The organism is Streptomyces sp. NPDC004752 (assembly GCF_053601275.1).
Genome location: NZ_JBSGBN010000018.1, coordinates 19,067 through 76,737, shown reverse-complemented (window position 1 = coordinate 76,737; position 57,671 = coordinate 19,067). Strand labels below are relative to the sequence as shown.

Here is a 57,671-nt window from a genome sequence, read left to right as displayed (position 1 = left end):
AGGGCGAGGACGGTGTCGCCGGGCCGCAGCAGAGCGGCGTACGCGGCGAGCACGGCGGAGGAGCCGGAGTGCGGCTGGACGTTGGCGTGCGCGGCGCCGAACAGCGCCCTGGCCCGGTCGACCGCGAGCCGCTCGGCGACGTCCACCAGCTCGCAGCCGCCGTGGTAGCGGGCGCCCGGATAGCCCTCGGCGTACTTGTTGGCGAGCGGCGAGCCCAGCGCCGCAAGCACCGCCGGGGACGCGAAGTTCTCGGCCGCGCTCAGCTGCAGGGTGGTCGACTGCCGGGCCAGTTCGCCCAGCAGGATCTCGGCCACCTCGGGATCCTGCCCGCGCAGCACATCGTCCGCTACGAGGGTGTGGGTGACCGACATGACGGGCTCCCGGGCGGTCGACGGAGACGTACGTCCACTCTAGGCCGGGGGCGGAGGGGGTGCTCGGTCGGCTACATCCGTGCGGGGACACCCGTGAGGGCCGTGACGACCGGGTCCAGGGCCTCGTGTATCTCGTCGCCGATGGACCGGAAGAAGGGCAGGGGCGCGCCGTAGGGGTCGTAGACCTCGTCGGCCTCGGCCGTGGGCGCCAGCAGCCAGCCGCGCAGCGCGGCGGCCGCCCGGACCAGTGCGCGGGCCCGCGCGACCAGGCCGTCCTCCAGCGGTGGCAGCGTCGTCGGGTCTATGGCGCGGACCAGCCGGGTGAACTCCTTCAGCGTGAAGGTCCGCAGCCCCGCCGAATGGCCCATGGAGATGACCTGGGCCCGGTGGTCGCGGGTGGCGGTCAGCACCAGATCGGCCGTGATCACGTGGTCGTCGAGGAGTTCCCGGCCGGTGAAGCCGGAGGCGTCCGCGCCGAACTCGGCCAGCACGGCCTCCGCGTTGGCCTCCATCGGCGCGCCCTCGTGGCCCCAGGTGCCCGCGCTCTCCACGATCAGCCCGCCGCCCAGGATGCCGAGCCGCTCCGTCACGAAATGGCGGGTCAGCCGCTCGGTGATGGGCGAGCGGCACACATTGCCGGTGCTGACGTGGAGGATGCGGAAGGTGTCGCGCGGGAATCCGAAGGTCGTCGTCTCCTCCGCGCTGCTGTCCCCGTTTCCTATGCCACGCATGGGGGTCCCCCCTGGTCGAGCGCAGCCGAGACCTTGGGGGAGTGAGAGCTCCGAACGCAGCTCTTAGGGGCCGTCAATTCGCCACCTCAAGGTCGGGTACGACCTTTCGCAGCTCGTCCGGGGTGAGCGAGCCCTCGCGCAGCAGCACCGGCACCTCACCCGTGACGTCGACGATGGACGACGGCACGATGCCGGGGGTCGGACCGCCGTCGAGGTAGACGGAGACGGAGTCGCCGAGCATCTCCTGGGCGGCGTCGCAGTCCTCCGGCGCCGGGTGGCCGGTGAGGTTGGCCGACGACACGGCCATCGGGCCGACCTCGGTCAGCAGCTCGATGGCGACCGGGTGCAGCGGCATGCGTACGGCGACCGTGCCGCGGGTGTCACCGAGGTCCCACTGCAACGACGGCTGGTGCCTGGCGACCAGCGTAAGGGCGCCCGGCCAGAACGCGTCGACCAGCTCCCACGCCTTCTCGGAGAAGTCCGTGACGAGGCCGTGCAGGGTGTTCGGGGAACCGATGAGGACGGGCGTGGGCATGGCGCGGCCCCGGCCCTTGGCCTCCAGCAGGTCGGCCACGGCCTCCGCGGAGAACGCGTCGGCGCCGATGCCGTAGACGGTGTCGGTCGGCAGCACCACCAGTTCGCCCCGGCGGACCGCGGACGCGGCCTCGCGCAGCCCCGTCGTGCGGTCGGTGGCGTCATTGGTGTCGTATCGCCGTGCCATGTCTAGCGGTCTCCTTCTGTTGTCGCTCGGTTCGCCTCCGGGGTGCCCTCGGCCGGCCGGCTCGCTGCGGCCACCGCGCGCGCCGGCGTCATGGCAGGGCCCTGCGGGCGGTCGCGAACCGGGGGCGGTTGTTGAGGTCGGGGTGGTCGGCCGCGTCGGCCCAGCCCAGCTCCTCGGTGAAGATCCACGGCACCTGGCCGCCCTGGGTGTCGGCATGCTCGATGACGACGACGCCGCCGGGCCGCAGCAGCCGGTGCGCGGTGCGCTCCAGACCACGGATCAGGTCGAGGCCGTCCTCGCCGGAGAACAGGGCCAGCTCCGGGTCGTAGTCGCGCGCTTCGGGGGCGACGTACTCCCACTCGGTGAGCGGGATGTACGGCGGGTTGGAGATGACGAGGTCGACCTGGCCGTCGAGGTCCAGGAAGGCGTCCAGGGCGTTGCCCTGGCGCAGGTCGACCCGGGAGCCCGCCATGTTCTTGCGGGTCCACCGGAGGGCTTCCTCGGACAGCTCGACCGCGTGCACGCGCGAGCGCGGCACCTCCTGGGCGAGGGCGAGCGCGATGGCGCCGGAGCCGGTGCACAGGTCGACGATGAGCGGCTCGACCACGTCCATGGCGCGCACGGCGTCTATGGCCCAACCGACCACCGACTCGGTCTCCGGCCTGGGCACGAAGACACCCGGCCCGACCTGTAGCTCCAGATACCGGAAGTAGGCGCGCCCGGTGATGTGCTGGAGCGGCTCGCGCTGCTCACGGCGGGCGACGACCTCCCAGTAGCGGGCGTCGAAGTCGGAGTCCCGCACGGAGTGCAGCTCCCCCCGCTTCACGCCGTGCACGAACGCGGCGAGTTCCTCCGCATCGTTGCGCGGCGAGGGCACGCCGGCGTCCGCCAGCCGCTGGGCGGCCTGGGCCACCTCCGCGAGCAGCACGCTGCGGGAGGTCGGGGGTCGCCCCCCAAAATGTTGCTGCACGCTCGTCCTCCGGTGTTCGGTACGTCGCCCAGTTGTCCTGGGTGCCTTCAGGCGGCGGCCAGTTTCGCCGCCGAGTCCGCGTCGACACACGCCTGGATCATCGCGTCCAGGTCGCCGTCCAGGACCTGGTCCAAGTTGTACGCCTTGAACCCGACACGGTGGTCCGAGATGCGGTTCTCCGGGAAGTTGTACGTGCGGATCTTCTCGGAGCGGTCGACGGTGCGGACCTGGCTGCGCCGGGCGTCGGCGGCTTCCCGCTCCGCCTCCTCCTGTGCCATGGCGAGCAGCCTGGAGCGCAGGATACGCAGAGCCTGCTCCTTGTTCTGCAACTGGCTCTTCTCGTTCTGGCAGGAGGCGACGACTCCGGTCGGGATGTGCGTGATGCGTACGGCGGAGTCGGTGGTGTTGACGGACTGGCCGCCGGGGCCGGAGGACCGGTAGACGTCGATACGGAGGTCGTTGGGGTTGATCTCCACGTCCACCTCCTCGGCCTCGGGGGTGACGAGGACACCGGCCGCCGAGGTGTGGATCCGGCCCTGGGACTCGGTGGCGGGCACGCGCTGCACCCGGTGCACACCGCCCTCGTACTTCAGCCGCGCCCACACGCCCTGGCCCGGCTCGGTCTGTCCGCGGGACTTCACCGCGACCTGGACGTCCTTGTAGCCGCCCAGCTCGGAGTCGGTGGAGTCGATGATCTCGGTCTTCCAGCCGGCGCGCTCGGCGTAGCGCAGATACATGCGCAGCAGGTCGCCGGCGAACAGGGCCGACTCGTCGCCGCCCGCGCCCGCCTTGATCTCCAGGATGACGTCCTTGTCGTCGCTGGGGTCGCGCGGGATGAGCAGCAGGCGCAGCTTCTCGGTGAGTTCCTCGCGCTGCTTCTCCAGTTCCTTGACCTCGGCGGCGAACTCCGGGTCGTCGGCGGCCAGTTCACGGGCCGTGCCGATGTCGTCGCCGGACTGCTTCCAGGAGCGGTAGGCGGCGACGATCGGAGTCAGCTCGGCGTAGCGCTTGTTGAGCCTGCGCGCGTTGGCCTGGTCGGCGTGGACCGACGGGTCGGCGAGCTTGGTCTCCAGGTCGGCGTGCTCACCGACGAGTTCCTCGACGGCCTCGAACATCTTGGGGCTCCTGTACTGCTCGGAAAAGGGGAAGGCGGGCGACCAAAAACGCCGGTCCCGGGCGTGCCCCGGTGAGGGGCACGGCCGTGGACCGGCGCATGGGGGCTCGCTACTTCTTGGAGCCGGCGGCAGCCTTGCCGAAGCGGGCCTCGAAGCGGGCCACACGGCCACCGGTGTCGAGGATCTTCTGCTTGCCCGTGTAGAACGGGTGGCACTCGGAGCAGACCTCGGCCCGGATGGTGCCGGACTCGATGGTGCTGCGGGTGGTGAACGACGCGCCGCAGGTGCAGCTGACCTGGGTCTCGACGTACCCGGGGTGGATGTCGCGCTTCAAGGTGTCTCCTAGGTTTCGGGAGGGCGCCGGGTCGCTGCCGCGGGGTGCGGGAGCGTGAACCGGAGCCGACTTACCAGTCTGCCAGGACTGGCGCCATCCCCCAAAACCGGGGGGACGGGTCATCTATTCCGCGGGGCGCCTATTGGGGTGCCGCGTTATCGCCGTGGGCGGGTGGCGGTTCGTTGTGGCTGGGCGCGCCGTTCCCCGCGCCCCTTGCGGGGCGATGATCGTGGCCCTTCGTGAAGACCGGAGGGGGTGGCTTACGGGGTGCTGATTACGTTCTTGGCCTTGCCGGTTGCCGTGCCGCTGGTGGCCGTCTTCGGGATCGGGCGGTCGTTCTTCAGGGCGGTCCAGACCAGCTGGGCCCTGGTCTTGTCGAGGAGGACACGGTTCGGGTTCGCGGGGTCGTACCGGACCGGCATCGTGACCATGGTCATGTGCGCGGCGCCGATGCCCTTGAGGCCGTTCGCGAAGCCCACGAGCGACTTGACCGAGCCGAGGTCGGAGTCGGTGGTGACGGTCTTGGTGGCGGTGTCCGCGAGGTCGTACAGCTTCGTCGGGTCGGTGAGGACACCGACCTGATCGACCTGGTCGGCCAGGGCCTTGACGAATGCCTGCTGGAGCTGAATGCGGCCGAGGTCGGAGCCGTCGCCGACGCCGTGCCGGGTGCGGACCAGACCGAGGGCCTGCTCGCCGGTCAGCTTGTGGGTGCCGGCCGTCAGGTCGAGATGGCTCTGCGGGTCGTTGATGTCCTTGGTGGTGGTGACCGTGACCCCGCCCAGCCCGTCGATGAGCTTCTGGAAGCCGCTGAAGTCGACCTCCAGGTAGTGGTCCATGCGGATACCGGTGACGGACTCGACGGTCTTGACCGCGCAGGCGGCGCCGCCGGTGGAGTAGGCGGAGTTGAACATCACGCCGGTCGCGGCCGGGTGGCTGCCGCCGTCGGTGTCGGTGCACTCGGGGCGGTCGACCAGGGTGTCACGGGGCACGGAGACCACACTGGCCGTCCGGTGGCCCTCGTAGACATGGACGATCATCGCCGTGTCGGAGCGGGCGCTGCCGTCGTCGGCGCCGCCGCCGAGCTTGTGGTTGGAGCCGGAGCGCGAGTCCGAGCCGAGGACCAGGATGTTCTCGGAACCGTTGTCGGTCTTCGTCGGCCGGTCGGTGCCCAGGGCCTGGTTGATGTCGACGCTCTTGATGTTGCCGTTGAGCTTGAAGTACACGTACCCGGCGCCCATGCCGCCCAGGACCACGATGCCCGCGGCCGTCCAGGCCGTGATCAGCAGGCCCTTGCCGCGCTTGCGCGCCCTGCGATGGCGGGCCCCTGGGGTGCCGGACTCGGGTATGCCGGGCTCCGGTGTGCTCTCGGCGGACATGTGCTCCTCGGTCCTGGTCGGGTCGTTCGGGTTACCCCCTGCTTCGAGGGACGCTCACGGTGCCTGTCACACCATCGTCGCTCCGCCCGGTCAGACGGCGAAACCGGGCACAGCGTTGCACAACGTGCTGTGCCCGCCCTGTGCAAGGGTGGGCACAGCAGGTAGGGACCCGGGCCGGACGAGCCCGGCTCACCTGGGGTTTCAGCCCCAGATGTCGTACTGCTGGTAGCCGGTGCCGAGCGAGATCCTTGTGGTGAAGATCTCGCTGGTGCCCTTGCCGCTGCCCTTGTACAGGTAGAGCGTGCCGCTCTTGGTACGGGCCAGGTAGTCGGCCTTGCCGTCGCCGGTGAGGTCACCGACGGCGTCGAAGGCGTTGAAACCGGTCCAGGCGCTGCCGACCTTGACCCGGGCGGAGAACGCCCCGCTGCCGGCCTTGCCGGTGCCCTTGTACAGGTACAGGTCCCCGGTGCTGCTCTTGCGGGCGAGCAGGTCGGCCTTGCCGTCGCCGTTGAAATCGCCGTGGCCGCGCAGGGAGTTGTACTGGTTCCAGCCCGTGCCGACGCTCACCCGCGAGGCGAAGGTGCCGTTGCCCTTGCCCGGGTAGATCCACAGGGTGCCGCCGGAGTCGACGGACAGCACGTCGGGCAGATAGTCACCGGTGACGTCACCGGGCGTGATGATCCGGGTACGGGTCTTCCAGCCGGTGAAGATCTTCGTCTTCGCCCAGGAGCCGCTGACGGTCACGTAGTGCATCCAGTAGACGTCGCCGGTGGCGCTGTCGCGGACCACCAGGTCCTGGAGGCCGTCGCGGTCGAGGTCGGTCTGCAGGACGACGTTGACGCTGCTCCAGTTGCCCCAGGAGGTGCGGGCGGCGAGCGAGGACCCCGTGGAGTCCTTCTCATAGCCGGTCTTGCTGGCGGCGGCGCGCACCCAGATGTCGGCCTTGTTGTCGGTGTCGCCGAGGTTCGCGTCATCGACCTGCGCGTAGGCGGCCCCGACATAGGTGCTGACCTTGGTGAAGACGCTGTAGGCGCCGGCTGCGACGCAGTCCGTCACGCCCCAGGAGACGACGCCCACGATCCGGCCGCCGACCACGAGCGGGCCTCCGGAGTCGCCGTTGCAGGCGGCGGTGGTGCCGGTGTCGCTGCCGGTGGCGGGCTTGCCCGCGCACACCATGTGCCCCTTGACGAAGTCGGCGCCGTAGGCGTCGGCGCAGGTGGTATCCGACTGCACGGGCAGCGTGGCCGTCTTCAGCGTCTCGGAGATGTCGTCGGACGTGGAACTGGTGCGGCCCCAGCCGTACACCGTGGCGGTGGTGCCCGGGGCGTACGAGGCGGTGTCGCCGGACGTCGTCATCCGGATCGGGGTGGCCTTGACCGGGGTGCCCAGGGTGAGCACCGCGATGTCGTTGTCGAGCGTGTTCGCGCTGTACGACGGGTGGTTCCACTGGCGCAGCACACCGGTGACGGTGCCACCGTGCAGGTCCGCACCGCCGGTGGCGTCGCTGGTCGGCAGCTGGGAGGTACCGGTGACGATCGCGCCATTGGCCTTCCAGTTGTAGCCCTTGACGCAGTGCGCGGCGGTGAGGATCTTCGTCGGCGAGACGACCGTGCCGCCGCAGAAGAAGCCGATGTCATCGCTCTCGGTGGCGGTGCCCCGGTCGTCGTAGTACCAGAGCTGGGCCATCCACGGGGCCGAGGTGATGGTGGTCTGGGTGCCGCTGATGATCTTCGGATCGATGGCGGTGGCGCGGGTGTCCGCGCTGAGCGACGCCTTGTCGGCCGACTGCCCCGGGGTGTCGTCCCCGGCGAGGGCACCCGCGACGCGCTGCTCCAGCGTGGCGAGCGAGGGTGTGGCGAGGGCCGGCCGGACCGTCGGGGTCGGCAGGACACCGGCCGCGTCCGCGGAGCTGGTCAGCAGCGCGGCGGCGAGGGCCGCGGCGACGCCGACGGCGGCGACGGGCAGCCCGATGCGTATCCGACGTCGGTGACGGCCGCCGGACAGGGTGATGGGCAAGGAGGTCCCCCCAGAGGAACAGGCGTGGGCAGGGGTGCAAAGGCACACCTGTTCCTCTCTGCGCCAAAAGGCCGGTTCCCGTCACATAGCGACGGGAACCGGCCCTTATCGCGGCCTTTATCACCCCGGAGAGACGACCCGAAGGAGCACGGGCAACTACGCAACCCCCAAGGAGCACGGGGAACTACGCAACAAACCACAACCCACCCGCACCCGACCAACGACAGCCACCCCCCAAGGGGCGCGGGGAACTGCGCGACAAGCCACAATGCACCCGCAGCCGACCAACAACAGCCGCCCCCAAGGGGCGCGGGGAACTGCGCGACAAGCCACAACCCACCCGCAGCCGACCACCGCAGACGCTCAACGCCGCTGCCGCCCCGGCCAAACCCAGCGGAGCGCCTAGTCGCCGTTGCCCGGCGTAGGCGTCGTCTTCTGGATCTGCATCAGGAACTCGACGTTCGACTTGGTCTGCTTCATCTTGTCGAGGAGCAGTTCGATCGCCTGCTGCTGGTCGAGCGCGTGCAGCACCCGCCGCAGCTTCCAGACGATGCCCAACTCCTCGGCGCCGAGCAGGATCTCCTCCTTGCGGGTGCCGGACGCGTCGACGTCCACCGCCGGGAAGATCCGCTTGTCGGCGAGCTTCCGGTCCAGCTTCAGCTCCATGTTGCCGGTGCCCTTGAACTCCTCGAAGATCACCTCGTCCATGCGGGACCCGGTGTCCACCAGGGCGGTGGCGAGGATGGTCAGCGAACCGCCGTCCTCGATGTTCCGCGCCGCACCGAAGAACCGCTTCGGCGGGTACAGGGCGGTCGAGTCGACACCACCGGACAGGATGCGTCCGGAGGCGGGCGCGGCCAGGTTGTACGCACGGCCCAGACGCGTGATCGAGTCGAGCAGCACAACGACGTCGTGGCCCAGCTCCACCAGGCGCTTGGCCCGCTCGATGGCCAGCTCCGCGACCGTGGTGTGGTCCTCGGCCGGACGGTCGAAGGTCGAGGAGATGACCTCGCCCTTGACCGACCGCTGCATGTCGGTGACCTCTTCCGGACGCTCGTCGACGAGGACGACCATCAGGTGGCACTCGGGGTTGTTGTGGGTGATCGCGTTGGCGATCGCCTGCATGATCATGGTCTTGCCGGTCTTCGGCGGGGCCACGATCAGACCGCGCTGGCCCTTGCCGATGGGCGAGACGAGGTCGATGATCCGGGTGGTGAGGACGCCGGGGTCGGTCTCCAGGCGGAGCCGGTCCTGCGGGTACAGCGGGGTCAGCTTGTTGAACTCCGGTCGGCCGCGGCCGTGTTCGGGCGCCATGCCGTTGACGGAGTCCAGCCGGACCAACGCGTTGAACTTCTCGCGCCGCTCGCCTTCCTTGGGCTGGCGGACCGCGCCGGTGATGTGATCGCCCTTGCGCAGGCCGTTCTTGCGGACCTGAGCGAGGGAGACATACACATCGTTCGGACCCGGAAGGTACCCGGACGTCCGAATGAAGGCGTAGTTGTCCAGGATGTCCAGGATGCCCGCGACGGGGATCAGGACGTCGTCCTCGGCGAGCTGCGGCTCGGCGACATCGTCACGGCCGCGCCGGCCCCGACGGTCGCGGTAGCGGCCGCGCCGGCCCCGACGGCCTTCGAAGTCGTCGTCGTCCTGCTGCTGCTGCCGGTCCTGCCGACTGCCCTGCTGGCTCTGCGGCCGGCCCTGCCCCTGACCCTGCTGCTCCTCGCCCTTGCCCCGGCGGTCGCGGTCACGGTCACGGCCGCGCTCGCGGCGGTCGCGACGGCCGCGGCCCTCGCCCTCACCGCCGTCGCCCTTGGCCTCGCCCTGCGCGGCGCCGCCGGCCTGCTCGGCCGACGTCGCGGTCTTGGCGGCCGGAGTCTCGGCCCTGGCCTCGCTCTTCGCCTCGGCGACTACGGTCTCGGGGCTGCCCGCTTCGGCGGTGGCGCGGCGCCGGCGGCGCTCACCGGGGGCCTCGTCATCGGCACCCGCCTGCTCGGCGGGGGCCGGGACCTTGGGGGAGGTCTGGCCGGGGATCTCGATCTGCTGCTGGACCACGGACTTGTCAGCGGGCGCCTCGGCCTTGGTCTCGGCCTTCTTGTCCGCCTCCTCGCCCGTACGGGTCCGGGAGGTGGTCCGGCGCTTCGGCTTGGTCTCGGTGGCGTCCGCCTTGGCGGCGGGTGCACCTCCCCCAGCGGGGGAACCCCCCGCCTGCGCCTCCTTGATGACCTCGATCAGCTGGCTCTTGCGCATGCGCGCCGTGCCCCTGATGCCGAGGCCGGATGCGACCTGCTGCAGCTCGGCCAGCACCATGCCCTCAAGGCCGGTACCGCGGCGCCGCCGGGAGCCGGTACCGCCGGCAGGCGCGGAGGCGTCCGTGGCGGGCGCGGCAGCGGTCTCCTCGACACGTGCGCCCATCAGATCGGTGGTGTCGCTCACGAAGGGTCCTTCCCTGGAGCGGACGTCGGCCTGTCTGGCTCGGCGACCGGTTGTGCTGTCCGGCTTCGGCCCTTGCTGTGTGGACCGTGCCGGGGCGGTGGTCCGCCAAAGCGGCGGAAGAGATATCTGGTGATGGCGCTTCCTTGAGCCGTGGCACCCAGTGTCACGTGGCGTGGTCGCACCGATTCCGGAGCGTGCCCGGCGATCCGCTCAGTGCCCGAGTGCGGCGTACTGCCCAGGTACGACGTACCGAACACGAAGTGGCTTGGGAGGCTCCCGGAAGAATGTCTGTCCCGGACGGGGACATGAAGCACCTCGCCATGGTGAGGTCGGGTGCAGACTTGAGGTTAACACTACCGGATCCAACAAACATTCCCCCTCTCCAAATCCGGCAACCGGGTGTCAGGTCGCAAGCGGAAGCACGCTCGCTCCCTGAAGGTCCAGGCCCAGCCGGTTGGCGGCCCAGCCGACGCCCGCCAGGGCCTGCACCTTGTCGGCCGTGCCGGCTTCGGCCAGCGCCATGACGGTGGGTCCGGCGCCGGAGATCACCGCGGGGATCCCGTCGGCGCGCAGCCGCTCCACCAGCGCGGCGCTCTCCGGCATCGCCGGTGCCCGGTACTCCTGGTGGAGGCGGTCCTCGGTGGCCGCAAGCAGCAGCTCGGGACGCCTGGTCAGGGCCTCGACGAGCAGGGCGGCGCGGCCCGCGTTGGCGGCGGCGTCGACATGCGGCACGGTGCGCGGCAGCAGGCCGCGCGCGGTCTCGGTGAGAACTGGCTTCCCGGGCACGAAAACCACCGGAACGATGGAATCGTCGGGCTCCATCCTGATCGCCCGGGCGGCGCCCTGCTCCGTCCAGGACAGCGTGAAACCACCGAGCAGACACGCCGCCACATTGTCGGGGTGGCCCTCGATCTCGGTGGCCAGTTCCAGCAGGGCGGCGTCGTCGAGCCGACCCTCGCCGCCTATGGTCACCGCCCGCGCGGCGACGATGCCCGCGCAGATGGCGGCGGAGGAGGAGCCCAGACCGCGGCCGTGCGGAATGCGGTTGGCGCAGACGATCTCCAGGCCCCGGGGCTGTCCGCCCAGCAGATCGAAGGCGGTACGCAGGGAGCGTACGAGGAGGTGGTTCTCGTCACGAGCGAGCGTCTCGCTGCCCTCGCCCGCGATGTCGATGTGCAGCCCGGAGTCGGCCACCCGGACGACCACGTCGTCGTACAGCCCCAGCGCGAGGCCGAGGGCGTCGAAGCCCGGGCCGAGGTTGGCGCTGGTGGCGGGAACGCGCACCCGGACGGCGGCGGCGCGGAACGCTGGACCGGCCATCGCTCGATGACTCTCCTTGAGCTGCGTGCTTGTCGAATGACAGTCGATTTGACATTCGATACGTGCGTACGGTGAGGCCCTCGGGCCGCAAGAACGGCGCGGCACCGCTGTATGCGGGGGCATATGCGGCAGGCGGGTTATGCACAGCCTATCGAAGGAAGGTTCTGTGGCGACATAGGGCGCACAGGAGGCGCACGATGCGTGTCCCAAGCCCCCTGTGCACCCCTCGTAGGGGGTCCCCGGGTCAGGACGCCGGGAGGGCCGGCCCGGTCGACCCGCCCGAAGGTCGTGCCGGTTCGGCCCGCGAGACCGTCAGACGAGCCCCAGCCGCTGGGCCGCGGACGCGGCGTCGACCGGGACGGTGACCGGCTGCGGGGCACCCGCGACGGCCCAGTCGGGGTCCTTGAGGCCGTTGCCCGTGACCGTGCAGACGATGCGCTGACCGGGGTCGACCAGGCCCTGCTCGGTCGCCTTCAGCAGACCGGCCACCGACGCGGCGGACGCGGGCTCCACGAAGACGCCCTCCTGCGCGGCCAACAGCCGGTAGGCGCGCAGGATCTCACGGTCCGTCACCTCGTCGATGAGGCCGCCCGACTCGTCCCGGGCGCGCAGGGCGTACTGCCAGGACGCGGGGTTGCCGATACGGATGGCGGTGGCGATGGTCGAGGGGTCCTTGACGATCTCACCCCGCACGATCGGGGCACTGCCCGACGCCTGGAAGCCCCACATCCGGGGGGTCCGGGCCGCCACCCCGTCCGCGGCGTACTCCTGGTAGCCCTTCCAGTACGCGGTGATGTTGCCCGCGTTGCCGACCGGCAGTACATGGATGTCCGGTGCGTCGCCCAGCATGTCCACGATTTCGAAGGCGGCCGTCTTCTGTCCCTCGATGCGCACCGGGTTGACCGAATTGACCAGCGCCACCGGGTAGTTGTCGCTCAGGTTACGGGCGAGTGTGAGGCAGTCGTCGAAGTTGCCGTCGACCTGGAGGATCTTCGCGCCGTGCACCAGGGCCTGGCCCATCTTGCCGAGCGCGATCTTGCCCTGCGGGACGAGCACGGCCGAGACCATTCCGGCCCGCACCGCGTACGCGGCGGCGGAGGCGGACGTGTTGCCGGTGGAGGCGCAGATGACCGCCTTCGCCCCCTCCTCCTTGGCCTTGCTGATGGCCATGGTCATGCCGCGGTCCTTGAAGGACCCCGTCGGGTTCGCGCCCTCCACCTTCAGGTGGACCTCGCAGCCCGTGCGCTCGGAGAGCACCTGCGCGGGCACGAGGGGCGTGCCGCCCTCGCGGAGCGTCACGACCGGCGTGGTGTCGGATACCGGCAACCGGTCCCGGTACTCCTCGATGATTCCGCGCCACTGGTGGGTCATTGCTCGTTACTCTCCTTCAACCCGCATGATGCTGGCGACACCCCGCACGGTGTCGAGCTTGCGCAGCGCCTCGACGGTCCCGGACAGGGAGGCGTCGGACGCGCGGTGGGTGACGACGACGAGCGCTGCCTCACCGCCCTCTCGTCGCCCACCACCCTGTTCGATGGCGACCGCGTCGCCGCCGCTCTGATTTCTGCCTTGCTGCCGAACCGTATCGATGGACACCCCGTGCTCGGCGAACACGGTGGCGACCTGGGCGAGAACGCCCGGTTTATCGGCGACGTCAAGGCTGATGTGATAGCGCGTGACGACGTCGCCCATGGGCGAGACGGGCAGCGCGGCGTACGCCGACTCGCCGGGCCCCGTGGCCCCGCCCAGCCGGTTGCGGCAGACAGCGACCAGGTCACCGAGGACCGCGGAGGCGGTGGGGGCGCCGCCCGCGCCGGGACCGTAGAACATGAGCTGCCCGGCAGCGTCCGACTCGACGAACACGGCGTTGTACGCGCCGCGCACGGAGGCGAGCGGGTGGCTCAGCGGAATCATCGCGGGGTGCACGCGTGCGGTGACCGACCCGCCGTCCTCGGCCCGCTCGCAGAGGGCGAGCAGCTTGATGGTGCACCCGATCTGTTTGGCCGAGGCGAAGTCGGCGGCGGTGACCTCGGTCATGCCCTCGCGGTAGACGTCGTCGAGGCGCACGCGCGTGTGGAAGGCGATCCCGGCGAGGATGGCGGCCTTGGCCGCGGCGTCGAAGCCCTCGACGTCGGCGGTGGGATCGGCCTCCGCGTACCCGAGGGCGGTGGCCTCGTCCAGCGCCTCCTGGTAGCCGGCCCCCGTGGAGTCCATCTTGTCGAGGATGAAGTTGGTGGTGCCGTTGACGATGCCGAGCACACGGTTGACCTTGTCCCCCGCGAGGGACTCGCGCAGCGGCCGGATCAGCGGGATGGCACCGGCGACTGCGGCCTCGTAGTAGAGGTCCTCGCCGTGCTCCTCGGCTGCGGCGTGCAGGGCGGCGCCGTCCTGGGCGAGCAGCGCCTTGTTGGCGGAGACGACGGAGGCGCCGTGCTCGAAGGCCGTGGTGATGAGGGTGCGGGCGGGCTCGATGCCGCCGATCACCTCGACGACGACGTCGATGTCGCCGCGCTTGACCAGGGCGGTGGCGTCGGTGGTGACCAGCGCCGGGTCGATGCCCTGGCGCACCCGGTCGGGCCGGCGCACGGCCACGCCCGCCAGTTCCACCGGGGCTCCGATGCGGGCGGCGAGGTCGTCGGCGTGCGTCGTCATGATGCGCGCCACCTCTGAGCCGACAACCCCACAGCCCAGCAGCGCCACCTTCAGCGGACGCGTACGCATCATCCGACCTCGTTTCCTCATACCGTCTACGGTTGGACCAGTTTCACGCACGGGACGGCGGTTTCTACCCTTCGTCCGGATCGTGAGACGTCTATTTCATTGTGCCGGGCCGGAAAGCCGGAGATCTTCCGGCCCCCGCCGACGCCGCCGTCGCCCACCGCCACAGCCGACCCTGTCACGGGTCCTGACGCCGGACCTGACTGCGGTCCTGACACCGGTCCTGTCACTGGGCTCTCCGGGTATCCGGGTATCCGGGTATCCGGGTATCCGGGTATCCGGGTATCCGGGTATCCGGGTATCCGGGTATCCGGGTCACCCGACGTCGAGCCGGAGGAGATCCTCCTCGGTCTCGCGCCGGACGATCACCCGGGCCTCGCCGTCGCGCACCGCGACCACCGGCGGCCTGAGCACATGGTTGTAGTTGCTGGCCATGGACCGGCAGTAGGCGCCGGTCGCCGGGACCGCGATGAGGTCACCGGGTGCCAGGTCGGCCGGCAGGAAGGCGTCCTTGACCACGATGTCCCCGCTCTCGCAGTGCTTGCCGACGACCCGGCACAGCATCGGCCCGGCGTCCGAGGTCCGGGAGACGAGCGCCACGCTGTACTCGGCGTCGTACAGCGCGGTCCGGATGTTGTCGGACATGCCACCGTCGACGGAGACATAGGTCCGCAGCCCGTCGAGCGGCTTGACGGTGCCGACCTCGTACAGCGTGAACGCGGTCGGCCCGACGATGGCGCGGCCGGGCTCGACGGAGATGCGCGGGGTGCGCAGCCGGGCGGCCTCGCAGGCGCCGGAGACGATCTCGGTGAGCGCCTTGGCGATCTCGTGCGGCTCGCGCGGGTCGTCGTCACTGGTGTACGCGATCCCGAGCCCGCCGCCGAGGTCGATCTCCGGCAGTTCCAGGCCGTGCTCGTCCCGGATGTCCTTGAGCAGGCCGACCACCCGGTGGGCGGCGACCTCGAAGCCGGACATGTCGAAGATCTGCGACCCGATGTGACTGTGGACGCCGATGACCTCGAGCCCGTCCAGCCGCAGCGCCCGCCGCACGGCCTCCGCGGCCTGCCCGCCGGCCAGCGGGATGCCGAACTTCTGGTCCTCGTGGGCGGTGGCGATGAACTCGTGCGTGTGGGCCTCCACACCCACGGTGACCCGGATCTGGACCTTCTGCCGCTTCCCCAGGGACTGCGCGATATGCGCGACCCGCACGATCTCCTGGAACGAGTCGAGAACGATCCGGCCGACACCGGCCCGCACGGCCCGCTCGATCTCCTCGGCGGACTTGTTGTTGCCGTGGAAGGCGATCCGCTCGGGCGGCATGCCCGCGGAGAGCGCGGTGGCCAGCTCGCCCCCGGAGCACACGTCCAGATTGAGCCCCTCCTCGTGCAACCAGCGCACCACGGCGCGCGACAGAAATGCCTTCCCGGCGTAGAAGACGTCGGCGTCGTTCCCGAAGGCGGTGCGCCAGGCCCGCGCCCGGATCCGGAAGTCCCCCTCGTCGAGGAGGTACGCGGGCGTGCCGAACTCCTCGGCGAGCCGCTTGACGTCGACGCCGCCGACGGTGACGACCCCGTCGGCGTCACGGCCGACGGTGTGGGCCCACACCTTGGTGTCGAGCGCGTTGAGGTCGGCGGGCGGGGCGGAGTAGTGCCCCTCGGGGAGGACGTCGGCGTGACGGGGCCCGGCGGGGTGTGCGGAACGACTCATGACAGTGGCTCTCTGACTCTCAGGCTCTCAAGGCTTGCTTGCTCCGGTGCTCTCCAGGACTTTCACCAGGGCACTCAGAGGTGTTCGGGGGCGTCGATGCCGAGCAGGGACAGGCCGCCGGCCAGCACCGTCCCGACGGCTTCGGCAAGCGCGAGCCGGGCACGGTGGGCGGCCGTGGGTTTCTCCTCGCCGTGCGGCAGCACGGTCAGCAGAAACGGCAGCGCGGCATCGGCGACGGCGACAAGGTGCCGCGCGATCCGGTCCGGACCACGGTGAACGGCGGCGGCACGGAGGATACGGGGGTGGTCGGCGAGGGCGACGAGAAGGGGGCGTACGTCCGGTGTCGGCGCGCGGGCCGCAAGTGTGCCGTGGGTTTCCGCCGTCGGCGCGCGGGCCGCAAGGCTGCCGTTGGCTTCCGCCGCCGTCGGGTGGGTCGCGATGACCATGCCCGTGTCCCTCGGGTGGGCAGAGGTGACCGCGAGGCGGACGGGTGTGACCGGGCCCGTGGCCGTCGGGCGGGCGGGTGTGGCCGTTGCCAGTGCGGCCGTTGCCGGTACGGGCGTCAGGTCGGCCGTACCGGCGATGGCCGTTGTCGTCAGATCGTCGCCGGGTTCGGCGGTGAAGGCGAGGCGGGCGGCGTTGCGGGTGAGGGCCCGGGTGCGGGCGTACGCGTAACGGACCCGGAAGAGGGGATTGCCCTCGCGCTGGACCAGATGATCGGCGGTGATCCGGGGCCGGTCGTGCGGGGCGGGATACAGCAGCGCCCAGCGGGCGGCGTCGGGACCGAGCGGGGCGGGGTCCTCCGGGGCCGGTACGGGACGCAGGTTCACCGGCTCACCGTGGTCGATCTCGACCCGACCGCCCTGGGCCGCCACGATCCGCACCAGCGCGTCGGCGACGACCTCGGCCCGCGCCTCGTACGGCACGCGCAACGCGACGATCTGCCCGGCGAGGGCGTCGCCATGACCGTAGCCGGTCCCCCGGTCCCGGATCTCACGCACGAGCGCCCCGACGGACGCCGCACCCGGCTCCAGGCTGATGTTGATGAACCCGGGGCCGGTGACGACGACGTCACCGACTCCCTGGGCGTCGACGAGATGCGGCCGCAGAATCTCGGCTACGCGTCGAGCGGGCTGCCCGGCCGAGCGGGCCAGCTGCAGGGCGATGGTGGTCGCGTAGTCCCCGCACCCCCCGGGCCCGGGCACGGTCACCACGGCCCGCTCAGGCACGGTCACGCTCAGCTCCCCCTCGTCCACAGCACGACGCACCGCGCACAGCACGGTACGGGAGAGCTCGACGGGGGTCACGGGACAAGCGTAGGGGAGGACGGGGGTGGGTAGGCGAGCCGGTTCGAACAGGGCCCGGGATATGAACGCCGACACACGACCAGTCAGCCACGGCCCGCCGGGGAGAAGAACGCATCCGCCGTCGGTCCGCCCGGAGTGCTGGCCGAACGCTAGCCGGAAAACTCGGAGTCAGGGGTACGCGCCCCGTCCCCGGCATCCCCCGCGTCGTGGCGGCCCCCGAATCGACCGTCACCCGCCTGACGCCCGGACGCTCCACGCCCCCGCTCCAGCAAGTGACATACGAGCCGTACCAGTTCGGCGGGCTCGAAGGGCTTGGCGAGGAAGGCGTCGACGCCGACGTCGAGCCCACCCTCGACCTCGTTCTGCGTACAGGCGCTGACGATGGCAAGGGGAAGATCATGAGTCCGCGGATCGGCACGGAGCTGCGCGGCGGTGCGCAACCCGTCCAACCGGGGCATCACGACGTCGAGGGTCACGACGTCGGGCCGCACCTGATGAACGACATCCAGACACTCGGCACCGTCGGCCGCGGTCACGACCTCGATACCCTCCAGCTCGAGATTGACCCTGATCAGCTGCCGGATGACCTTGTTGTCGTCCACAACAAGCACCCGCCCCGAAGCGCCTGGCACCCCTTGAGAGTAGGTCCGGACCGGCCACCGCGTCCGGCTTTTCCCCACTTCCACCCGTGCGAGCGAGCTCTCCCCCACCGCCCACCCCCGACAAACCCGTTCCTGATCACCCCACGGGACCTGCTAGTGTTCTACCCGTCGCAACGAGCAACAGCTCCACACCCGACACGCCCCCGTAGCTCAGGGGATAGAGCAACGGCCTCCGGAGCCGTGTGCGCAGGTTCGAATCCTGCCGGGGGCACTTCGCCTCAACCAGCACGATCATGCGGTTGACCAGCGCAGATGCCTAACGCGAGGAGCGGGACCCAGTCTCACTGGGTCCCGCTCTTTGTCGTTGTTGCGCACTGATCGCGATAGAGCTGCGATAGGGCCAACTCATTGGTCAGTTCGTACACCAGCGCACGAGTGCAACCGCTAGCGTCCGGCCATATGAGCGACGAGAGCAGAGCCGGGGCGGTCGTTCCGCTGATGTGCCCCCACTGTGAGAAGCCAACGCTGGCCACAGTCACTAGCGAGGCCAGAGGAGGCGGCTACGAAGAGCCGCCGTACCTCCTGGAACTAGCTCGATGTGGCCATTGCCAAGACCCCTTCTTGGTGATCGAAGAGGACTATGGCCAGGGCTGGGACGGAGACCCTCTCGTCGTCTGGCCGCAGCAGCGGCGACCTCTCAGTTACAAGGTTCCAGCGGCCCTGCGACGCGAGCATGACGAAGCCCGCCAATGTTTCAAGTCCAAGGCATACACAGCCACGGCGGTTATGGTCCGACGCACGCTTGAAGGCGTCTGCCTCGATAGGGGTATGTCCAACGCCGGAGGCCGACCCAAGCCGCTGTTCAAGATGCTGGAGCAGATGAAGGACGACGGGAAGATCGATGGTCGTCTCTTCGAGTGGGCACAGGAGCTACGCGTCCTGGGTAATCAGGGGGCTCACTTCACGGGCACCGTAGTGAGCCGCCAGGACGCAGAGGATGGGCTGGCGTTAGCCGAGGCTCTCCTCGATTACCTGTACGTTCTCTCAGTCCAATTCGCCGAATTCAAGGCGCGACGGGGTAAGGGCGACCAAGACGGCGACGGGGAGTCCCCGCACTGAACGACATGATGCCTGGGACGCCGTGTGGCCGCCCCAGGCTTCACCCAGCGAGCGAGTGACCGTATTTGGCTTGGCCAGTCGAGTTCCTTTTCGATCTTCTTGTTCATGGCCTCCTCCTGGCCGTAGATGCACCCCTCATAGACGCGGTGGATCACTTCGGGCGAGTTGCCGACCCGACGCGCGACCTCGGCCACGGGCACGGGAACGGGAACGGGAACGGGACGCCAGCGTTCAGCCACGTCGTGATGCAGGTGTGCCGTAGGTCGTACGGCCGCCCCCGAGGATGGACGCCTGAAGGTCCGGCGAGAGTGCGTATTCCCGAGCATCCCGCCATACGCGCCAATAGGTGCTGCTGCCCACCACACCGCCCCGCTCATTCGTGAAGAGCCGCCCATCCTTGGCCATGCCGACTTCAGGTGGGCGCGGAGCATGGCCACGAGCTGCGGGGGGATCGGGACTGGCCGGTCCCCGCGAAGTACATGAGCGCGTAGAAGCCCACCAGGCACCCGCCCTTCTTGCCCTTCTTCACGGCCCCGGGGACGGGGCTCCCGGCCTCCGGGCCCGGCAATGACCTTTCCCCCTGTCGACCATGATCAGGGGGCGCCTGCGAGGCACTGCACGGCAATCGCGCCGGTTCCACGGACCTCGCCGGCGAAGCCGCACGGCCGAAGCAGCGACGGCTGGATCACGCCACCGTCCACGGGGCGGACGCCTACGAGGGAGCGGTACAACCGCCGGCCCCGAACCGCCCCTCGTGATCTGGCCGGCCCGCGCCTTCGACGATCTCTCAGCGACGCGAGAAGGGACCGAACGCGCCGACGCCCGGATCCGGAACCAGACCGCCGCCTCCGCGCGTGACCGCGCCCAGTGGCAGCGCGAGGCGCTCGACAAGGTGTGCGAACTGGTCGACGAACGCCGGGCACAGCCGGAGCCGAGCCGAATCAGGGTCATGTGTCATCGCCCGGCCAGCTGCTCCCTCACCAGTTTCAGGACACTGTCGAGGTGGTCCACGAGGTAGAAGTGGCCGCCATCGAAGGCGTGGTGGCGGAACCGGCCCGTGGTGATCTCGTGCCAGGGGCCCGTCAGCGCTCCGTCGGCCGTGGGGTCCTTGGTGCCCCACAAGGCGGTGACGGGGAGGGAGAACGCGTGGCTGTCGGACCTGGGGGCGTAGGTGTCGACGAGGTGGTAGTCGGCTCGGAACACGGGCAGGTAGAGCTCGCGGATCGCCCGGTCGTCGAAGAGGGACATGGGGGTGCCGCCGAGGGCGCGCAGGTGGGAGAGGATTTTGTCGTCGGTGCGGGCAGGGACCCGGCCGGTCGGCGGGGTGACGGTGGCGGGGGCCCTGCGGCTGGAGACGAACAGGGCGGACAGTTCGACGTCCGTGAGGGCCAGTGCCGCCTCATAGGCGATGATCGCGCCCATGCTGTGACCGAACAGGGCGACCGGACGGCTGTCGCCCAGGGCGATGGTGGCCCGCAGGGCGTCGCTCACCTCTGCGGCGACGGCTCGGGCATCCGGTACGGGAGGTTCACCGATGCGCTGCTCCCGCCCCGCGTACTGCACGAGCGACACCTCGATGTCGGCGCCTGCCGCCGCGCCCCAGTCGCGGTAGAAGGACGGACCTCCTCCCGCGTGCGGGAAGACGAGGAATCGGTGTGCGGCCTGGCGGCGGGGCAGCGGGGTCAGGAGGACCGGGCCGTGGGGCGGCGTGGTCCGGTTCATCGCCGAGGTCGCCCTTCCGAGGTGGTGGAGACCGTCGCGCTCGGGTCTGCGGCGATGGCGTGGAGGGCCCGCAGGATGAGGCGGCCCAGACGGGCTCCGGTCCCTGCGTACGGGCTGTCGGCGCCGAGGGTGACGGCCAGGGCGCGGCGGCCGGTGTGCGGGGTGCGGGTGATCTCGACCATGAGCGGGAAGCTGTGCCGGTCCGAGAACCACCAGTCGTGGGGTCGGATCGTGCGCAGCGCGGCGAGGTCGTCGAAGGTGTGGAAGTCGGTGTAGTTGAAGGCGACGTTGAAGAGGGTGGTGCCGCGGCCGGCGAGCTGCTGCAGGGCGGCGAGGGGGTAGCGGCGGTAGGGCTGGCGTGCGCGTTCGGCGTCGAAGGCGGCACTGGCCAGTTCGGCCCAGGTGCCGCGCGCGGTGAGGTGGAGCGGCACCATGTTCAGGAGCAGGCCCAGGACACGGTCCGAACCTGGCTCTTCCAGGCGTCCGTTGACCTGGACGGCCGTCACCGTGCTGTCGGATGCGCTGAGTTCGGCGAGAGCCTGGGCGTGGGCGGCGAGGAAGACGCTTTTGACGGGCAGGCCGAGGCGGGCCGCCGTCTCGTCGAGGGCGGCGTCCAGGTCCTCGGGCAACGGCGCGTGGAAAGCGAACTCGTCCTCGGCGGTGCCGTCCGGGTCCAGCGGGAGTTCGGCGGGCTCGCCTTCCTTCCTCAGAAGCGTCTCCCACCAGGCGCGGGCGGCAGGGTCGGCCTGGGCCCGCTGTTCGGCGGCGACGAAGTCGCGGTAGCGGGCTCCGGGCGCGGGCGGCAGGGCGGGCTCGGTAGCGTCGGGACGCAGTTCGCCCTCGTAGGCAAGGAGGAGTTCGGTGGTGAGCAGGGCCAGGCTCCAGCCATCGAGGATCGCGTGGTGCACGGCGATGGAGAGCTGGAAGCTGTCGAGGTCGGTGCGCAGGACGTGGCAGCGCGCCAGTGGGGCGTGCTCGATGTCGAAGGGGTCCTTCTTCTCCCGGTCCCACCATGTGTGGAGCAGGTGGTCGTGGGTCTTGGCGTCCGGCCGTCCGGTCTTGTGTTGCTCGACGGTCAGGGGGATCTGTGCGGTCTCGGCGACGAGTTGCATCGGTTCGCGGAAGGCGCCGAGGCGGAAGGAGGTGCGCAGGACGGCGTGGCGTTCGGTCAGCACGTCCAGGGCGCGTTCGAGGGCGGGACGGTCGAAGGGGCCATCGAGGCGGACGCTGATCAGGTCGTGGTAGAGGCCCGTGGTCTCGTCCTCGGCGAACTCGCACTCGTAGAGGATGCCGAGTTGCATCGCCGCCGTGGGGTAGGCGTCGACGGTGTCGGCCGGCAACTTGGCGGGGTCGAGGTCGGCGAGGATCGTCGAGCAGTCGGCCGGGACGGGCGTGGGGCTCTCGTCCTGTGCGTCGGCGGCTGCGGCGAGGGCGGTCACGCTCGGGTGGAGGAAGATCTGTTCGACCGAGACCGGGAGACCGGCCTCGCGGGCGAGCGCCGCGACGCGGACGGCGCGCAGCGAGTCGCCGCCGAGCGCGAAGAAGTTGTCGTCGACGCTCAGGTCGGGCAGGTCGAGGACCTGGCGCCAGACGGCGGCGAGGGTGTGTTCGGCGGGGGTTCGGGGCCCGGCCGTCCGGGGATCGGCCGGGGTGGCGCGGTGGGTTTCGGGGGCGCGCAGGCGGTCGCGGTCGAGCTTTCCGTTGCCGGTCAGCGGGAGTTCGGCGAGGGGGACGACGGCGGCCGGGAGCATGTGGGCGGGCAGCCGTACGCTCAATGCCTCGCGCAGACGCGTCGGCTGCGGGTCCTCGTGGCCGGGTGCGGGGACGACGTAGCCGACCAGACGGGGCAGCCCGGGGGTGTCCTCGCGCAGGACGCAGGCGGCGGCGCGGACGCCGGGCTGGTCGAGGAGGGCCCGTTCGATCTCGCCGAGTTCGATACGGAAGCCGTTCAGTTTGACCTGGTGGTCGATGCGGCCCCGGTATTCGAGTTCGCCGTCCTCCCGGCGCACCGCGAGGTCGCCGGAACGGTACAGGCGCTCCCCCGGGGCGCCGAACGGGTCGGGCACGAAGCGCTGTTCGGTGAGCTCGGGGCGGTTGAGGTAGCCGCGTGCGACGCCGGGGCCGCCCACGTACATCTCGCCTTCGGTGCCGTCCGGGACTTTGTTCATGTCCGCGTCCAGGACATGAACGCTCAGGTCGGAAATGGGGCGGCCGATGGGGCTGAGCGAGCCGGAGAGGTCGGCGAGGGTGAGCGGGCGGACGGTGACGTGCACCGTCGTCTCGGTGATGCCGTACATGTTGACGAGGCGGGGCCTGCGGATGCCGTATCCGCCGACCCAGCCACTGAGGGTGGCCGGGTCGAGGGCTTCGCCGCCGAACACAACAGTGCGTAGGGCGAGGTCGGGGAAGTCGGCGTCCTCCGCCGCCGCGGCGAGCTGGCGGAAGGCGGTGGGGGTCTGGTTGAGGACGGTGACGTGCTCGGTGCGCAGCAGTTCCAGGAACGCGTAGGGGTCCCGGCTGGTCAGGTACGGCACGACGACGAGTCGGCCGCCGTGCAGTAGCGGACCCCACAGCTCCCAGACGGAGAAGTCGAAGGCGATGGAGTGGAAGAGGGTCCATACGTCGTCGGCGCCGAAGCCGAAGTCGTGCTCGGTGGCGGTGAACAGGCGGGTGACGTTGGCGTGGGTGACGACGACGCCCTTGGGGCGGCCTGTGGAGCCCGAGGTGTAGATGACGTACGCCGTGGCGTCGGGTCCGGCGCCGAGGTGGGGTGCGGGCACGTGGTCGTCCGGTCCGGCATCGCCGTCGGCGGTCAGGGATATGAAGGCGGGGGCTTCGCCGTCGAGCAGCGGGGAGCAGGATGCGGTGTCGCCGAGCAGAATGCGGCACTCGGCGTCGGCGAGGGTGTCACGGAGCCGGGCGGAGGGGTGGCGGGGGTCGAGCGGCAGGTATCCGGCACCGGACTTGAGGATGGCGAGGACGCCGACGACAAGGTCCACGGTCCGTTCGGCGCATAGGCCGACGAGGCCGTCCGGTGTGGCTCCGTGGGCGCGCAGGCGGTGGGCGAGGCGGTTGGCGGCGCGGTCGAGTTCGGCGTAGGTGAGGCTGCTGGTGCCGTCGGTGACAGCGACGGAGTGCGGGTGCCGGGCGGCGGTCTCGGCAAAGATCTCGTGCAGGCAGCGCGGGTCGGCCGCGTGGTGGTTGGACTGCCGTGCGGTCGGAGCCTGACGGGGACCGGCCGCTTCTGGTGCCTCCGGCGCGTGCACCGCCGTGTCGAGGATCTCCAGATAGCGGTCGAGCATCTGCTGCGCCCGCTCCCTGGTGAACAGGTCCGTGGCGTATTCGACGGTGATCTCGAACTCGTCGTCCCGCTCGTGGATCTCGAGGGTGAGGTCGAACTTGGCGGTGCCGTTGTCCACGGGCAGCGGCTCGGCGTCCAGGCCGTCGAACCGGGCGTGCGGGCGGCGGCGGCCCTGGTAGGCAAGGGCCACCTGGGTCAGCGGGGTACGGGACAGGTCGCCCGAAGGGGCGAGTTCGGCGGCGAGTTGCTCAAAGGGCACATGCTGGTCGTGCGCGGCGTCGAGCACCACGCCGTGCGTCTCCCTCACCGCTCGCCGGAATACGCCGGGCCGGTCGGGGTCACCGCACGGACGCAGGCGCAGAGGCACGGTGGTGGCGAAGAAGCCGACCACGTCCTCCAGGGCCGGATCGGGGCGTCCGTCCATGGGGGTGGCGACCAACAACTCGTCTTGGCCGGTGAGTTCGCCGAGCAGCGTGGCGTAGGCGGTGAGCGTGGTCGCATACGGGGTGGTGCGGGTGGCGGTAGCGATGCGGGCCGCTGCGGTGAACAGGGCGCCCGTGGTGGTCCGGGTGAGCCGGCGGCCGCGGTGTGAGCGGGTCGCCGGGCGGGGGTGGTCGGAGGGCAGGTCGAGGACGGTCGGGGCGCCGACGAGGCGGGAGCGCCACGCCCGGAGGAGGCGTTCGGAGTCCAGCGCGGCCGACCAGTGGGCGAAGTCGCGGTATTCCAAGGTGAGTTCGCTCAGCTCCTCCCCCGGTGCGCTGCCGGTACAACGGCGGTAGACGTGGGCGAGGTCCTGGTCGATGACGTCCAGGGTGCGCCCGTCTGAGACCAGGTGCGGCAGGACCAGCAGCAGGAGGTGGTCGGCGGCGGCGAGCCGGTACAGGGTGAGCCGCGCCAGGGGGCCGGTGGCGAGGTCGATGTGCCGGGCGGCGCGCTCGTCAGCCGCGCGCACGCCGTGACCGTACGGGTCGGGGTGGCCGGTCAGGTCGACGAGTTCGAGTCCGGCCCGGCTGTCGGTCGTCTCGGCGTGCAGCACGTCGCCGGCGAACGTGAACACGGTACGCAGTTGTTCGTGCCGGTCGACCACGTGCTGCCAGGCTGCGTCGAGTGCCGTGGTGTCGAGGGGGCCGCGCAGCCGGGTGAGGGCGGGCACGTTGTATGCGGTGCCTGCGGCGGGGCTGAGCTGGTCGAGAAACCAGAGGCGGCGCTGGGCCGGTGCGAGGAGCGGGCCGTCGCCGGGAGCGGGGGCCACCGCGGGCAGCGCGTCGCCGGTCTCGCGGGGCCGGTCGGCGAGCACGCGGGACAGGGCGGTGACGGTACCGTGCTCGAAGAGTTCGGCGACGGTCACGGGAAGGCCGAGGCGGGTGCGGATACGGGCGGCGATCCGGGCGGCCTGTAGGGAGTTGCCGCCGAGTGAGGTGAAGTCGGCTGCTTCGTCGACCGGCCCGGTGCCGAGCACGTCGCCCCACAGGCCGGCCAGGTCGGTGCACAGCCGGTCGTGGTCGGTGTGCGGGGCGTCGGCCGAGGAAGCGTGGGCCGGGGTGGGTGCCGTGGCGGACGTCTCGGAGGACATGACTACGCTCCTGGAATGCTGCGGGGCGGGGTGGGAAGAGGGCTGCGAAGGGGGCGAGGGGCCTCGCGGGGTGCAGTGGCGGCCGCACGCGTGCGGGCGACGCTCCTCGGCCTGCGGGACCGAGGGCGGATGAGGACGGGAATACGGGGCGGGTCGGTCGTGACGGGGGGCGGGCTCGCCTGCTGTCAGGGCGGAGAGGCCGAGAGGAGAGCGGGGGGCGGGGCACGGCCACAGTCCGAGGGTGCTCTCTCCGCTGCGTCCCTCTCCCCCGCGATCAAGGTGGAGAGACCAAGAGGGAAGCGGCCTGGAGAGGAAAGCTCGACCGGGCTCCGATGTCGGCCCCTGGCCCGCAGCCCCCTCCCCCGCGCGGGCGCCCCTGGTCAAGGACGCCCGCGCCAGGTGGTGTCGGGTCGAAGGGAGGGTCAGACCGCCTGGCCGACCGGGCGGACGACGACGGAGTTGATGTCGACTCCGGTGGGCTGGCGCACTGCCCACACCACCGAGTCGGCGATCTGGTCGGCGGTGAGGTTGATGCCGCTCTGGGGTGCGCCGCCCGCGGCGTCCCAGAAGCCGGTCTCCACCCGTCCCGGGGCGACCAGGGTGACGCCGATGCCGTCGGCGGTGACCATGCGGCGGGTGTTCTCGGCGAGGCCGGTGACCGCCCATTTGGTGGCGCCGTAGATGTTGCCGGGCGTGTAGACGACTCCGGCGACGCTGCCGATCAGCACGATCCGGCCGCGCGTCTCCTTGAGCGCGGGCAGGGCGTAGTGGATCAGCAGGGCCGGGCCGAGCACGTTGGTGAGGACCATGTCGCGCCACCCGGCCGGATCGCCGTCGGCGAGCGAATCGTGCGTAGCGTACCCGGCGTTGGCGACGACCGTGTCGATGCGGCCGTACCCGTCCAGGGTGGCCCGCACGGCGGCCTCGACGGAGGCGTGGTCGCCGGCGTCGCCGGGGAGAGTGAGGAGGGTGCCGGGCTTGGCATCGGTCTCCTCGGCGAAGCGCTGCAGCCGATCGCCGCTACGGCCGGTGACGGCGACGCAATACCCCTCGGCGAGAAGCTTGCGGGCGGTGGCTGCGCCGATGCCGCTGGATCCACCCGTGATCAGGGCTACGGGGGCGGTGGCTTCGTCGGTCATGAAGTGGTGCTCCTGCTCTGCGAGTTCTGAGGTACGGAAAAGAGTCTGAGGTACGGCAAGCGGCGAGATGTCACGCGGTGTTCGCGCGCGGCTGCTTGCTCGCGATGCGAATGGGGAGCCGCTCCAGGCCCCGGCTGATGGAACTGTCCGCGATCCATGTCAGCGTCTCGGGCGGCACCGTGCACGCGAGGTCCGGGATGCGGCGCAGCAGTGTCTCGAAGGCGATACGTCCTTCGAGACGGGCCAGCGGCGCCCCGGCGCAGAAGTGTGGTCCGTGGCCGAAGGTCATGTGGCGGTTGGGCGAGCGGGTGATGTCGAAACGGTCGGGGTTGTCGAAGACGGCGGGATCGCGGTTGGCGGCGGAGACCGACAGGTGGACGAAGCTGCCTTCGGGCACGGTCTGTCCGCCGAGGGTGAGCTCGCGGGCGGCCGTGCGCAGCGTGCCGCGGTCGACCGAGCCTTCGTAGCGCAGGAACTCCTCTATCGCCGAGTCCATCAACTCCGGCTTCGCGCGGAGGAGTTCGAGCTGGTCGGGGTGGCGGAGCAGGGACCAGACGCCGTTGCCGACGAGGTTGGCGGTGGTCTTGTGCCCGGCGATGACGAGGAAGATGGCGGTGGAGACGAGTTCCTCGTCGGTGAACATGCCGTCCTCGTCGGCGGCGCGCACCAGGTCGCCGAGCAGGTCTTCCTGCGGCCTGGCACGACGTTGGGCGAGCACATCGGTGAAGTACTCCACGACCTGGTCGTTGACGCGCTTGCGCTCCAGGGCGGCCTCGCCCTCCTGGCTCGGGTCCTGGCTGAGCACCCGGCCCCAGTCGATGAACCGGTCCCGGTCGGTGTAGGGGACGCCGAGAAACACGCAGATCACCATCATCGGCAGCGGCAGTGCGAAGGCATCCAGGAGGTCGAACTCGCCGGACTCGGGGAAGGCGTCGATGAGGTCGTCGGTGATCTCCTGGACGCGCGGGCGCAGCAGTTCCATACGGCGCGGCAGGAACGCCCGGCTGACGAGCTTGCGCAGCCGGGTGTGCTCGGGCGGGTCGGCGAGGAGCATGTTGCTGGTGAGCACGGAGCTGCTCCGCACGGTCTGCTCGCGGAACCGGGCAGGTGCCGCCTCCAGGGTCTTGGAGATGCCCGGGTCGCCGAAGGCGCGCATGACGCTCGCGTGGTCGACGACGACATACGCATGGTCGGCGGAGCCCGCCGGGAAATCGATGGGGTGTATGGGGCCGCGCTCGCGCAGCCGCGCGGCGGCGGAGTGCGGGTCGGGGCCGGGGCGGGTGACGTATTGGGTCGGAACGACGGGCTCGTCACCCGAGAACGGGCACCGGGACTCCTCGGGAAGGGCGGACACTACTCACTCCTCGGTCAGGGTGGCTCACGTGCCTGGTACGGGGGAAGTCGGAGGGGCGGTCGGGGCAGGACGTCAGGGGGCCGGATCGGTCCGGGAGCCGACGTCGGACGCGTCCGCAGCGGGCGCGTTCTCCTCCCTCGCCGCGAGCGCCTCGGGGGCGGGCAGCCGCCGGATCAGGCGGGTCAGGGTGGGCAGCGCGGCCAGGGTCGACACGACCCCCATGAAGGCGAACGCCCAGGGAGCGCCGCCCGCGTCGAAGGTGGTGCCGATCGCGAGGATGCCGAGCGGCTGGGCGACGTACGCGAGGAAGGTGACGGCGCCCATGACGCGGCCCTGCATCCGGTCGGGGACGAGCACGGCGACGTAGGCGAAGAACAGGGCGTTCACCATCGGACCGCGCAGGAAGACGAGGCCGAGCACGACGCCGAGGGAGACCACTCCGGGCACGGTCATCAGGAGGACGGCCGCGACGGGGCCGATCCACGCCGCCGCGAGGAACAGGGTGGCGGGCTTCAGCCGTTTCAGGGCCCAGGTCGCCAGGGCCGCGCCGACCAGGCCGCCGGCTCCGGCGATGCTGAGCATGAGACTGATCGAGGCTTCGGAGGCGCCCCGGTCCTTGCCGGTGGCGATCAGCGCGAGGAAGGCGCCCGTGTGGTTGAACGCCATGTTGGAGCCCATGATCCACACGATCCAGACGAGCAGGACCGGTGTGCGCCCGATGAACCGGAAGCCCTCCCTCGCCTTTCCGCGCTCGCCGTCCGCGACGGGCGCGGCCTGCAGCGGCTTGCGCACGAAGAGCAGGGTCACAGCGGCGGCGGCGAAGGCCAGGCCAGTCGCGAGGAAGGGCAGGGAGCGCGCCACGCCGAACAGCGAGCTGCCCAGCGGGGCGCCCGCGACGGTGGCGCCCAGCGGCCGGATCTGGTTCTGCGCGGTGGCCTTGGTCAGCTGCGAGGGCGGCACGACCTGTTTGATCGCGGCGAGTGCGGGCGGCTCGGACAGGCCCAGGCACAGGGCCGAGAGCCCGACGAGGGCGAAGACGGAAGGGACGTTCGCGTGGCCGCTGACGACGAGCAGGCTGAACAGGCCGAGCAGGGCGGCGCGTCCGGCGTCGCACAGGATCATCAGGCGGCGCCGGTCCATGCTGTCGGCGAGTGTGCCGCCCCAGATCGAGGTGGCGCCGGCGACGAGGAGCTGCACGGCGCCGATCGCTCCCGCGTACGCTGCCCTGCCGGTGACGGCGAGGATCAGCAGCGGGTAGGCGACCTCGACGGACTCCTTGCCGATGGACGCGAGGAAGCGGCTGATCCACAGGGCCTGGAAGTCACGGTTGCGGATCAGCGGCAGGTCCGCGTCCTGCGCGGTACTCGCAGCGGTCGGCTGATCGGTCACGGTCTTTTCGGGTGGGGTCACGGGCGGGTCTCGCCTTCTGCACTGTCGGTGTGCCCGTGGCGGGCGAGCGCCCGGTCCACCTCGCGGGCGACGGCGCCGACCTGGGGTGCGGTCAGCATCGACCAGTGGTCACCGGGAACGGGGCTGATCTCGACGGACGCGTGCAGGGGTGCGAAACCGCGCCGAATCCGGACCGCCTCCGCGGGGCGTGCGGAGGCCGTGAGGACGACGGCGGGGCAGGGCACCGGCCGCGGCCGGTGGCGCAGCAGCGCACGGATCCGGGAAAGGAAGATCCGGCGCATTCGGGGCGCCTGGGCCAGTTTCGCACCGAACGCACCGCGGCCGAGCAACACGTCGGCCTGCAGCCGTAGTTGGGCGGCGAGGAAGGCAGGGTCGGTAGCCGCGGGCCGCCCCTTGCGGTCGGGCGCGTACCCGTCCAGGCACAGCAGCACGTCCACCCGCTCCCCCGCGTCGGTGAGCTGCCGGGTGACCTCCTGGGCGACGACGGCGCCGAAGGACCAGCCACCGAGCGTGTACGGCCCTTCGGGCTGCACGGCGCGCAGGGCCGCGACGTGCCGGCCGGCGATCCGCCCGACGGATACGCCGAGAGGCTGCTCGCTCTCCAGGCCGTAGACCGGCCGGGTGGTGTCGAGCGCGGCGACCAGCTCCTGGTATCCCGCGGTGCTGTCCAGGGAGTCGGCGACCAGGAACACCGGGCGGCCCGCGCCCGGCCGCATCCGGACCGTTCCCGGTGGCGGGGCTGTCGCCTCGGCGGCCCGCTCCACGAGAGCGAGCAGGTTCCCGAAGGTCGGCTGGGCAAGGAAGTCGGCCACCGGAACCATGACGGCGGTACGCCTTCGTACGTCACCCATCAGACCCACCGCTGTGAGGGACTCCCCGCCGAGCGCGAGGAAGTCGTCGTCGGCCAAGGCGCCGCTCACGCCGAGGGATGAGCACCAGAGGCGTTCGACGGTCCGGGCGACTGCGCTGCGGCCCTCACCCGGTTCGGCTGTCTGCTGCCGGGCCCACGCGGAGGTGTCCCCGTCGGCGGTGTCAGTGGCGGGGTCGTCCGGTTCCAGCGGGTCGAAGGTCTGCACGGGCAGCGAGCGCCGCCGGGGGCGGGGGGCACCGGCGAGTTCCGCGAGGTCGATGTCGGCGCCCCGCTCCCACAGTGTGCCCAGGGCCCGCAGCAGTGTGGCTTCGGCGCGGTCCGGGTCGACGCCGATGAACGGCAAGGTCGTGTGCGCCGGGTCCCACGCGGTGTGCCGGCGCAGCGCCCCGATCGTCGACGTTCCGGGGCCCAGCTCGACGTAGAGGTCGCAGCCTGCGTCGAGGAGGGTGGTCAGGCCGTCCTCCAGACGTACCGTGCCGCGCAGTTGGGCCGCCCAGTGGTCGGGGGTGCGCAGTTGCTCGGGGTTGGCCCAGGTGCCGGTGGTATTGGCCACCACGCGCAGGGCGGGCGCCCGGGTGGGCTCTGCGGCGACGGCGGCGCGCAGCGCGTCGGCCGCCCCGGCCATGGCGGAGGAGTGGAAGGCGCGCCGCACGTCCAGGGGCCGTACGTCGAGCCCGTCGAGGGTGTCGCCGTCGAGCAGCCGGTCCATGACTGCGCACAGGCCGGACAGGACGGTGCGGCCGGGACCGGCGACGGCGACTTCGACACCGGGATGTGTTCGGCCCAGGCGGGCGGCCAGTTCGGCGGCCGACGCGGTGACGGCGGCCATCCGGCCGGGCTCGGTGTCCCGCATGGCGGTGGCCCGGGCGTGCACGAGACGGGTGGCCTGCTCGGGGGTCCATACCCCGGCGAGCGTCGCGGCCGTGTACTCGCCGATGCTGTTCCCGAGCAGGGCGCTCGGCGCCACACCGAGGTCCATGAGGCGCCGGCCCAAGGCGTGGCCGAGCGCGAGCAGCCCGAGCTGCTGGTGCACGGTGTCCTCGAACCACCCGGCCGGAGCGGCCTGTTCGTCGACGACGGGGGTGAGGTCGACGCCGCACACGTCGCCCACCGTCTCCCGCCAGGTGTCGAAGGCGGCGCGGAAGGAGGGCTGCCGCCGGTACGCGGCGGCGCCCGCCGCATCGGTGAGGGTGCCCTGGCCCGGCAGCAGGAAGGCGACGCGGTCCAGGCCCGCGGGGGATGCGGGTGGTACCGCCGCGCGCAGGGTGCGAGCCGCGTCCTCGGAGCTGTCCACGACGACGGCCTGGCGCCAGGGATGAGGTCGGCGGTCGGCGAGGGTCCGGGCGGCCTGCGCGAGCAGCTCGTCGCCGGTCGCCACCGAGTCCTTCGCCAGCAGACCGGCGCCGTCTTCGTGCGCGGCGCCGGGCTCAAGGACATCCGCCAGTTCGTCACGCAGGACGTCGCGGGAGCGCGCCGATGTGCCGGAGACGGCGAGCAGCCGGGCCCCGCCGCGCGTACCGGTGGGCAGGGCGCGTACCGGAGCCTGGGCCAGCACCACATGGGCGTTGGTGCCGCCGACCCCGAAGGAGCTGACGGCGGCGAGCCGGGGGCGTCGGCCATCGGGCTCGGGCCACGGCGCGTGCTGCGCACACACCTTGAAGGGGGTCGTGTCCAGCGAGAGCAGCGGGTTGGGCCGCTGGTAGTGGAGGGTGGGGACGAGTTCGCCGTGTTCCAGCATGAGCAGCGTCTTGATGAGTCCTGCGACGCCGGACGCGGAGCCCGTGTGCCCGATGTTGCTCTTGACGGCGCCGATCCAGCAGCTTTGCACGGCATCGGTCGAGGTGCGGAACGCGTCGGTGAGCGCCTGGAGTTCGACCGGGTCACCCATCTTTGTGGCGGTGCCGTGCGCTTCCACGTAGCCGATCTCGGCCGGGTCGACGCCGGCCGTCTTCTGCGCGAGCAGGATCGCGTCGCGCTGTCCGGCGAGGGACGGCGCGGTGTAGCCGATCTTGTCGCTGCCGTCGTTGTTGAGGGCGGTGCCGAGGAGGACACCGGCGATGTGGTCATCGTCGCGCAGGGCGTCGTCGAACCGCTTGAGGACGACGATGCCGACGCCCTCGCCGGGCACGGTGCCCCGCGCCTCCTCGTCGAAGGGGCGGCAGCGCCCGTCCGGCGAGAGAATGCCGCCTTCCTGGTAGAGGTAGCCCCACTCCCCTTGTCGCGTCAGGGACACTCCCCCGGCGAGGGCCGCGTCACACTCGTACGACAGCAGGCTCTGTACCGCTGTGTGGACGGCCGTGAGCGAGGTGGAGCAGGCCGTCTGCACAGTCACGGCGGGACCGCGCAGACCGAGTTTGTACGCGGCGCGGGTGGTCAGGAAGTCCGGTCGGCGCCCGATCATCTGGGCGAGCGCGTCCACGTCACCTCGCTCGGGCAGGACCGGCCCCTCGGACCCTGCGTAGAGGCCGATCCAGCCGGGGAAGCCGACCGGGTCGAGGGCTGCGTCGTCGAGCGCGGCGGCGGCGCACTCCAGGAAGACGCGGTGCTGCGGGTCGAGGAGGGCGGCCTCGGCGCGGCTGTAGCCGAAGGCCCGCCAGTCGAAGGATCGGGAGCCGTCGAGGACGCCGCGCGCGGCCACGTAGTCGGGGTGCCACACAAGGTCGCGGTCCGCACCGGCCGCGACGAGGTCGTCGCGCTTGAACTGAGTGATCCCTTCGGTGCCGGAGCGCAGCCCGCGCCAGAAACTTCGCACGTCCGGCGCGCCCGGGTAGCGGCAGGCCATGCCGACGACCGCGATGGCGGTCTCGCGGTCGTGGGGATAGGGCTGGGTGTTCATACACGGCCTTCCGTGCCTGGGCGGCGGGTGCGGCGGCGGGCGGCGGCGCGGGCGTCGAGGGCGCCGACGGCGCTTCCTGCTGCGGCCGACGGATCCTCGGGGCGTGTGACGAGGCGCGCCATGGCGCCGACCGTGGTGCTCTCGAACAGGCGCTGGATGGGCAGCTCGGTGCCGAAGGCCCGGCACAGCTCGGCGTGCAGGGTGACGAGTTTCAGGGAGGTTCCGCCGCAGTCGAAGAAGTTCGCGTCGCCGCCGGGCACCTGGTCGGGGTCGAGGCCGAGGACGGACGCCCAGATCGCGGCGACGCGCTGCTCGACGTCGGCGTCGGACGTGACAGGAGTCTGCGGGATCGTATGGGCGGTGTCGGTTTTCTCTTCGGCCCGCAGGGCACCCTCTGTGGCGCCGAGCGACGCCGCCAGCTGCGCCACTGTGGTCTCGCTCTGCTCGGCGAACGCCGCGAGGAAGGCCGGGTACAGGCGCGCCAGCTCCCGTACGGCGTCGGCCGAGAGGCGGTCGCCGCGGTACACCAGCTCCCCGCTCAGCCTCTCACCGGTCACGGCCAGGCCGACGGTCAGGGCGAACTTTCCGTATGTGGCGCTGCCCTGCGTGCCTTCCAGGGGCAACAGCTGCGCGTCGCCGATGCGCGGCGGAGTCTGTGCACGCGTCTGCGGGGCGAACACCACGTCGAGGTACGGGGTCGTGCCCGCGGTGCGCGGTGGATTGAGGGCTTCGACCACGTGCGTGAAGGGGACGTGTCGGTCCTCCAGGGCGTCGAGGACACCGTCGCGGACCGCTTCGAGGAGCTCGCCGACCGTAGTGTCGGTACCGCAGCGGGAAAGCACCACTACGGTGTTGAGGCAGGGCCCGACGACCCGTGCGAATGCGTCGCCTTCCCGGGTGTCCACGGGGAAGCCGAACGTCAGGCGGGTCTCACCGGTCACGCGGTGCAGCAGTGCGGCGAGTGCGGCGGAGGCCACCATGAACCACGACATGCCCAGGCGTTCCTGGAGTGGCCGTATGTGCTGCAGGCCGTCGGGCAGAGCGAGCGGCACCGTGCCGTGGGGCTCGGGCACCGCCGGTGCGGCCAGGCCGAGCCGGCTCGGGGCGTCGCGCAGCATGTCGGTCCGGCGGGCGAGGGCTTCGGGGTCGGGCCGCTCGGTGACGGCGGCCAGCTCCCGGAACTGCGGCCCGGGTGCACCGGCGCCGCTCCCGCCCGCCATGTACTCCTCGCGCAGATCCTCCAGCACAACCGGCAACGACCCTGCATCGAACACGATGTGATGTGCCGTCAATGTCAGGATCTGCCCGTCGGGGCCCTCGATCAGACCTGCGCGCAGCAGCGGTCCCGCCGCGAGGTCGAAGGGGTCGTCGGCGGCGGCCCGCAGCAGGGTCGCGAGCTGCTCCCGGCTGCCGACCCGCCGGGTGTGGATCTCGGGCCGCCAGGGCCCGCCGACCAGCTGGCGCAGCCCGTCCGCGTGCCGGGCGAACGTGGTCCGCAGCGCCTCGTGCCGCGCCACCACCCGCTCCAGGGCCGCGGCGAGCCGGTCCGCGTCGAGGCGCCCGTCCACGCGCCAGGCGAACGGCACGTTGTAGAGGCCGGGTTGGGGATCGAAGGTCTCGGCGAGCCAGATCTGCTGCTGGAACGCGGTGGGCTCGCTCTCCTCCAGCGTGGGGGCCAGCAGGACGGCCGGGTCCCGCTCGCCGGGCTCCGCCTCGGCGTCGATGCGCGCGGCCAGGTCGGCGAGGACCGGGACGCGGAACAGGTCGCGCAGCCGCAGCCGCACGCCGAGCCGTTCCCGGATCCGGGCGATCAGCGTGACGCCACGCAGTGAGTGCCCCCCGAGATCCCAGAACGAGGCGTCCCGCGAGGTCACGGGAACCTCCAGGAGTTCCGACCACATCGCGGCCAACGTCCGCTCGGTGGGAGTGCGCAGGTCCTCGGCCTGTGGTGCCGCGCCGTCCCATTCCGGCTTCCGGGTGAGGAGTTCGAGCATGCGGGCCCGGTCCGCCTTGCCGGTGGAGCCGATCGGCAGCTCGTCCAGGACCAGCCAGCGTGCCGGGATCATGTAGTCCGGCAGTCGCTCGGCGAGGCGGGCGGACAGGGCCCCGGGCAGATCGGCGCGGGCCATGTCGGCGCTCGCGTCGGGCAGGACGCAACCCGCCAGGTTGCTGTCGTCGGTCTTCTCGACGAAGGCGGCCTCGACGAGCCCGGTGGCCACGACGGCACGCTCGACCTCCTCCAGTTCGATGCGGAAGCCGCGCAGCTTGACCTGCCGGTCGCGCCGGCCCAGCATCTCCAGTTCCCCGTCGGGCAGCAGACGCGCCAGGTCCCCGGTGCGGTAGAGGCGTTCGCCGGTGCCGGGCGCGGTGACGAACCGCTCGGCGGTCAGCTCCTCACGGTGCAGATAGCCCAGGGCCACGCCCGGCCCGCCCAGGCACAGCTCCCCCGGCTCGCCGACCGGCACCTGCCGCAGCTCGTCGTCGAGGACATACGCGGTGGTGCGCTGCAGCGGGCGGCCGATCGGGATGCGCTCGCGCCCGGCGAGGCTCTCCTCGGTGCACAGGAACCAGGTGGCGAACGCCGTCGCCTCGGTCGGCCCGTACCCGTTGACCAGACGCTGCGGTCCGCCCGCCGAGAGCACCCGGCGCGCCGCGGCCAGGTCGAGCTGCTCTCCGCCGACGACGAGGGTCTCCAGGGAGGAGAAGGCGTCGGGCAGCTCCCAGGCGGCGGTGTGGAACAGCGAGGTGGTCAGAAACATCACAGCGATGTTTTGGTCACGGACGAGCGCGACCCATTCGTCCAGGGCGAGGTCGGTGACGGTGGGCAGCGGCACGACGGTGCCGCCTGCGCAGAGCGTCGACCAGATCTCGCACGTCGTCACGTCGAAGGCCGGATTGCAGGTGCTCGCCACCCGGTCACCGGGCTCGATCGGGCAGTACTCTGCACCTTCCACCAGACGCTCGACCGCGCGATGCGGTACTGCGACGCCCTTGGGCCGCCCCGTCGAACCGGACGTGTACGTGACGTACAGCGGGTCCTCGTCGGACCGGGTGGCGAGCACCGGAGGCCGACCGGCGTCATTCCCACCGTCCGCGCGCAGTACGGGAGTCGAGGTCGGCACGCGAGTGTGCTCACCGGCCACCGCGGCAACCGCACCCGACTCGGCGAGCAGCTCGGCGACCCGCTCGGGCGGTGCCTGTAGGTCGAGCGGCAGATACGCCGCGCCGGCACGGGCGATACCGAGGAACGCCACGACGAGGTCGGCGGACCGGGGCAGGTCCACGGCCACGAGGTCACCGGGCTGCACCCCGCGACCCGCGAGCGCGGCGGCGAGCCACCCGGAGCGCTGCCACAGCTGCGCGTACGTCAGACGGGCGCCGGTCACCGGGTCGTGCACGGCGAGCTCGGCGGGCCGTCGGCGTACCCAGCGCTCCACCAGGGCCGGCACCCCGGAACTCTCGGCGAGCCGGGTGCGGTCGATCTTGCCGTTCGTGGTGAGCGGCAGGCGCGGCAGCATCACCACGTCGTCGGGCACCAGATAGGAAGGCAGCTCGTCGCGCAGGGCATGGCGCAACGCCACGCCATCGACGCCCCCTCCGTCTTCCGCGCCGTCATCCGTACCGCCTGCAAGGACGACATAGGCCGTCATCCGGCCGCCGCCGTCGCCGTCCTTGTCGACGACGACCGATGCCTGGCCGACGGAGGGCTGCCGCATCAGCGCCGCCTCCGTCTCCCCCGGCTCGATACGGAAGCCGTTGACCTTGACCTGACGGTCCGCGCGCCCCACGTACCGCAGATCACCGGCCGTATCCCTGCGGGCCAGGTCCCCGGTGGCGTACATCCGCTCCCCCGGCGCGCCGAACGGATCGGGCAGGAAACGCTCCCGGGTCAGTTCCTCGTGGCCCTCGTAGCCGGCCGCGACGTGCGCTCCGGCCACGTACAGCTGCCCCGTCTCGCCGTCCGCCACCGGCCGCAGTTCGTCATCAAGGAGGTACACGCGCGTGTGGTCCATCGGGCGGCCGATGGGGATGTCCTCGTCCACCGGCGGGCCGGGGTGGATGCGGTGGCGCGTGGCGAAGGTGCTGGTCTCGGTCGGGCCGTAGCCGTTGTAGAGGGTGATCCCGGGGCACGCCTCGACGACACGGCGCACCGCGTGCGCCGGGACCACGTCACCACCGGTCCACACCTCACGGGCGCCTTCCAGGCAGCCCGGGTCGCCGGCGGCCAGCGCCCCGAACAGGCCCGCGGTGAGCCACAGCGCCGTGACCCGGCCACCGCCCACCAGGCGCCGCAGCAGCGGGGCGTTGATCTCCTCGGACGCCACCACGATGCGGCCGCCGGACAACAGCGGCACCCAGATCTCGTAGGTGGACGCGTCGAAGGCGTGTGGCGAGTGGAACAGCACCCGCTCGTGGGCATCACCGCGCCACACACGGTCGAGCGCGAGGGCGAGCACGTTGCGGTGCGTGACCCGCACGCCCTTGGGGACGCCCGTGGACCCGGAGGTATGCATGACGTACAGCACGTCGCCGCCCCCGGGCACTTCGGTCCCCGGCTCGTCGTACGCCGCTTCCACCCCGCCGAACAGCCCATCGGGCACGCCGTCCTCGCCGACCAGAACGGTGCGCCGCCCCGCCGCCGCAGGATGCTGCGCGCTCCGCGCGTCCACCACCAGCAGCGCACAGCCGACGCCGTCGAGGATCTCACCCAGCCGTGCTTCGGGAGAGCGCACGTCGAGCGGCACATAGGCGGCGCCCGTCTTCGCTATGGCAAGCAGGGTCACCACCACGGCGGCGGAACGCTCGACCAACACTCCGACCCGGCCACCTCGACGGGCGCCCCCGGCGACGAGACGCCGGGCGAGACGGTCGGCCCGGGCGTTCAACTCCGCGTAGGACAGCTGGTGTTCTCCGTGCCGCCCATACTCGACGGCGACCGCCTCGGCGGTCTGCGCGACCTGCTTCTCGAAGACCTCGACCAGACCGCTGTCCGGAATCGGCATCTCCGGCTCGTCGGTCTCCGTGAGCACACCAGCGCTCTCGTGCGCCTCGCTCAGCCTTTCCATGACAGCCTTTCCGTCTTTCCGTGACCGTTGCGCCCGGCCACGGCCGCGCACAGCGGACTGGCCCGCGGCGCATGATGCGCGGGGCCTGGACATGTGGGACAAGAGAACTCAGGTCTGAACGGCCCGATGAGAGAAGAAGGATCGAGAACGCCCAACCGGATAAGAGTCGGGCCCGAATGCGAAATCGCAACCGTATGTCATGCCGGAGAAAGTCCGCGTCAAGGAACGGCCAGCCGCTCGCGAGCCTCCTGCACGTATCTTCGTCCCGCCGCAAACCGGCGTACCGACGGCTCCCCCATGTGCTCTCCCCCCAGAGCATTCAAGATCACGAAGAGGTCTCCAATTTACGGACTGGCGCTCACCGGAGGCAAGAAGGACCGGGGCATCTGGCTGGAAAAGTCAGCACTCCTGACACGTCGCGAGCGCTTCACCTGCTCCGACACCCGTGACGCTTGAAGGTTCGACTATTCCCGCGACTCGGCCGTGACTGATTTCCACCTCTTGGACGCCCGGAAATCGAGGCGCGGTCCGACGATGTCGCGGGCGCGGCACCATCGGGCCGCGAAAGCCTTGCGGGCCAAAGCGCCACACTCAGGTCCGGTTCCGCCCGGAGGACCCGCGCTCCGCCCCTGGCAGAGGCACGGCCGACCAGAAGGCGGGCCGCTTTCATATCCGCAGACTAGTTTTCCAGAACCTCGACCAGAACCTCTGTACGCACGGTCAACTCGGGGTCGAGGATTTCCACGGTTTCTTCGACAATGCGATCGAAGAGGCCACCGCCGCCGACCTGTACCTTCAACCCGGAAGCGACTCCAGAACCCCTGAATTACTCGGCACGCAGGTGAAAGCCGAGTAGGCACAGCCCGCGACTGGCGAGGCACGAAATTAAGCTGGTGGGACGGAGGGGATCGGCATGTGCGCGACGTTCCCACCGAGAATCCCCGGATCGGGTGAGGCGACCAACCCAGGAATACGAACCGGGACTCCCATGACTCACATAAATGTTCGCGCCGCACCATTCCGATGCTGTCAGGCCGGAACGAGGCAGAAAGAAGGTCGGCGGCGTCGCCGAGGTCTCCGTCGCCCTCCACCGCCGCCCGATGCCGTTCCCGGCCCAGCCCTATGGACGGGCCTTACGGCCTGTCAGCGCGGCCGTCCGGAGCCGGCGTCAGCCGGGCAGGTCCACTTCGGCGACGACCGTCTTGCCGACGGGGACGCGGTCCAGAACCTCCCACCGGTCGGCGAGCGACTCCACGAGGAGCATGCCCCGGCCGGTCTCCGCGAGCGGCGGGTGCGCGATGCGGGCCGAGCCGGGGGCCGGGGGCCGGCATTCGCCCCGGGTGTCGGAGACCTCGATGCGCAGGGTCCGGCCGAGGAGCTTGACCGCGACCTCGAAGTCCCGGCCCGGGACACGGCCGTGTGTGACGGCGTTGGCGGCCAGCTCAGCGACGAGCAGGGCGGCGGCGTCGGACGCCTCGCTGCCGTACGGGACGCCCCAGGCATCGAGTTGATGCAGCGCGAGCCGACGGGCGAGGCGGGCGCCTCGCGGCGTGGAGCTGAACCGCTGGGTGAACACACTTACGGTGACGGGCGCTTGGCGGGTCGTGGGGGTGGACGGTGGTGCCATATGCCCAATTTGGCGGCGAATCAAGACCGTTCACCAGGGGCGCCCTGCGTACTCTGGGTCAGCGTACGCGCACATTTGGTAGACGGTACGCGTCACTCGGCGTGACGATGGAGCCCAGTCAGAAGCGGTACGGCAGGGCGGGTGCGCGGGAGGCGGCCGACGGTGGTCTACGAGAATACGGACGGCGGGGCGGGCGCGGGAAGCTGTGGTGAGCCCGGGGTCTCGGACAGTCTGCGCACGTTCGGCGCGTTCGTCCAGGCATTACGGGAACACGCGGGCCTCAGCCGGGAGGAGTTCGCCAACCTGGTCCGCTTCTCGAAGCACACGGTGGCCTCGGTCGAGCAGGGCCGCCGCATGCCCGACCGTGACTTCGTGGAGCGTGCCGAGGCGGCGACCGGCGACACCGGCGCCCTGCGGAAGGCTGCGCCGCATCTGACGCGGCAGGCGGGGCTGGCCAGTTGGTTCCGGCAGTGGGCTCGGTTGGAGGCACAGGCGATGACCCTGTGGACCTACGAGTGCCGGGTAGTTCCTGGGCTGTTGCAGACGGAGCGCTACGCGCGAGCGGTGACGGAGAGCGTCCCGCCGGTGAAGGACGAGGAACAGGTGACCAAGCAGGTCATGGCTCGTCTGGAGCGTCATCAACTGTTCGACCGCAGGCCGCCGATCGCGTTCAGCTTCATCGTCGAGCAGGCACTTGTCGAGCGCGGCACTGGAGGCCCTGACGTGATGCGCGAGCTGCTCGACTGCCTCCTGGAGCGGTCGTCGCAGTTCAACGTCGAGTTGCAGATCATGCCGCGCCATCAGCCGGACCATGCCGGGTTTGATGGGCCGTTGATGCTTCTGGAGTCGCCGGACAACAAGTGGTTCGGTTACGCGGAGGGCCAGCGCGGCGGGATGTTGATCTCGGACCCGAAGGAGGTCAGCATCACGCTCCAGCGGTATGCGAAACTGCGCTCACAGGCTCTCACCTCCGACGACTCCCGGAGCCTGTTGAAGCGACTGCGAGGAGCGCTATGAGCAGCATCGAGGAACGGGTCTGGTTCAAGAGCAGCTACAGCGGTTCCGACGGGGACAGCTGCGTCGAGGTGGCGCAGGGCACGCAGGCGGTCCACGTCCGGGACTCCAAGGACCGGCGGAGCCCCGAACTTGCCCTCTCCCCCACCGCGTGGCACGACTTCGTCAGCTACACCGCCCAGGGCTGACCTTCACGCCCCGCCCCGTGCCGGATCCGTCCGGCACGGGGCGCTGTCGTGTCAGTCCATGCAAGGCCCGGGGTCTCGCTTCGCAGACAGCAAGCCACTCTCAGCCGCCTGTGGCAGAATTGAATCCTCTACGTAGCCGAAGCCGCCTGCGTCCGAGGCCCCACCGCCTCGCGGCGGTCTACGGGCTGCGGCCCGTCACCGCACAGCGATACGTCGACGCCGTCCACGGACGCCTTGACAGCACAAACCCCGCCACCACAACGGCGGAACCGCCGACACCCCCGTGAGCGTCACAGGCACTCAGCAAGGTAATCGCAGGACGACACCAGTTGATGGCACGTCAGTACACGGAAGCTATTCGAAGCTATTGGAGCTATCGGAGAGACAGTGGACAATCCTTTCCCCCCATCTTCCGGCAGTGGGCAGGCTCCGGCTTGGTCCTGGCTCGACGAGTACCTGTGGTTCACCTGTGACATCATCGCTGACCTGGTCGAAGGACGAGTGGAGCAGCGTCCGCTGGTCGCCACCTCCGCCCGGCTCGATCCTGGAGAGCGCGCTCTCGCGGTCGGCCCTGCAACGCGGCTGACCTGGCGGGCCATCGGCAACGGTAGTTACAGTCACCAAAGCGTCGTGGCCTTCGGCAGCACGGCATTCGTCCTGGGCAGCATGGCCGCCTCGGCCGTCGGCAACTCCGCCCGCCGCCGTGCCGCCGAGAACGACGCGCAACCGCGCTGGGTGGTCGAGGGATCCGGTGAGATCACCGTCACCACACGCAAGGTCTACTTCGATCACCAGGTGTCCTTTCTCGACCTCGTCTGGGACGGCCTGGACACGATCGACCTCGTCGCACCCGATCTCTTCCAAACCAGCTTCCGTAACATCCGCAACGGACGGCAGACGACAGTCCAGCTCCAAACCCCCTGGGCATCGCTGCTGTTCGTCCTGTCCGCGATCACCGGGTTCCCCGCCCACCCACGGCTGCTGGGACGCGGCTGGCTCCCGCCGGACTTCGAGCAGCGATGCAACGACATCGGCCGCCCGTGCCGCCCAGCAGCCCACCTCCTGCTGAACCGGGGCCGGTAGAGAATGCCGACATTCGCCGTGGGACGGCAGTAGTACGCCTCCCGGGGCTACCCCAGCGGCAGCAGCGCCAGCGCCTCTTGCGCGTTGTGCTCGGCGATCTGCTGCATGAACGCCCGGTCGGGGAAGTCCCCGTCGAGGAGTCGCAGCGGACCGGCCACCAGCGACAGACGCATCGCGAGCATATAGAGGTCGAGCCGCTGCGGATCGAGACCGGGCCGGGCCAGTGCGGGGTACCGCTCGCCGAAGCGGAGCCGGAGGAAGACGTGCTCCCACTCGACGTCGAAGTACATCAGGCCCTCGATGTCGATCAGGACGGGGTGCCCGTCGGCGTCGACCAGGACGTGGTCGGGGCCGAGTTCTCCGTGGATCAGTCCGTATTCCGTGCGCGGGCCCACCCGATCGGCCAGTTCCCGCAGACGGTCGCGCAATGCGTCGCCGGCTGCCGCGATGCGGGCGTCGCGCCCCGCCGCCTCCTCAAGGTCCCGCAGGGCGCGGTCGAGGACCCGTCGCTCGCACGAGACCTCGGGCACGGAGCCGCCCCGCTCCAGCACGTCCACCCTGCCGTAGTGCCGGCCTTGGTGTCGGTGCATCACCTCAAGGATCTCGGCGAGGTCGCCCAGGGTTCCCGCGGCGCGCGTGGGATCGGTTTCGAAGAGTGCTTCGAGCGTGTCGCCGGAGACGTCCTCGACCACGGCGACGTCCGCCGGACAGCGACGTCGGCTGTCATCTGCCAGGAGCACCCGCGGAACCCGTGCCCCGAGGCTGTCCAAGGTCCGCTGCGCGGCCAGGAACGGGACCAGCCCGGAGGCGGGTGCGAACGGGTCAGCGGGGTCGGTCTCCCGCGCGCCTGGCCAGAAGTTCTCCGCTTCGGCCCAGCTGTAGACGATCACACTCGCTGTGCGGCTTCCGTCAAGTCGGACCCGGTACACCCCTTTCTTGCTCCCCCCGCGCAACCGGTCCACCGCGACCACGTGGCATCCCGCTCCCAGTGCGTCACGTACGAGCTTCGACAGGTCTTCGATGTCCGCGAATTGCCGCATCCGCAGAACCTACTGACGGCGGAGCCGCGCGTGCCACCGGATACCTCGTCCGCAGCCTCCCGGAACCGTGGGTGGACGGAGTTGATCGGTGTGTCTGCGCACAGCCGCAGGGCCTTGCGGTCAACCCCATTGCGTGGTTCTCGCCGGCCCGCCGGCACAGCGGCTTCGGTATCGTCTTGTGGGCCACGATGCCGTAGAGCTCCGCAGAGCGCACGGAATACGGGACACTACGTTGATCAAAATGCTCTAAGGGGAATCGGTGTCGGAGATCCAGAAGCGTCCGATTGAACAGTATCTCGACGTTGCATCGATCTCTGAAACGGGCACCTCGGAAAGATATCAGCGTGCCTCTTCCCCGCATACCGTGTTCACTTGGTGGGCTCGCCGTCCGTTCTCTACGGCGAGAGAGCTGATCTCCGCTTCCCTCGACCCGGATCAACCAGTAGCGGAATCGAAGGTTCTTGACCCGTTCGTGGGTGGCGCCACCTTCCCGCTTGCGGGTACGCGCCTCGGCGTCAAGATGTACGGGATGGAGAACAACGAGCTGGCCTATTTCACAGCGAAGGCGCTCCTTGATCTCAGCAGGTCCGCCGCCCCACAGCTCCGACATCTACTGATGCTGGAGGGGAGGCAGGTCCTGGATCAACTGAAATCCGAGACCAGTGAACTGTATCCGGCCCGCGACGCCGACAATATCATCTGCTACTTCTGGAGCCGTTCCGCTACCTGCACCGGCTGCGGTAACGAGATGCCCCTCCAAAAGCGACCCTGGCTTTCCAAGAAAGCAGGGAGACAACGCGCCGTCGTGCAGCAGCCGAATTTTGCCACCAAGTCATTCGATGTTCATGTCGTCGAATCCGTCTCTGCCACAGCGACCGGCCACTCGGCCTGGAGCGGGCGAAACTCTCTGCGGTGCCTCTTTTGCGGGCAGGAATACGACAGACAGCAAACGGCCGAGTTGATCCGAACGGCTTCGACCGACAAGCTCACCGCGGTTGCCAAACTCGACAAGCGCAAGCACTTCCTGCCCGCGACGGAGCCGCAAAACTACAGTGCCGATGCCGTCGCTGCGCAGATGATCAAGGAAGACTGTGCTGCGCTGGGTCTTCCGCTCCCTGCCGTTGAAATACCAGCCTGGTCCGGCATCACGAATCCCACCGTGTATGGTCATGACAGCATTGTCTCTCTGTTCACGGAGCGACAACTCGCGGTCACCGTTCGCCTGTGCAGGATTCTGAATGAGCGACGGAGGGGCTGGGAAGGAAAGTATGGCGAGTCCCAGTCAAAGGCGATCGCCGCTTTTCTGTCAGGGCTTATTGACCAGCTGGCCGACTGGAATTCCCGGCTGTGTATGTGGATTTCACAGAATGAGCAGGTAGGCCGCGGCCTCTCCGGTCCGGGCATGCCTATGCTGTGGGACTTCGTTGAGATTGACCCGCTCCTGCGTGGGCCGGCGAATCTCTACGGAAAACTTGAGCGAATCGCGGCCGGCGTGGACCATATCCCGGCGCCGACGGACCAAGAGGAAAGGATCACGCGTGGCGACTCCCGTTCAATGGCCTACCCGGACGCCTTCTTTGATGCCGTGGTCACCGATCCGCCGTACTACGACAATCTCTACTACAGCATCCTTGCCGACTGCATCTACTCCTTCAAAAGGATGGCGTTGATCGGCGGCTTTCCTGAGATCTTCAGCGAGCCGAGAACCGACTCGTCCAGGGAGCTGACCGCGGCCCCTCGACGCCAGGGAAGCCTCGGGGAAGCCTGGGCCTACTTCAGTACGGGTATGACACAAGTCCTGCGAGAATCACGACGCGTCATCAAGCGCGACGGCGTGATCACCGTCTGCTACGCCCACAGTTCCATCAGCGGCTGGTCATCGCTGATCGCGGCTTATGTGCGGGCAGGACTGAAAATCACGCAACTGTGGCCCATGACGATCGAGCGAACGCACCGGCCGCGCTCGATGAAATCAGCCGCGATCAACACGTCTCTTGTTCTGGTTGCCAGACCTCGTGATACAGCAAGCGCGATGGGGTCGGTGCAACCGGAACCCGGTATTGACCAGCTGATCAAGGCCGCCCTGGAACGTGCGGACGCAGCCGACTGGCCGGATGATGTGGCGGCGACTTTGGCTTTCGTCTCCGCCGTCGAGGCTCGACTCAGTCAATTCACGGAGGAGATGTTGAGCCACCAGGATACGGTGAACTCCGTATGCCGTGAGGTTGCCGATCGAATCTACGAAAGCATCCCGGAATTCAGCTTCTCGGCACGCTGATCCCCCGTTGCCTCCTTCGGAAAGCGTTGCGCCGAAGGAGGCAACGCAACGCTTGGTTACTGTTCTTGAATTTCCATCTCGTCCATGAGAGCCCTGGTTTTGGCGACGCGCGCTCGAATGGTTCGCGTCTTGCTGTCGATCTTGAGTGCGTCTACGGCGATATCGACGAGCTCTTCACGGCTCATGGCCCCGATTTCCATCTTCACTCGGTCGAAGTGGGCGAGTTCACCCTCCGCGTTGAGCAGAAGGCTTTCAAAGTATCTCCGTCTCGCCTTCGACCAATTCGTCCGGTCCCATGACAGAGCCTGACGCAGTGCGCTGTCCAGTGCGCTCCAATACTTCGGGGCATTGACAGTCACTGATGTATGTTCGACGCTACGCTGCCAAATACTCTGCAGCTGAGACGGCCCCGACTCGGAGTCGATCATCAGGGCGAGGTGCGAGTAGGAGAGCAGCGTCACTTGATATCTGCCGGCCTCCACATAAAGGCGACTTTCACCCTCCGGGTAGCCGGCGATGGGGGCGACCAGGATGGCGTAATCGGCTCCCTTCCGCCACTTGCTGAGCGCCTCGATCTTGTAGTCCTTGGGGTTCAGTGCCGTGCGAGAAAGCCTGAATGCCTTGGCATCCGCCACCAGAGAGTGTGCGGGTGATCCGCCGTCTGCCACTACGTCTGCCGAGTTGGCTCTTTCTTGCGAGACCTCGGCTTCATACCCAAGTCGACGAAGGGACTCGGCAACGATCGAATCCATTGCCTTGGCGTACAGCTTTTCCTCGGTGGAGTCGTGACGGTATCGCTCGGGAATGCACCCGGCCCGCACCAGCAAGGCAGAGAACTCGTCATCATCCGCAGCTTGGATGATGCTGTCCAGTTTGACAGCCGCACGGTCGAACGAAAGCCCCCGTGCGGCAAGTTGATCGACGACTTCGTCTATCGAGAAGTGCATATTGACCTCGGTCCCCAGGGTCAGCGTGTGACGTGGATCGTCGCCGACGCGGTCGAGTCCGTGTGCAGGTCGTCGCCGGGCCAGCTGACCGTGTAGGTCACGTCGCGCCGGGTGCGCGGGATGTCGTCGACGGTGAACGTGCCGTCCGCGGCGACGGTCACCGACGACAGCGTGCCGGTGCCGAGCCGGTCGGTCCGTACGACCTTCAGCACCGCACGGTCCGGCAGCGCCTTGCCCCGTGCGGTGAAGGTGCCGGTGATGGTGATCCCCGCGCTGATCGACCCCTCGGCCGGCGCGGTGAGGGCGATCGAGGTGGGCGCCTTTCCGACGCTGACGGTGTGGGTGAGGTCCTCGGCGGGGCGGTGCGTCAGGTCGCCGGGGAAGGACACCGTGTATGTGGCGTCGCCGACGAGGTCCGGCTCGTCGAGGACGGTGAAGGTGCCGTCCGCCTTGACGGTGGCGGCGCCCAGGTCATGGGTGCCGGTCGCGTCCGTACGGGTCGCCTTGACCTTCAGCGGCGCACCGGGGGCGGGCCCGTCGGATTCCAGACTGCCGCGCAGGGCCAGCGGCTCGCCCGCGACCGCCTGGGCCGGGCTGGGGGTGAGGCCGCCGGTGAAGCGGGTGTCGTACTGCACGGCCGGCGGCTGGATGATGTGCAGCCAGAACTGGCTGCCGACCGCGTCGGTGGTGACCGCGAACAGCCGGGAGCCGTCGGCCGACCACTCCATGCCGCGCGGGGCGACCCGGTCCCCGTCGAGGCTGCCCTCGAAGACGAACTCCAGCGGAGCCGCCGAGTCGGCCGGGTCGGCGGGCTGGAGCAGCAGGTCGGGCGTGGCGCCGGAGGCCGCCGCGCCGCGTGCGAGGTAGTGCCCGTCGCCGCTGAAGGCGACCGCACTGGCGGTGGCGCCGGCCGGGAGCGCCGGGTAGGCGTTCGCCGCGTCGGACAGGTCGTCGGTGTTGAGCAGCCGGGTGCCGTAGGCGGCGTCGGCGACGGCGACCTTGCTGCCGTCGGCGGAGAACGCCATGTCCTTCAGGTCGAGCGCACCCTTGCCGGTGCTGTCGGCGAAGCGGCGGGCGGCGCCCCGTACGAGGGAGCCGTCGCGGGTGTCGTACACGGTGAGGAAGGGGTCGGCCGCCTTGTCGTTGCGGGGCTGGCCCATCAGCATCCGGTCGCCGGGGCCGGCCTCCAGCTTGAGTTTGCCGTAGTCGTTCCAACCGGTGCGGGTGTGCAGGCCGTCCACGATGCCGTCCAGATAGGTCTGGGCGGCGGCACAGGCGCCCACGTACTGCGAGTAGGGCGTGGTGAAGTACAACTGGCCGCCCGAGAAGGCGAGTTCACGTCCGCACGTGTCGGTGTTGGTGAAGGCGAGGAAGGCCGGTTCCAAGGTGGTGGTGTCATACGTCTGGATCTGCTCACGCAGGCCGGCGTAGAGCCTGCCGCTGTCGGCGCTGAGCGCCAGACCCGAGACATGGGCCGGGGTCTGGAGGGTGGCCAGGTGCCCGCCCTGGAAGTCGTAGACGGCGATGGTGCCCTTGTTGAGGTAGTAGTCGGTGTTGCTGTCCGCGACGAACACGCGCTGGTGCACGGAGTCGACGGCGATCGCCGAGTACGACGAGAACGGTAGTTTGATCACCGCGTCGGAGGCCACCGCGTGTGCCGCGGGTGCCGCGGCGACGGTCAGGCCGGCTCCCGCGAGCGTGGTGGCGAGCAGGGTGGCCGCCAGGCGTCTCGAACGGTGTGCAGGGTTCATCGGATGGTGTGCGGTGTTCAACTGTGCCCCCCACAGGCTGTGTCGGGTGCCGATCGCGCTCGATGCGGCACCTGTGAACGCCATGAAACAGCTGTGAAGATCCGCTTTTCAAGGGTTTCACGACTGTGGCCGGTCCGATGCGCCGCTCGTCGCAACTCCCTCTCCCCATGCGACAAGATGAGTTGATCGAGGTCCGCGGCCCCGGGCCGGTGTCGTGTGCGGGCGAGGCGGGCGGGGCGGGCGGCGTGGGACGGAGGATTGTGACGTACGCGGGGGCGCTCAGGCGCGGAAGACGGGGGTCTGCGGTGGTGGTCTGTGCGACGTTGGCGCTGCTCGCGGGGTGCTCGGGGGAAGGGGCGGGCGAGGACGAGGGTGGGCTGCGGGCCGGTGCCGGTACCGGTGCCGCCACCTCGGCCGCGGCGGGCAACGGCTCGGCGGGCTCCGGCACGGCCGACGGCGGCGCGTCCACGGGCTCCGGCACGGGCTCCGGTACCGGTGGACAGGCCGGGCGACTGGGTGCGGGTCCGGTCGGACCGTCGTTCCGGGTCGATCCCGGGCGGCTGCCCGAGAGCCGGTCGCAGGCGCTGCGGCTGCTGCGTGCCGTCACCGCCGGGCCCGACAGTTACGGGCCCGGCTATGAGCGGCGCACCCCGTACGAGAGCGATCCCGCCGACTGGCCGGTGCTGGGCTCCGACTGTGTCTGGCAGCAGGAGTCGCTCCCCGCCGACGTGCTCGGCAGCCTCACCCGCTACGGCCGGCTCCCGGCCGGTGGGGGCAAGGGCGAGGTACGTACCGCCGCGACCGTCACCGTGCACCGCACCGCCGACCGGGCCGACTGGGAGATGGCCGAGACCCTGGAGGAGGCGCTGCGCTGTCCCGACCAACAGCTGCGCGCCGACGAGCGGATCAGCGGTCTGAACTCGATCGGTTCCGGCTACGGAACGAACGGGAACACGTCGGCCGACGATGTGCTGCTGGAGATGGGGAAGTATCTGAATCCCGGCCTCGGCAAGGAGGCCACGTCGTACTTCTGGGACCAGGTCCGGCTCGGGCCGGTGACGATCGCCGTCGCCGTCGAGGGCGGCAGCGGATACGCGCAGGGTGATCTGCTGGCAGCGCAGGCGCGGGCGGTGGCCGCCATGGAGACCAAGGTGCGCAGCGAACTGGGGGCCCGCAAGTGATCGACCGCTCGCTGCGCCCCGGCGACCCCTCCTTCGTCGGCGGGCACCGGCTGCTCGTCCGGCTCGGCGAGGGCGGCATGGGCGTCGTCTATCTCGGCCGGTCCGAGGCGGGGGCGCTCGCCGCCGTGAAGGTGATCCGGGCCGAGTACGTGCTCGATGACGACTTCCGCGCCCGCTTCCGCCGTGAGGCGGACGCCGCCCGGCGCGTGGACTGCCCCTGGGTGGTCAGGGTCACCGGCGCCGATCCGGACGCCGCGCGGCCCTGGCTGGCCACGGTCTTCGAGCCCGGTCCGTCGCTCGCCGAGGCCGTCGGCCGGCACGGACCGCTGCCCGCGCGTACGGTGCGGGTGCTGGGCAAGATGCTGGCGCGTGCGCTGGCCGCGGTGCACGAGGCGGGTCTTGTGCACCGGGATGTGAAGCCGGGCAACATCCTGCTCGCCGCGGACGGCCCCCGGCTGATCGACTTCGGCATCGCCCGTTCCCTCGACGCCACCGCGCTGACCTCGGCCGGCCTGGTGGTGGGCACACCCGGGTTCCTCTCCCCCGAGCAGGCCACGGGGGACGGGGACCGGATCGGGCCGGCCGGCGACGTCTTCTCGCTGGGCTGTGTGCTGGCGTACGCGGCGACGGGGCGGCCGCCGTTCGGCGGTGGCGCGGTGGACGCCCTGCTCTACCGGACCGTGCACGACGAGCCCGATCTCGATGGCCTGGACGAGGAGTTGGCGGCCGTGCTGCGGCGCTGCCTCGCCAAGGACCCGGGCGACCGGCCCGCTCCGGCCGAGCTGGACGCCGCCCTGGTGGAGGACGTGCCGTCGGGGACCGCCGACTGGCTGCCCGTCGCCGTCGTACGCATGGTCGCCGACCGGTCGGCCGAGACGCTGTCGCTGCCCGAGATCGGGGCCACCATCATCGAGGGGCCGGTGCGGGACCGCGGCCCGTCGCGGCGCAGGTTCCTCGCGGTCGCCTCGGGGGGCGCGGCCGTCCTCGCCGTGGGCGGCGGTGCCGCGGCCTGGGCCGCCCTGCGCGGCGACACCGGTACGCATACGTCGGCCGGGCCTGGCTGGGCCATCGGTGTGCAGGCCGATCTGAGCGGCCCGGGGAAGGCGGCCGGGCGGGCGCAGGAGCAGGGGGCGCGGATCGCGGTGGAGGAGTTCAACGCCGGTCGTGGTCGGCCGTTCACGCTGCGCTTGAAGACCTCCGACGACGCGGGCCGGGCCGATCGCGCCGCGGCGGCGGCCCAGCGGCTCGCCGACGACGCGGACGTCCTGGCGGTGATCGGGTCCAGCACCGACGCCACCACCCAGGCCGCCCTGCCCGTCTACGACGCGGCCCTGCTGCCCGTGCTCGGCATGTCCGCGGGGCAGAACCTCGTGCAGAACGTCCGTTCCTTCGTGCGGGGCCGGCCGCTGCACAACACGGTCGCCATGAGCCTCGGCTTCCAGCTGGAGGCGACGAGCGCGGCCAGTCCGGTCGGGGTGCTGCTGGACCGCAGCGGCGGGGACGTCTCCTGGATGACCATCCAGATGGTCAACCTCCTCGTGCGGAAGTACGGCGACGCCTCGCACCCGCGGGTGGTACCCGCCGGCACCACCGATCTCACCCCCGTGCTGACGGAGATGCGCTCCGCCGGTGTCAAGGCGTTCGTGTACGCGGGCCCGGTCGACGGGGCGATCCGGGCGGCGCGGGGACTGGCCGACTTCACCGGGCCGAAGTACGCGGCCGAGCCCGCCCTCGACACCCGGTTCGCCGCCGAGCCGGCCGCGGCCGGGTGGACGGTGGTGGCCAGCGCGATCGGGCCGGGCGCGGCCGGCGTCCGTTCCTTCGCGCAGGCGTTCCGTCAGCGGTACGGGCGCGCGCCCGGCTTCTGGGCCGCCGAGGGCTATGACGCGGCGAACCTGCTGATCCGGCAGGTCGTCGCGACGAACGGGAAGCGGCCGACGCGCAAGGCGCTGATCGGCCCGTTGCAGAAGGCGACGTACCACGGCATCACCCGTGACTTCGCCTTCGACCACAAGAGCGTGGGCCAGCCGATACTGACCACCCCGGCCAGCTTTGTGCACCAGGTGCTCGACGGCGCCTTCCACTATCTGGGCCCGGCCCCGGAAAAGGCGCCGCAGCCGAGGACGGCGTGACGGTGCGCCGGTCGGGGGGCGGGTGGCCGGGGGGCCAGCAGCCAGGAGGCGAGCGGCCAAGGGGCAGGCAACCGAAGGGCGAGCAGCCAGGGGGCGAGCAGCCGGGAGGCGGGCAGCCGGAGGGCAGGTGGCCGGGAGGCGGGCAGCGCTCGCCCGTCGCCGTCACCACGGGCGCGCCCCGGTGGGCGACGGCCGAGGGAAGCGAGCAGCCGGGAGGCGGGCAGCCCCCGGGAGGCGAGCAGCCAGGAGGCGGGTGGCCGGAGGGCGAGCAGCCGGGAGGCGGGCGGCTATGCGGCCGCTGACCGTCGCGGATCCGGAGTCGGTCGGCGGGTTCCGGCTGCTGGCCCGGATCGGGGCGGGCGGCATGGGTGTGGTGTATCTCGCGCGCTCCGCGGGCGGCGCCCTGGCCGCCGTCAAGGTGATCCGTGCGGAGCACGCCGCCGATCCGGATTTCCGGGCCCGGTTCCGCCGCGAGGCCGCTGCCGCCGCCCGGGTCGACGGCCGGTGGTCGGCGCCGGTGACGGCCGCCGACCCGGAGGCCCCCGAGCCCTGGATCGCCACCGCCTTCGTCCCCGGTCCCTCGCTCACCGAGACCGTCACCGGGCTCGGGCCGCTGCCCGCGGACACGGTACGGGCGCTGGGCGCCCGCCTCGCGGACGCGCTCGCCGCCGTCCACGCGGCCGGGCTCGTCCACCGCGACATCAAACCCGGGAACGTGCTGCTCGCCCTGGACGGCCCCCGGCTGATCGACTTCGGCATCGCCCGCGCGAGCGGCGCCACCGCGCTGACCGCGACGGACGTGATCGTCGGCACCCCCGGCTATCTCTCGCCCGAGCAGGCCAGGGTCCGCAAGGAGGAGGTGGGCGCGCCGAGCGACGTCTTCTCGCTGGGCTGTCTGCTCGCCTACGCGGCGAGCGGGCGGCCGCCGTTCGGTGGGGGCGGCGCGGCGGGGGTGCTGTACCGCACCGTTCACGGGGCACCGGAGCTCGCCGGCGTCCCGGACGAGGCGCTGCGCGCGCTGATCGCCCGCTGCCTCGCGAAGGACCCGGCCGACCGCCCGACCGTGCCCGAACTGCGCGCGGGCCTCGGGGACTTCGAGACGGACGACTGGCTGCCGCCCGGTCTGCCCGCGGTCATCGCCGAACGTTCGGCCGAGGTGCTGAACCTGCCGGAGCCGGAACGGCCCGCGTCGGCCGACGCGGCACCGGCCGGGACGGCGGCAGGGACGGCGCGGGAGGAGCGGAGCGCGCCCGGCCGCCGCCGTTTCCTGGTGCTGGGCGCGGCGGGTGCCCTGGCCGCGGGCGGCGGCGCCGCCTGGCTCATCGGCACCCGCCGTACGGCGTCCACCGATGAGCCGAGCGGCCCCCGGCCCTCCCGCGCCCTCGCCGTGCAGGCCGATCTGACGGGCCCGGGCCGGGCGCTCGGCACCGCCGTCGAGCGGGGCGTGCGGCTCGCCGTCGAACAGCACAACGCGCGCGCGGACCACGGTTTCGACCTGACCCTCACCGTCCTCGACGACCGGGGGGAGCCGGACCGGGCCGAGAAGCTGGCCCGGCGGCTCGTCGCGGGCGGGACGGTGTGCGCGGTCGTCGGACCGACGTCCGACGCGACCGCGCTCGCGGTCCGGGACACCTACAACGCGGCGCCCCTGCCGATGCTGACCGCCTGGGCGGGCTCCGACGCCCTGTACAGCACGGGGTCGGCGACGGAGCCGGCCGTGTTCCAGGTCCGGCCGACGGACAGCACGGTCGACGCGCCGCTCATCCGCTATCTCACCAGTGTCGAGCCGGTCACCCGTACCGCACTGATCGACGACCGGGCCACCCGCGACTACAGCTGGCTGATCGCCCGATCGCTGACGGCGGCTCCGCCGTCCGGCGGGTCGGTCACCAGGTACCCGGTGGCCGCGGACACCGACGACTTCGGCGCGGTCGCCGCACGGGCGGCCCGGGCCGAGGCCGTGGTCTACTGCGGGGGTTCGCCGCGGCGGGCCGCCGCCTGCGCCCGCGCGCTGCGGGCGGCCGGGTTCACCGGCACACCCGCCGCGACCGAGCCGGTCCTCGACACCGTGTTCCTGGACGCGGCGGGCGCGGCGGCCGAGGGGTGGGTCTTCTCGGCGACGTTCGTGGATCCGGCGCGCCTGAAATCGGCCGCCGGGTTCGTCCGTGCGTACCGGCGGCGGTACGGCGTCCGCACGGCGGCGCGGGGCGCGGCGGAGGCGTACGACACGGCCGGTCTCGTCGCGCTCGCGCTGACCTTGGTGGGGACGGGTCCGGTGAAGACGGGTCCGGTGGACACCGGAACCCTGGCCCACCGGTTGCGGTCCCTGTCGTACCGGGGCGTCACCAGGACCATCAACTTCCGGTCGGACACCGGCGCCGTGCAGATGAACCCGGGGCTGTTCCTGTGGCGGGTGACGGACGGGACGCCGGTGTTCCTCGGGCAGTACCAGGAGATCTAGCTAGGCCGGTCTGGGCCAGGTCTGGGACCGGTCTGGGCCGACGCGCGGGACAGGGCCGTGGCGGCGGGTGCGGCCGGGCTGACAGTGCGGGCGGCCACCCGGGCGCCGGGGCTTCGACTGGGCGGACGCGGACCGGTCGACGTGCGCGGACACGCTGCGCGGTGCCGACGCGACGTATCCGGTGTACCCGTTGGACGTGGCCGCGCCGGGCGCGGCCGATGCGATAGGACTGCTCGCGCGGGAGGGGGTGTCGGGCTGGAAGTGCGGCGGCTGGGGGTGCGGCGGCTGGTGCCGCTGTCGGGGCCTACGGGCCCGGCGGTGCGCCTGCGGATGCGCCGGGGTGGTGTAGTGGCGTGGCGCGGTGCACCGGTGCGCTCGGCCTGCGTGGTGGGACCGTTGGCCGGGGACACGCGGTCGGGGGCGCGCGGTCGAGGGCCCGTGATCGAGGACACACGGTCGAGTGCCCGTGGTCGAGAGCGCGCGGTCGGCGACGCGTGGTTGAGAGCGCGCGGCCGGGGACACGTGGTCGAGAGCGCGCGGCCGGCGACACGTGGTCGAGAGCGCGCGGCCGACGACACGTGGTCGAGAGCGCGCGGCCGACGACACGTGGTCGAGAGCGCGCGGTCGGCGACACGTGGTCGAGGACAGGTGGTCGGCGGCGTGCTCAGGCCGTGCGTTTGCGGGACGCGGCGGACTTCTTGGTCGCCGTCTTCTTGGCGGTGGCCTTCTTGGCGGTCGTCCGGTCGGCGGACTCGGCGGTCGACTTCGCCGCCGTCTTCTTCGTCCGGGCGGACTTGGCCGTCTTCCCCGCGACGGCCGTGGTCTTCTTCGCCGCCGTCTTCTTCGCCGCGGTCGCCGTCTTCCGGCCGCCCGTCTCCTTGGGGGCCGCGCGGGTGGACCGGCGCCCCGGCAGCGCGGTGACCTCGGCCTGCTCCGCCGCCCCGGCCTCCTCCCCCGGCTCCGCCTCCTCCCCGCGGGACTCCTTGGCGGCCCGGACGCTCTTCTCCAGCGCGGCCATCAGGTCGAGCACCTTGCCGCCCGGGGCCGCGGCGGGCGCCTCGGGGGGCGCCTCACCTGCCGCCTTCGCGGCGATGACCTCCTCCAGGGCCGCCTGGTACTCGTCGTGCAGATCGGCCAGGTCGACCTCGCCGAGGGTGTCCATCAGGGCGTCCGCGAGATCGAGTTCCTTGTCGCGGACCGTGACCTCCGTGTCCGGCGCGACTCCCTCGGGGGCCCGGACCTCGTCCGGCCACAGCAGACCGTGCATGGCGATGGCGTCGCCCACCACCCGCAGCATGCCGAGGCGCTCCCGGCCGCGCAGCGCGTACTTGGCGATGGCGACCTTGTTGCTGCGCTTGAGCGCCTCGCGCAGCAGGGTGTACGGCTTGGCCGCCGCGGCGCCGCCGGCCGCGAGGTAGTACGCGGCCCCCATCTGGAGCGGATCGATCCGGTCGCCCGGGACGAAGGCCACGATCTCGATCGTGCGGGCGGTCGGGATCGGCAGATGGGCGAGGTCGTCGTCGGAGATCGGGATCATCGTGCCGTCCGCGTCCTCGTACGCCTTGCCGATCTCCGCGCCGCTCACCTCGCGGTCCTCCAGCTCGCAGAACTTGCGGTACCGGATGCGGCCGCCGTCCCCGGTGTGGATCTGACGGAAGGAGATCGAGTGGCTCTCGGTGGCGTTCACCAGCTTGATCGGGATGCTGACGAGGCCGAAGGAGATGGCGCCGTTCCATAGGGATCGCACGTGCCGCACCCTTCCATCCGGTTCGTGGTGTTGCGTCCGTAAATATCTGAGATTGTCATCGTATGACGCCGATCACAGAGGTGGAGGGGCGGCGGGTTGCGCTCAGCAACCTGGAGAAGGTGCTGTATCCGGCGACCGGCTTCACCAAGGGCGAACTGCTGCACTACTACGCGACCACGTCCCGTGTGCTGCTCCCCCACCTCCGTGACCGGCCAGTGTCATTCCTGCGTTATCCGGACGGGCCGGACGGGCAGGTGTTCTTCACCAAGAACGTGCCGCCGGGTACGCCCGAGTGGGTCACGACGGCCGAGGTGCCCCGGTCGGCGGGGCCCGCGCGGATGGTGCTGGTGCAGGATCTGGCCTCGCTGATGTGGGCGGCGAACCTCGTCACCGAGTTCCACACGCCCCAGTGGGTGATCGGGGCGCCCGGGGAGGCCGACCGGCTGGTCTTCGACCTCGACCCGGGGGCCCCGGCGACGGTGGCGCACTGCTGCGAGGTCGCGCTGTGGCTGCGGGAGCGGCTGGCGGCGGACGGGATCGAGGCATACGCGAAGACGTCCGGGGCGAAGGGGCTGCATCTGCTGGCCGCGGTGCGCGGGGCCTCCTCGGAGCGTGCCTCGGAGTATGCGAAGGGGGTGGCCGTGGCGGCGGAGCGGGCGCTGCCGCGGCTGGTGGTGCACCGGATGACCCGGAGCCTGCGGCCGGGGAAGGTGTTCGTGGACTGGAGCCAGAACGCCGGGCGGAAGACGACGGCCGCGCCCTACACGCTACGGGCCCGGACCGAGGCGGCCGTGTCCGCGCCGGTCACCTGGGCGGAGGTGGCGGAGTGCCGGAAGGCGGGGCAGCTGGTGTTCCGGGCGCAGGACATGGGGGCACGGCTGCAGGATCTCGGCGACCTGATGTCCCCGCTCCTGGACGGCACGCACTCGGCGGAACTGCCCTGACGGGACACATCGGGGCAGCCCGTCAGCCCGCTGGCCCGCCGTGCGCCGGTCCTTGCACCCGCAGCCAGGTGTTACGGTCGCGGGCCATCGCATGCAGCGCCTCCACGTCCGCCGGTTTCAGCACCGCGCCGAGCCGGGACAGCGCCGTCACGTCCGTGTCCCGTACGACGCGCAGCTCGCGCGGCGGAACGGTGACGGTGACCTCCGCGGCGCCCGCCAGGGCGAGGACCGGGCGGACCTCGGCCGTCAGGGCGTAGGAGGCGCGGTCGGCGTCGGCGCGGACGCGGCGCAGCAGCGGGTACGCCTCGCGGCGGCCCAGCGCGACCAGCGGGTCGGTCACCAGGACGCGCTGCCTGCGGGCGTACAGGGTGTGCAGGGCGAAGAGTCCGCCGGGGCCGATCAGCAGGTGGTGCAGCCGGTCGCCGCCCGGCAGCGGAATCGAGTGCAGGGTGTGCCAGCCCGCTCCGTCCAGCCGGTCCAGGGCCTCGCCGACGGTCTGCTCGGCCAGCAGCGCCCGGCGCCGCGGGTCCGGCCGCAGCCGCCTGGCCGGGCCGGGATCCCGGTCGAGGGCCACCAGCAGCGCCTCGCCCGGGCGGTTGGGGGCCAGGTCGTCGTCCGGGTGCAGGGAGAGCCTGGCCAGCTCCGCGGGCGTCGGGACGGGCGGCGGGCCCACGGCCACCGGGCCGGTCAGAAAGGGGCCCAGCGCCTCCAGTACGTCCTCCCTGCGGTCCTCGCTGAGCAGGTTGACCCGGGCCGCCTCGCGGTCGTACCAGGCGACGTTCCTGCCGTCGGCGAGGCAGACGTACAGCCGTTCCCGGCCGTGCCGTCCGTCCGGCACCACGCGCAGTCCGTTCATGCGCCATCACCCCTCGACCATGGGATCAGGCGGGGCGGTCCGGGGGCAAGAACCCCACCGGGGCGCTGCCGCGCGGATTGCAGGGGTGGTCGGGTCGAGCTCGGGAGTTCGCGTGGGCTGCGGGGTGCGGGTCGAGTGTGGTGGGTTGCGCAGTTCCCCGCACCCCTATCGGGCACGGCTGGACTCCGCCGGGGTGAGAGCGGTCGGGTCGAACCCGGGAGTTCGCGTGGGCTGCGGGGTGCGGGTCGAGTGTGGTGGGTTGCGCAGTTCCCCGCACCCCTATCGGGCACGGCTGGACTCCGCCGGGGTG

Annotated in this window: 37 protein-coding genes, 1 tRNA gene and 1 pseudogene (1 of these 39 cut by a window edge); 10 read left to right on the top strand and 29 right to left on the bottom strand. The window is 70.9% G+C overall.

The genetic code is table 11. The features are described 5' to 3' along the window. The 15 genes from ACWEKM_RS10510 to ACWEKM_RS10440 form a co-directional block, all read right to left on the bottom strand. Window positions 1-371 carry the start of a serine hydroxymethyltransferase gene (locus ACWEKM_RS10510; RefSeq protein ID WP_451620767.1) on the bottom strand. It extends 871 nt beyond the left edge of the window, so 371 of the gene's 1,242 nt are visible here — the first part of the coding sequence; its start codon is at window positions 369-371; its stop codon lies off the left edge, out of view. 71 nt (window positions 372-442) lie between these two features. Continuing rightward, on the bottom strand, window positions 443-1,102 hold the full coding sequence (locus tag ACWEKM_RS10505; RefSeq protein WP_451620766.1) for an arsenate reductase/protein-tyrosine-phosphatase family protein: 660 nt from the start codon (window positions 1,100-1,102) through the stop codon (window positions 443-445). Window positions 1,103-1,175: 73 nt separating this feature from the next. Then, on the bottom strand, window positions 1,176-1,823 hold the full coding sequence (locus ACWEKM_RS10500; RefSeq protein WP_451620765.1) for an L-threonylcarbamoyladenylate synthase: 648 nt from the start codon (window positions 1,821-1,823) through the stop codon (window positions 1,176-1,178). An 88-nt stretch (window positions 1,824-1,911) separates the two neighbouring features. Continuing rightward, complete coding sequence (gene prmC, locus ACWEKM_RS10495) at window positions 1,912-2,751, bottom strand: peptide chain release factor N(5)-glutamine methyltransferase (protein ID WP_451620764.1); 840 nt, start codon at window positions 2,749-2,751, stop codon at window positions 1,912-1,914. 89 nt (window positions 2,752-2,840) lie between these two features. Then, window positions 2,841-3,908, bottom strand: coding sequence for a peptide chain release factor 1 (gene prfA / locus ACWEKM_RS10490; RefSeq protein WP_451620763.1), 1,068 nt, complete (start codon window positions 3,906-3,908; stop codon window positions 2,841-2,843). Between the two features lie 109 nt (window positions 3,909-4,017). Continuing rightward, window positions 4,018-4,242, bottom strand: a complete 225-nt coding sequence (rpmE, locus tag ACWEKM_RS10485; protein WP_451620762.1) for a 50S ribosomal protein L31 — start codon at window positions 4,240-4,242, stop codon at window positions 4,018-4,020. Window positions 4,243-4,502: 260 nt separating this feature from the next. Next, the gene (locus ACWEKM_RS10480; protein ID WP_451620761.1) at window positions 4,503-5,618 is read right to left on the bottom strand and encodes an LCP family protein; all 1,116 of its coding nucleotides are present in this window, start codon (window positions 5,616-5,618) and stop codon (window positions 4,503-4,505) included. Between the two features lie 201 nt (window positions 5,619-5,819). After that, window positions 5,820-7,595 carry a trypsin-like serine protease gene (locus tag ACWEKM_RS10475; protein ID WP_451620787.1) on the bottom strand — a complete coding sequence of 592 codons (1,776 nt, stop codon included), beginning with the start codon at window positions 7,593-7,595 and terminating at the stop codon, window positions 5,820-5,822. A 441-nt stretch (window positions 7,596-8,036) separates the two neighbouring features. Next, entirely contained in the window at window positions 8,037-10,067 is a 2,031-nt protein-coding gene (rho, locus tag ACWEKM_RS10470) for a transcription termination factor Rho (protein ID WP_451620760.1), read from the bottom strand. Between the two features lie 402 nt (window positions 10,068-10,469). Beyond that, window positions 10,470-11,387 carry a homoserine kinase gene (gene thrB / locus ACWEKM_RS10465; protein WP_451620759.1) on the bottom strand — a complete coding sequence of 306 codons (918 nt, stop codon included), beginning with the start codon at window positions 11,385-11,387 and terminating at the stop codon, window positions 10,470-10,472. Between the two features lie 312 nt (window positions 11,388-11,699). Then, window positions 11,700-12,758, bottom strand: a complete 1,059-nt coding sequence (thrC, locus tag ACWEKM_RS10460; protein WP_451620758.1) for a threonine synthase — start codon at window positions 12,756-12,758, stop codon at window positions 11,700-11,702. A 6-nt stretch (window positions 12,759-12,764) separates the two neighbouring features. Next, a complete protein-coding gene (locus ACWEKM_RS10455; protein WP_451620757.1) occupies window positions 12,765-14,111 on the bottom strand; it encodes a homoserine dehydrogenase in 1,347 nt (448 codons plus the stop codon). Between the two features lie 309 nt (window positions 14,112-14,420). Continuing rightward, entirely contained in the window at window positions 14,421-15,812 is a 1,392-nt protein-coding gene (gene lysA, locus ACWEKM_RS10450) for a diaminopimelate decarboxylase (protein ID WP_451620756.1), read from the bottom strand. Window positions 15,813-15,886: 74 nt separating this feature from the next. Then, the gene (gene nrtL, locus ACWEKM_RS10445; protein WP_451620755.1) at window positions 15,887-17,119 is read right to left on the bottom strand and encodes an ArgS-related anticodon-binding protein NrtL; all 1,233 of its coding nucleotides are present in this window, start codon (window positions 17,117-17,119) and stop codon (window positions 15,887-15,889) included. 149 nt (window positions 17,120-17,268) lie between these two features. Next, entirely contained in the window at window positions 17,269-17,751 is a 483-nt protein-coding gene (locus ACWEKM_RS10440; RefSeq protein ID WP_451620754.1) for a response regulator, read from the bottom strand. Between the two features lie 169 nt (window positions 17,752-17,920). Here ACWEKM_RS10440 and ACWEKM_RS10435 point away from each other — a divergent pair. Next, a tRNA-Arg gene (locus ACWEKM_RS10435) sits at window positions 17,921-17,992 on the top strand. Between the two features lie 188 nt (window positions 17,993-18,180). Beyond that, a complete protein-coding gene (locus ACWEKM_RS10430; protein WP_451620753.1) occupies window positions 18,181-18,840 on the top strand; it encodes a DUF4145 domain-containing protein in 660 nt (219 codons plus the stop codon). 74 nt (window positions 18,841-18,914) lie between these two features. Here ACWEKM_RS10430 and ACWEKM_RS10425 read toward each other — a convergent pair. The 9 genes and pseudogenes from ACWEKM_RS10425 to ACWEKM_RS10385 form a co-directional block, all read right to left on the bottom strand. Further along, window positions 18,915-19,310: pseudogene (locus ACWEKM_RS10425) on the bottom strand (tyrosine-type recombinase/integrase); the annotation flags it as partial. Window positions 19,311-19,794: 484 nt separating this feature from the next. Beyond that, complete coding sequence (locus ACWEKM_RS10420) at window positions 19,795-20,562, bottom strand: thioesterase II family protein (protein WP_451620752.1); 768 nt, start codon at window positions 20,560-20,562, stop codon at window positions 19,795-19,797. After that, window positions 20,559-25,436: an amino acid adenylation domain-containing protein gene (locus ACWEKM_RS10415; protein WP_451620751.1), complete on the bottom strand. Its 4,878-nt coding sequence runs from the start codon at window positions 25,434-25,436 to the stop codon at window positions 20,559-20,561. The genes ACWEKM_RS10420 and ACWEKM_RS10415 overlap by 4 nt, the downstream gene beginning before the upstream one ends. Before the next feature lie 422 nt (window positions 25,437-25,858). Continuing rightward, complete coding sequence (locus ACWEKM_RS10410) at window positions 25,859-26,575, bottom strand: SDR family oxidoreductase (protein ID WP_451620750.1); 717 nt, start codon at window positions 26,573-26,575, stop codon at window positions 25,859-25,861. A 70-nt stretch (window positions 26,576-26,645) separates the two neighbouring features. Then, entirely contained in the window at window positions 26,646-27,929 is a 1,284-nt protein-coding gene (locus ACWEKM_RS10405; protein ID WP_451620749.1) for a cytochrome P450 family protein, read from the bottom strand. Window positions 27,930-28,001: 72 nt separating this feature from the next. Beyond that, entirely contained in the window at window positions 28,002-29,339 is a 1,338-nt protein-coding gene (locus ACWEKM_RS10400; RefSeq protein WP_451620748.1) for an MFS transporter, read from the bottom strand. Next, window positions 29,336-33,046: a type I polyketide synthase gene (locus tag ACWEKM_RS10395; protein ID WP_451620747.1), complete on the bottom strand. Its 3,711-nt coding sequence runs from the start codon at window positions 33,044-33,046 to the stop codon at window positions 29,336-29,338. Before ACWEKM_RS10395 ends, ACWEKM_RS10400 begins: the two co-directional genes overlap by 4 nt. After that, entirely contained in the window at window positions 33,043-38,112 is a 5,070-nt protein-coding gene (locus ACWEKM_RS10390) for an amino acid adenylation domain-containing protein (RefSeq protein ID WP_451620746.1), read from the bottom strand. The genes ACWEKM_RS10395 and ACWEKM_RS10390 overlap by 4 nt, the downstream gene beginning before the upstream one ends. A 1,168-nt stretch (window positions 38,113-39,280) precedes the next feature. Then, window positions 39,281-39,739 carry an ATP-binding protein gene (locus tag ACWEKM_RS10385; protein ID WP_451620745.1) on the bottom strand — a complete coding sequence of 153 codons (459 nt, stop codon included), beginning with the start codon at window positions 39,737-39,739 and terminating at the stop codon, window positions 39,281-39,283. Window positions 39,740-39,901: 162 nt separating this feature from the next. On the opposite strand from ACWEKM_RS10385, the gene ACWEKM_RS10380 reads away from it, so the two are divergent. From ACWEKM_RS10380 to ACWEKM_RS10370, 3 genes are all read left to right on the top strand, one after another. Beyond that, entirely contained in the window at window positions 39,902-40,756 is an 855-nt protein-coding gene (locus tag ACWEKM_RS10380) for a helix-turn-helix domain-containing protein (RefSeq protein WP_451620744.1), read from the top strand. Next, window positions 40,753-40,941: a DUF397 domain-containing protein gene (locus ACWEKM_RS10375; protein WP_451620743.1), complete on the top strand. Its 189-nt coding sequence runs from the start codon at window positions 40,753-40,755 to the stop codon at window positions 40,939-40,941. Before ACWEKM_RS10380 ends, ACWEKM_RS10375 begins: the two co-directional genes overlap by 4 nt. Window positions 40,942-41,328: 387 nt before the next feature. After that, window positions 41,329-42,024, top strand: a complete 696-nt coding sequence (locus ACWEKM_RS10370; RefSeq protein ID WP_451620742.1) for a hypothetical protein — start codon at window positions 41,329-41,331, stop codon at window positions 42,022-42,024. A gap of 47 nt (window positions 42,025-42,071) precedes the next feature. Here ACWEKM_RS10370 and ACWEKM_RS10365 read toward each other — a convergent pair whose 3' ends face one another. Next, window positions 42,072-43,064, bottom strand: coding sequence for a phosphotransferase family protein (locus tag ACWEKM_RS10365; protein WP_451620741.1), 993 nt, complete (start codon window positions 43,062-43,064; stop codon window positions 42,072-42,074). 259 nt (window positions 43,065-43,323) lie between these two features. Here ACWEKM_RS10365 and ACWEKM_RS10360 point away from each other — a divergent pair, with 259 nt between their 5' ends. Next, the gene (locus tag ACWEKM_RS10360) at window positions 43,324-45,342 is read left to right on the top strand and encodes a DUF1156 domain-containing protein (RefSeq protein ID WP_451620740.1); all 2,019 of its coding nucleotides are present in this window, start codon (window positions 43,324-43,326) and stop codon (window positions 45,340-45,342) included. 56 nt (window positions 45,343-45,398) lie between these two features. Here ACWEKM_RS10360 and ACWEKM_RS10355 read toward each other — a convergent pair whose 3' ends face one another. Both ACWEKM_RS10355 and ACWEKM_RS10350 read right to left on the bottom strand, forming a co-directional pair. Further along, window positions 45,399-46,289, bottom strand: a complete 891-nt coding sequence (locus tag ACWEKM_RS10355; protein ID WP_451620739.1) for a HindIII family type II restriction endonuclease — start codon at window positions 46,287-46,289, stop codon at window positions 45,399-45,401. Between the two features lie 20 nt (window positions 46,290-46,309). After that, a complete protein-coding gene (locus ACWEKM_RS10350; protein WP_451620738.1) occupies window positions 46,310-48,124 on the bottom strand; it encodes an Ig-like domain repeat protein in 1,815 nt (604 codons plus the stop codon). 221 nt (window positions 48,125-48,345) lie between these two features. On the opposite strand from ACWEKM_RS10350, the gene ACWEKM_RS10345 reads away from it, so the two are divergent. From ACWEKM_RS10345 to ACWEKM_RS10335, 3 genes are all read left to right on the top strand, one after another. Beyond that, window positions 48,346-49,221: a hypothetical protein gene (locus ACWEKM_RS10345; protein ID WP_451620737.1), complete on the top strand. Its 876-nt coding sequence runs from the start codon at window positions 48,346-48,348 to the stop codon at window positions 49,219-49,221. After that, window positions 49,221-51,353, top strand: a complete 2,133-nt coding sequence (locus ACWEKM_RS10340) for a bifunctional serine/threonine-protein kinase/ABC transporter substrate-binding protein (protein WP_451620786.1) — start codon at window positions 49,221-49,223, stop codon at window positions 51,351-51,353. The genes ACWEKM_RS10345 and ACWEKM_RS10340 overlap by 1 nt, the downstream gene beginning before the upstream one ends. Window positions 51,354-51,642: 289 nt before the next feature. Beyond that, the gene (locus ACWEKM_RS10335) at window positions 51,643-53,814 is read left to right on the top strand and encodes a bifunctional serine/threonine-protein kinase/ABC transporter substrate-binding protein (protein ID WP_451620736.1); all 2,172 of its coding nucleotides are present in this window, start codon (window positions 51,643-51,645) and stop codon (window positions 53,812-53,814) included. Window positions 53,815-54,478: 664 nt separating this feature from the next. On the opposite strand, the gene ku is transcribed toward ACWEKM_RS10335, so the two are convergent. After that, window positions 54,479-55,561, bottom strand: coding sequence for a non-homologous end joining protein Ku (gene ku, locus ACWEKM_RS10330; protein ID WP_451620735.1), 1,083 nt, complete (start codon window positions 55,559-55,561; stop codon window positions 54,479-54,481). Between the two features lie 62 nt (window positions 55,562-55,623). On the opposite strand from ku, the gene ligD reads away from it, so the two are divergent. Next, window positions 55,624-56,505: a non-homologous end-joining DNA ligase gene (gene ligD, locus ACWEKM_RS10325; RefSeq protein WP_451620734.1), complete on the top strand. Its 882-nt coding sequence runs from the start codon at window positions 55,624-55,626 to the stop codon at window positions 56,503-56,505. Window positions 56,506-56,527: 22 nt separating this feature from the next. On the opposite strand, the gene ACWEKM_RS10320 is transcribed toward ligD, so the two are convergent. Continuing rightward, the gene (locus ACWEKM_RS10320) at window positions 56,528-57,361 is read right to left on the bottom strand and encodes a nuclease-related domain-containing protein (protein WP_451620733.1); all 834 of its coding nucleotides are present in this window, start codon (window positions 57,359-57,361) and stop codon (window positions 56,528-56,530) included. Window positions 57,362-57,671 lie beyond the last annotated feature (310 nt).

Coding starts and splice junctions, on each gene's coding strand:
- ACWEKM_RS10365 (WP_451620741.1), bottom strand. CDS start 43,064: ATGCGGCAATTCGCGGACATCGAAGACCTGTCGAAGCTCGTACGTGAC.
- ACWEKM_RS10320 (WP_451620733.1), bottom strand. CDS start 57,361: ATGAACGGACTGCGCGTGGTGCCGGACGGACGGCACGGCCGGGAACGG.
- ACWEKM_RS10375 (WP_451620743.1), top strand. CDS start 40,753: ATGAGCAGCATCGAGGAACGGGTCTGGTTCAAGAGCAGCTACAGCGGT.
- ACWEKM_RS10350 (WP_451620738.1), bottom strand. CDS start 48,124: ATGGCGTTCACAGGTGCCGCATCGAGCGCGATCGGCACCCGACACAGC.
- thrB (WP_451620759.1), bottom strand. CDS start 11,387: ATGGCCGGTCCAGCGTTCCGCGCCGCCGCCGTCCGGGTGCGCGTTCCC.
- ligD (WP_451620734.1), top strand. CDS start 55,624: ATGACGCCGATCACAGAGGTGGAGGGGCGGCGGGTTGCGCTCAGCAAC.
- ACWEKM_RS10420 (WP_451620752.1), bottom strand. CDS start 20,562: ATGAACCGGACCACGCCGCCCCACGGCCCGGTCCTCCTGACCCCGCTG.
- ACWEKM_RS10410 (WP_451620750.1), bottom strand. CDS start 26,575: ATGACCGACGAAGCCACCGCCCCCGTAGCCCTGATCACGGGTGGATCC.
- prfA (WP_451620763.1), bottom strand. CDS start 3,908: ATGTTCGAGGCCGTCGAGGAACTCGTCGGTGAGCACGCCGACCTGGAG.
- ACWEKM_RS10385 (WP_451620745.1), bottom strand. CDS start 39,739: ATGGCACCACCGTCCACCCCCACGACCCGCCAAGCGCCCGTCACCGTA.
- lysA (WP_451620756.1), bottom strand. CDS start 15,812: ATGAGTCGTTCCGCACACCCCGCCGGGCCCCGTCACGCCGACGTCCTC.
- ACWEKM_RS10355 (WP_451620739.1), bottom strand. CDS start 46,289: ATGCACTTCTCGATAGACGAAGTCGTCGATCAACTTGCCGCACGGGGG.
- ACWEKM_RS10390 (WP_451620746.1), bottom strand. CDS start 38,112: ATGGAAAGGCTGAGCGAGGCGCACGAGAGCGCTGGTGTGCTCACGGAG.
- ACWEKM_RS10455 (WP_451620757.1), bottom strand. CDS start 14,111: ATGATGCGTACGCGTCCGCTGAAGGTGGCGCTGCTGGGCTGTGGGGTT.
- ACWEKM_RS10395 (WP_451620747.1), bottom strand. CDS start 33,046: ATGAACACCCAGCCCTATCCCCACGACCGCGAGACCGCCATCGCGGTC.
- ACWEKM_RS10430 (WP_451620753.1), top strand. CDS start 18,181: ATGAGCGACGAGAGCAGAGCCGGGGCGGTCGTTCCGCTGATGTGCCCC.
- thrC (WP_451620758.1), bottom strand. CDS start 12,758: ATGACCCACCAGTGGCGCGGAATCATCGAGGAGTACCGGGACCGGTTG.
- ACWEKM_RS10500 (WP_451620765.1), bottom strand. CDS start 1,823: ATGGCACGGCGATACGACACCAATGACGCCACCGACCGCACGACGGGG.
- ACWEKM_RS10505 (WP_451620766.1), bottom strand. CDS start 1,102: ATGCGTGGCATAGGAAACGGGGACAGCAGCGCGGAGGAGACGACGACC.
- ACWEKM_RS10480 (WP_451620761.1), bottom strand. CDS start 5,618: ATGTCCGCCGAGAGCACACCGGAGCCCGGCATACCCGAGTCCGGCACC.
- ACWEKM_RS10335 (WP_451620736.1), top strand. CDS start 51,643: ATGCGGCCGCTGACCGTCGCGGATCCGGAGTCGGTCGGCGGGTTCCGG.
- ACWEKM_RS10415 (WP_451620751.1), bottom strand. CDS start 25,436: ATGTCCTCCGAGACGTCCGCCACGGCACCCACCCCGGCCCACGCTTCC.